Below are 54,952 nucleotides of genomic sequence, written 5' to 3' on the forward strand. Positions count from 1 at the left end.
AAGTTCCTGGGTGGGTTCAAAGAGCATGCCCTTATTCGGGAGAGCTACCTTAATCATAGTTTAGCGTACACTTCTTCGAGGGTGAGACCTTTTTCTGCCATCATGCAGGCAACATAGTAGAGCACCTGGGACAGTTCCAGAGCCTGGTCGTCGCGAGTTTCGTAACGAGCGGCCATCCAGCTTTCGCCGGCTTCTTCAACCAGCTTCTTGCCGATGCCGTGTGCACCCTTCTTGAAAAGTTCAGTGGTGCTCTTGCCTTCGGGCATGGTTCTCTTGCGTTCGCAAACCAGCGCGTAGATTTCTTCAAATGTCATAATTGACCTCGTTTAGATTTTTATACGAGGTACAAGATAGAAAAATGGTGGCGACGGCAATGTGGCCCTGCTTTAGAATAGCATGGATATTGCGGCGCCTTTGTATTCGTCATAAAATAAGGGTGCAATGACGAATTGAAGGCTACTTGAAGAACTGCCGTGGGCGCCTTTTCTTGAGGATTTTTCCTTGTAGAAACTGTTGCCGATGTACCAGCCGATGGATGCTCCCATAAGAACCCCTGCCACGGCGTCGGAGAACCAGTGTGCTTCTCCCTTGGCGCCGAGAACCATGCTTGTTGCGACGTAGCCTGCGAAAAGGCTGCAACCTGCAATAACCCAGGGATTGTCCTGATGATAGCTGGCAATGCTCATGGCGAGGGCGGCATTTGTCATGGAGTGTCCTGAGGGCCAGCCGTAAAAAACACCTCGCCTGAAAAATCCCCACTTAAAATCTTGTGAAAGAGCCTTGGAATTTTCCTCGGCGTTGGGATGGGCTCTGCCTGAAATCGCTTTCAAAATATTGTTGTAAAGGAAGGCGACTGCGGTAGCCTGGGCCGCTACTGCTCCGGTGTTGTTCAATGTTTTATTTTTGCTGAAGAAGTACATGTATCCAGGAACGAGAATGGGGAAAAATGTCCCCATCATCATGCCCGGGGTAAACGCTATGTTAAAAGCAAGCCCAGATTGCCTTGCTGCAAATTTTGCAACACTCAAGTCTATGTCATTTGTTGACAGTAAATAGGTAGCGCCACCACCAACAGCGTGAAACGCCAAAGGCCAGCCGAATGCACTCCACAACATATTATGTCCAAGATGGTCGAAAGGTGAAAGTTCTTTTTCGGTGCTGGATATTGTTGCAACAGAGTTTTTGGTTGTACTATCTAAGACGGCAGTGGAATCCTCTTGCCCGTTTGCAAAAGTCGCTAAAGCTAAAATGATGAGTGCGGGGAGGATGTGTCGCATTTATTTGTCCGTATTCTAATGGTAAAAGTAATATATTTGTTTCTATGAAGTTGATTGCGAAAATTGCTGCTGTTGTTATTTGCCTTTGCGTGGCTGCTTTTATTTTGTTGCGAGGATTTCAGGAACCCGTTTCCGAGCCGTCCTCTGCGAAAAGAAGTTTGAATTTGTTCGAAACTGCCGATAGTGCGGATTTCATGATTGTCTACGCCGTGGGCCTTGGTGAAGTAAAACGTATGAGAACCATTGACGGCCGCCTCTATCGAAACTTTGTGCAATTACTCCGCACTAACCGTATGCAAGAAAATCTTCAGGATACTTTTGCAACAGAATGTAAGACTGGTGTTCGCATCGATTTTTATAAGGATTCCACTCTTATTGAAGAATTTCGCTTTGCGGATCGCATTGGTCGTGAAAATGTTCCGGGTGTTTGGATTCCGCGAAAACTTGCAAAGATTAACAAGTTCTTGAAGGATAATGGAGCTCAATTCGTTGCTTGCAAATCTGTTGTTGAAAATAATGGTGTTGACGTGCTTGATCAAGCGCTTGCTGAAGGCAAAAGACCAGTGCTTACTATGCCGAAGTTTGGTGCAAATCGTAAGTCTAGAAAAAATGCGGAACGTGATTCCTCTAGGGATAGCGTGGCTCGTGTTGCCGTAGGCCTCTCCAGGCTAGACTCTTCCGTGGAGGGAACGACGCAGGCTGCCTTGTCCCTTCTGGATGAAATGATTACGCCTCGGGATACTGCGGTGGGTGTGCCCTTGAAGGTCTTGATCGAAAAAGTGGACGGCGCCGAGATTTACGCCAGCTTGGATTCTTTGGGAAATAGTCTGGATGTTGTGACGTTGACGAAGGATCAGCTGGATGAATTGAAGTCCATCCTTGGTTGCGAAAGACTGGAAACCTTTGAATCCGGTGGCCGCGTGATACTTCCTCAAAAGTTGAAAATTGTCCTGCAGGCTGGCGGGGAAACTGTGCTGGAACTACTGAGTCCCAGTTTGAAATTCAACTACTTTGCCAAGAAGACTCGGGATGAAAAGGGCAATCTTGACTTTGAAGGAGTGTGGCTTCCGCAAAATCCCGAAACCCTAAAATCCCTCTTTTTCTATATTTGTGCCGGAATTACAAGGTGAATAAATGATGAATAAGTTTATGAAGACCGCTCTCGTCTCTGCCGCAGTGGTGGCTGCCGGCTCTGCCCTGGTTGCCTGCGCCACGCAGAATTTGGTTGTGAAAAACCTGGAAAATTTCCAGAATAAAACGGGCGTTATTGGCGTGTTCCGTCAGCCGGCCTTCTATTGTGAAGACAATATTGCCCATTATGTCAAACTTGGTGATTCAACCATTGTGGTAAAGCCTGGCTTTAGCAAGGAACAGGACAACTTGTTCTATAGCCCGATGCAGCCTGGTACTGCAATGCTTTATTCTTATGAATACACATGTGCTGGCGAAGAAACCAAGCTGACTCTTGATACTTCTGACAATGGCAAGCGTGCTTTCCCCGTTGCAGTCAAGATTCCTGAACAGGGCTTCTGCAAAATTGTGATTTCCTTCCTGGAAAATGATAAGCTGTTTTACCATGATGAAGATCTTCTGGTTGACCACTTTGAAAGAAATCAGGTTGCAATTTCAGCCAATAGCATTCCGTACTGCGATGTGATCGATACCAAGGGCAATACAGTTTCCTTTGTGAACAAGGATTCCCTGAATATGGCAAAGTATGAAGCCGCTGTGAAGGCCGCTGCAAACTTGACCAGCGACGATATTGAACCGCTGGTTTCTATCGGTCCTCATGCGGATTACGCTGCCATGAGTGGTGACAACACCCAGGTGATTCTGGTGGCTTGGCACAATGACCCGGATAAGTTCAAGGATGGTGAAATGGTGACCTTGAAGGATGAAGTCCTCTGGGCCTATACCGATAAGGAATTCGTGAAGTGGTATAACGAGAATTTCGATAAGGTGAAAAACTGGAATCTGCGCTTGAAGCAACTCTTGGGTAAGTCTCCGGAATTTCCGGCAACACACTTCACGGTGTTCTGGGCCGAAGTCAAGGATCTGTACCGTCCGGCAAATATTCCCGATGTGGCAAGCAGCATGATGAGTGCTGAATTCACTGAAAACTTTGAAAGTGATGATGCAGAAAAGGCTAAGTGGTTCAAGAATTGGTTCGACGAAACCAAGGCCAAGGCCTATGCTGGCGAAGGTGGCTTCCCTTGGACTCGTCTGGGCTACACCTATGACTGGGGCCGCACCGATGGTGGAAAGTATGGTCTTTCCGAGTTCATCGTTCGCGAAGGCGCTCAGATCGATGTGAAGTTTACTCGTGGTACCAAGGCCTTTATCAACTGGCTGAACGACCGCAGCAACAATCGATAGAAACCTGCGAAAATCGCCCGCGATTCATTGGGCGTTCTAAAAAATTATTGCTTTACGAGGACCCGCCACAGCTGCTGGCGGGCTTCTTTGTACTTACGTTCAAAGGCCGTTTCGGGAGTTGCGGGGTCGAAGGCTTCGCAAACGATATCGGCGATGTTGTAAGCAAGTGTGTCGCCGTGTGACGTTTCTCCGCAAACGATGCGGGCGGCCGCTGCAAATTCCCTGGCGTAGATTTCCCAGTTGGTTCTAAGTTCTGTTACTGGGCTTAGAGCCATGAGGGTAGGGAAGATGGGGTGAAGGTGAAAACGTCTGCCGGCTTCGCTTTCCTTCGGCCACGGGTTCGGGTAAAAGACTGCGTGATGAACGACGTTCCAACGGCCGGCCTGGACTTCTTCCAAAGCGAGCCTCCAAAAATCCAGAAGCTCTGCGCGGACCCAGAAGGCGTTCTGGGGAACGGCCAGGTCAACGGAAGGTTCGGAAGTTGTTCCAGGGAGTTGCTCCAACTGATGAATATTGCCCGCCTTATTTAAACGCATGGCGGATTTGTCGATACCGATGACAGGAATGCCTGGGAAACGTTTTGCCAGATGCAGGGTGCTTTCTCCAGCACCGCAGCCTGAGTCTAGCACAAGGGTCAGCGGTTGGTTGGCTGTGTTGCCAGCTTCGCCGCCGAATTCCTTGTAATGGCACTGTGCGACGAACTGCTTTGCTTGTTCAAAAGCTTCTCGTGTATGGTCAGCGATAGGGCGCAAAAAACGGGTCGCAATGTACTTGCGAACCGTTTCATCTAAATGCTTGTAGAGATCGTCTTGGTTAGACGTTACCGCATGGACTGCGTTGGAGTTTTTGGTATTGGCCGCCTGTTTGTCGGCCATTACTTTTTCCAAGGCTCGGTCTGCCAAATGCTGTTGCGATCGGCGTCAATCAGTTCTACGTCGTCAATCCAGAGGTCTGTATTGCCTACAATTTCCCAGGAGAGAAGGGTGACGCATTTCAGGCTGCCGGCTCTTTCGTCCACAATCTCACTCAAATCGATGGTCTGGGTAGTCCATTCTTCCTTGAGGGTAAGGTTGCTTGTTGCAAACTTACCGTCAAAGTCCTTTGTCTTGTGGGTTTCATCGACAAGGATGAAGTTCAAGTTGCCAGAACCCTTGGCCTTGAACCGAACTGCGCTTGCAGAGCTCAAGTCATAACAAATGGACTTGTCATTGCTTCCAATGGCGAAGCCTGTGTTGGCCCACTGCCATCCTGTTCTTTCACCTTTTTCGTCAAAGTCCATGGCTTTGAGGGAGTCGTAGTCGAAAACCAGATGGAGTGCGGTGTTTCCGTCTTCGTCCTTTGTCATGCTGGGGACTTCTTCTTTGCCAGAGGCACCCTTGATCATCTGGGAACCCTCGGTAACAACTACGGACTTGCTGTGAGAAACGTACCACCAACCGCCTTCGCTTGGTCCGAAGTACATAGGTGCGAAACGATGCTGGTTGTCACCGTCTTCAAAGTCGTCTAGCAGCAGGGACTTGCTTTCGTTTGCGAAGGTGCCTGCGGTTGCCTTATGGCCGGCCTCTACCAGCACATAGCTGCTGGCAGTGTCTGTGTCTGCAGACTTAGGAATGAACACCAAGTCCAAGTGACCTGCGGGCAGGGAATCTAACTGGAACTTGCCGTTCTTGACAGGTGCGGAGTGGTTTAAACCACGGACCTTGATGGTGCCTTCACCCTTCACATCGCCGCTAACGGAAACGGTTTTTGCGAGGTTGTTCTTGCCAAGATCGAGTTTTTCGCTGTCCTTGGAAACATTCATTTGCAGGGCGTTGCCATCCAGGGCAGCTTCAAGGATATATTCTCCCTTTGCCACATCATTGAAGGAAACCTTGCCGTCCTTGTCGGTTTCGGCAGTGTAGGAACCTTCGTTGTCCAGTTCCTGGCGTGGGGTGAGACGAACCTTGGCAAGAGCCGCGGGTTGTGCGTCTGCAGTCAAAATCTGTGCGGTAATAGCGTTGCCGGCTTCGGTACCGGAGGGGCCGCCGCCTGCTACGTTAGTGTCAGAACATGCTGAAAGACCAAGACCGAAGGCCATGGCTGTCAAGGAGAACCCTGTTGCAAGGGCTGATGTCCTGATTGACTTGAGCATGCTTGAAAGATATAAATTTTCTTTTGAAAAATTCATCATTCCCCCTTTTTAGGCGGTTCAGAACCTGTACAGGGGTCATCCACCTTGTTGGAGAGGGGGAACATGGCGATATTTAGCGCGTAGACGCGGTCGGCGCGTTCGCTCTTGCGGGCAAATTGCAGCAAACCACGACGAAATTCTTCGATACGGTGGCGAATTTCCGGCAAGTCGGATTCGTCGGCGGTAAACACCACGCTGGAAATGTCACGATCCTCGGGCTTGTGGCGGTCCAAGGATTCCAAAGCCAGTTCCATGGTATGCCTATGGAAATCGCGGACGGCAGAGCTCTTGACTTCGCCGCCGGTGCTGATGATCTGGTCGGTGATGTTCCAACCGCCGTTGCCGTCGGGAACCACAAGGCCCAGCTGCTTCATGACGCCAAGGGCGTTGCGGGCCTCATCCTGGGAGATGGCGGGAGTCAGGTTGGAACCCAGCTTGCTAATGTCGCTGGTGTCCTTGGTAATGCCGATGAGGGCGCGAAGGGCTGCGCAGGCCCAGCTTCCGAAGTAGGAAAGTTCCGGTGTAGAAAGCACGCGGGTTTCCAGGGAGCGCAGTTCCATAAGGCGGTAGTACAGCTCGGAAAGAGCCTGCTTTGCCTTGGTCTTGTTAAAACGGTAAAGGGTCTTGAAGTATTCGGCGCGACGGTCGTCCAAGCCGCAAAGGCGAATGAACACCGGCAGGGTGCTTTCGTTCAGATGGCCTTCCTTCTGGAATACGCGGACCAGCCAGGCGGGGTCAACGCCGGTTTTTTGTCCAAGGTAACGGTATGAGGTAAAAGGGTTGTCCTTCTTTGTTTCGACAAACCAATCCCTCAAAAATTCGCGGTATTCTAGGTATTCTAATACTTCAGGCATATCTATAATTTATATACCTAAAGATAAAAAAATGTTACAAAGCGTTGTGGGCGTTGAAGTTCCGTTGCCTAATTTACAACAGTAAATCTCAACGCCCCTTTTTCGGAGCGTATTTTGAGGGATTTCTGCGAAAACAGGTTACTAAAATCCCTTCAAGGCTGTGCTTAGTAACCCTTTTATTAGTTTATTCGCTCTGTTTGCAGAGAAAAAGGTTACTAAAGTAGGGTGGAAAATCGGTTTAGTAACCTAGTTGACTAGCTTTTCCTATGAATTAGTGAAAATTTTACTGAAATATTCAAAAATGGGGTTACTAAATCAGTGTGAAATTACCGTTTAGCATCCCATTTTCGTGTTTTTGGTGAAATCAATGACTGCAAATACGGGATTTTGCGGTAAAAGAATCTCTGCGGGGGTGATTGACGTCATGCATTTATAGCTCTATACCTGTTTCGCGCTCGGTGACAGTACAGCAGGCAGCCTTGAAAGTCTCGGGAGAGGCTATGATTGTTACCGATTCCTTTGCACGGGTGACTCCGGTATAAAGGATTTGATTGGTGAGCAAGGGGTGACCCTTTTGCTTGGGCAAAAACATGGTCACGTGCTTATACTCGGAACCCTGGGACTTGTGAATGGTAATGGCAAAGGCGCTTTCGATGGCGTCCTCCGGTAAAACAGCCAGAGGATAGAACACATAGTTGTCTCGGACAATATTGCTGTCTTGTGGGGGAGCCTTTTTTAGCATCAAGTAGGGAGTGTGTTCGTCGAAGACCACAATGCCTGTGTCGCCGTTGTACAGCTTGTACATTTCCTGATTTTGGGTAATAATCAGGAACTGACCCGGGAAATAACCGGAATCTTGAATTGCTTGGGTGGTGAGTGTCCCTGCAGATTGAGAATCATTTTCTTGGTGGGATTTTTTCCAAAGGCTGTGGAGTTTACTGCATGCCTTCTTGTTCAGGTTTTCTACACCACGGGCGCCTCGGCGTTCCGCAGAAAGCATTCTCTGGGTAAGACTCAACTCCCAAAGCTCATCGCGAATTTCCGTTTCACCCGTTGTTACATTGGGGTGTATTTTTTCAGCCAGTTCGGACAGCCTTTTAAAATTCTGAACCCAATCGTTGACGATTTTTTCCACACGCTTTTCTTCAAGTTTCTTTGGAGTCTTGATTTCGCTTTCCGGTTCCAGTCGGTAATACGATACGAGATCCTTTGTTTTTACGTTGGATGTCGATGCGTATGACATGGTGTCGCCTTCGGTGCTGAGGGACGGGTGCAACAGAAAGTTGTGTGGCCTGAACTTGAGCTCGTCTTTCGTTTCTGCTACAGTCTTGATTTCGTGAGCTAGGCGTCCGATGAGGGAATCGTCTGTAAAGCGGTTGGAAATTTCCAACTTTACGGTAAAATTGCGGGTACTGTTTTTTGCCTTGAGAATTTCTCCAAGGACTGCGCCGGAATCTACGGACGGCAATTGGTACGGATCACCCAGAATGAAAATACGGGCGCCTTCGGGAATTGCCTGCAGAAGGGCTGCAAACATTTCGATGTCGATCATGCTGGCTTCATCAATAACAAAGATGGAGTTTTTGGAGAATTGTTCATCTTTATTATAATGGAAGTCTCCTTTTTCTCGGGAGAATTTCAGTAGGCGATGAATGGTGCTGCTTTCAAGGTCTTTCAATTTTTTGAAAATGCGTGCGCCGCTTTCACTTTCCTTGAAGGAATCTTCAATGGCTGAAAGTCCATCGGAAAGACTTTCTCGCATGCGGTCTGCGGCCTTGCCGCTGGGAGCCGCCAAGTAAATTGTCCAGTCCAGCATTTCGCTGTTAGATTGCAGCAGCTTCCAAAGGATGTACAGCACAACGGTGGTTTTGCCAGTGCCTGGTCCACCTGTAATAATCAAGTTTTCTGTAAGGCCGCGAAGGATGGCGGTTGCTTGCTGGTTGTTGATTAGGAATGGTTTTCCCTTAATAGGCTTGCGAATTTTGGAAATTTCTTGGATGCATTCCTGAATGGATTCGTCGCTGGGGGTGGATCCATTTTTGAACAGCTGGGCTGCCGCCTTTTCGATGTAGCATTTTGCATTGAAATGCTTGGCGAAATACAGGTAGGAAATTTCTCCTGTAGTAATGATGAACGGCTTGGAATATTCATCAGTATCCAAGGGCTCATTGCAGGATCGGTTTTCCGTAATTTCAGGAAAGTCCATGTTCAGAAGTTGCGTGGCGCCTGCTGTAACGATGTTTCCGAAATCTTCTGCTTTCGGAAAATCAGATTCGCTGACTTCTGTTTCTGACGTACTGATGTTCAGCTGGACAAGACCTTGCCATTTTCGGATCCACATCTCATTAAACAGATTTTCATCAAGAGGCAGACGTGTGTTGCCATCTCCGAGCAGAGAAAAACACAGCGCCAGAAATTTCTGGGTCGGCAAATCCATATCTGGCTGAATTTCAAACAATAAGTTTAGCAGGTGCTTGTCAATGGAGTTGATACCACGCAGGTCTTTCAATGCGTCGTAGAATTCGTTGAAGTTTTCGCTTTCGATAAAGTTCATCGTATAGTCTCCTACTTGCTCATCAGCTTCTTGATTTCGCCGTAGGCGTTTTTAAGATCGTCGTAGCTATTCCAGGTCTGGGCGTAGATGCCTCTGCCGCTACCGCCTAAGGTTCCGCGTACAAAGGCGTAATAGATGCCGCCGAAATGCTTTTGGAAGATTTCTTCTTCTGTCAGATTTTCCTGGGAGCCTTCGCCATAGAACTGCTTTAGCCATTGAATCAGGCAGTAGCTGTAAAGAACTCGCTGGATGGAATAATCGGCGTCCACACGTTCCTTTAATGCTGCAGGCGTGTAGCGGTTTTCCTCAAGTACGTCAGACTTCCAGTCCAAAATGCTGTAGCGCTTGTTGCCTTCTGCATCTTCACGTACGAACATCAAGTCAATGAAACCCTTGCAGAACTTGTGAAGATTTGCCGTAGGTTCATTGGTACCGTTGGATGCATCGCCACTTTGGATTTCGTTTGCATTCAAGTTGAACTGCATTTCTGCCTTGTGATCTGTCAGAGGAATTTCCGTGAGGGAGAAGGTGGCGCCTGTGGCTGCGTTTCCTTCAATGACGGGAAGTTTTGCGTTCAGCGTATTCCAAACGTAGCTGATGGCAATTTCAGTCCACGCATCCTTATGATTCCAGATGGGGAGGGATTCGTTCTTGAATTCTTCCTCAATGATGTTCTGACTCTTGGCGTCGTTTAGGGCACTTTCCAGAGTGGGCAAGGACTGCCCAATTTCGAAGAACCTTGCACGTTCAAAGACGTGATGGATGGCGTTACCCAGCTTGCTTCCGCGGGGGAACTTCTTTACGTTTTCTTCATAATGGCTCTGGTAATCTTGATTATCCTCGTAGGGCATGGAACAGTCCACGGCGTTTACGTCAATGCTCTTGATGGAAACTTTGTTCCTGCTTACGATTTCTGCATTGTCGTCGCGGTCATCGCCGTTCTGGTCCAGCGGTGAATCGTCTTCGTTACTGATGCCGTTGTCAGCCTTTCCCGAAAGAGAGGAATAGGAATACTGCATAATGCAGGCATGAGGAACTTGCTTTTGCAGAGATTCCATGGCAATCTTCTGTTCCTGAATTTTGATTTCTACATCTTGGATGGATTCTTGCTGGTTGTCATTTTCACTAAGAGGCAACAAGATGTTATTCTTGACCTGTTCCTTCTTTTCGCTGATACTCCATGCACTATCTGTTTCCAGAACGGTGAAGCATGGATAGCTCAGATTGTGACCGCCTTCATTGTCAACAATTTCGGCATTGTCGTAAAACTCATTGTGGGAATCGTACAGGAACTTGAATTCCTCCTTGACTCCAGTGACAACGCCAGTCTTTTTGTCCTTCTTTGTCCAGTTTTCATAACGGGGCAAAATCAAGATAGAAGAAGCGCGGGTAAAGTCAACGTAGAAAAGGCGCTTCCATTCTTCAAGTTCTTCTGCCTTGCGGGCATTTTTTGCATTTGGACCAAGACCCAGATGAATTCCATCATCGCCATGATATAGGAAAGGACCCTTGGAGGAGTTGTTGATGCCCTTGAATCCGGCTACGGAAATGACCACTGGGAATTCCAGACCCTTGGAGGCATGAATGGTCATAATTTGCACGGCGTCATAATCGGTACCTTTTTCCACCAGGCTTCCATCTTCATCGTCGGCGTCTTCACGGAATGCAGCAAGACCGTCAAGATGACGAACCAAATCTTCCAGAGAACAGTTGTGGCTATAAAGGAACTCAATAGCATAGTTTCCAATTTGACGCAACTTTGCAAGATTTTGCAGCTTGGAAATGTCCATAAGGCGCTGCTCAATTTGCGTGTCGCTGTAGATGCGTTCCAGCATTTCCGCGTAGCGGTGCTTAAGGGCCAAATCTCGCCATGCATTTAGGAGCTTGCGTTCGTGATTATTGGGATCGTCAAAGGTCTTGCTATCCACATAATGGAGCTCGTCCATGCTGTGGTCTTCAGAAGAATCTGCATCATTTTTCGTGAAAACGGTTTTGAAGAAATCCGTAATCAGAACTTCGCTTAAAAGCCTACGGTTCCATGCGGAAAAATCCGGTGCGTTGAGGGCGCGGAACAATGCAATCCATTCGGCGCATTCGCGACTATTGAAAAGGTTGCTGTCCTTGTAACGGCTGAAAGGTACACCGGCGTATCGAAGAGAATCTTCAATCTCTTCCATTTCGCTACGGGTACGTGCTAGAACAGCGAAGTCCTTGAAGGAAACATCACGATATTTGCGGCAATTCTTTTTGTCAAATACTTGCAGGCGAGTTTTGCCGTTTTCAAAGGAACACCAGTCTACAATTTTTGAAACGACGGTCCGGGCGAATTCCAGGCTGGAAATTTCATTTTTGCTCAACCAAATGGGGGCAATTTCCTTTCCGTTTACAGTTGGTGGAACTTTTTGCTGGCTTTGATTTGCAGGAGAACCCGAAGGCGTAAAGTCAACGAGCTTCTCTACTCCTTCTGCAGGGGTAAAGAAGGATCCTTTGAACAGTTCGTTACAACCTTCAATGATGCCTGTGGTAGAACGGAAGTTGTTGTTTAGGGATGTTCCGGACTTGATTTCCTGAACGGCAGCTTTATAGACGTTGACATCTGCGCCCTGGAAACTGTAGATGGACTGCTTAGGGTCGCCAACGACAAAGATCGAATGATCGGGAACGTTCAAAAATACCGTACGGAAAATATCCCATTGCAGTTTGTTGGTGTCCTGGAATTCGTCAATGATGGCGTAATTAAACTGCTGACGAAGTTTGTCCTTAAGGTTGTTGCTTTCGGTAATTGCCTTGTGGACAGAAAGAATCATGTCGTTAAAGGATTGACGCTTGTCATCCTTCTTTTGCTTCTGCCAATGGTCAAAAAGGATGGGGATTTGCTTGCAAAGGAAATCTTCGTAACGTGCGAAACTAAGAATGTCGTCTACGTTGCCTAAGAAGTCCTTGATATCCTTCAGAACATTAAAGTGGCTTTTCAGTCCTTCGCTAAAATAGCGTTCCTGGAATGATCTTCCGTTGAAAAGAGGCTTCTGGTTCCTTATCCAGGTTTTGATATCCTGTACAAAGTCTGCGGCTCTTGTTTCAGAACTAGCGGCGTCTTCGAAATATTTTAGCTCTTCCTCAAAGCCAGGGATGACTTTAAGATCTTCGAAGGTTTCTGCGCATGCGATTTTTTCAAGGGCTTCCAGGCTGATTTTGTAGCCATTGATTTCAGGAAGCGTGACTCCATCCAAAGGGATGATTTCGCCAGTCTTGCTGCTGCCTTTATAGCTGTTGATGGCGCCGACAAGAGTTCCTGCCAATTTATTTGCCAAGGATTCTGTCTTTTCATTTTTCAGAAGCTGTTGGAATTTTTCATCGTGAGCCCAAACGTCACGAATGTACTGTTCTACCAGAGTTGTGACGTTGGCATCATCAATCATGGCCATATCGAAAGGTCGGCCTGCATCATAAGCATATTCCTTCAATGATTTTTGGCAGAAGGAATGAATGGTAAAGATGGCTGCGTTATCTACGTCCTGGTTAGCTTTTGCGAAAAGGGATAGAATGTCCTTGGAAAGCTCCTGCTCGTTTTCGTCATCTTTATTAATCTTTTTGAATTCAAGAACTTCATTGATTTTCTTGCGGATACGATCCTTCAATTCTCCTGCGGCCTTTTCGGTGTAGGTCACGATGAGAATTTTCTTGAGGGGAGTTCCCTGGCTAATCAGCTTGGAAACCATGAGCTGAATGGTATAGGTCTTGCCTGTTCCGGCGGATGCTTCAATAAAGTGGCTGTGCCTCGGATCAAAATTTTTAAGATCAAAACTTTTTAATACTTCGCTCATTTTAGGCCTCCTTCTTCTTGGTAGCCTTTGCGGGCTTTTCGTAGGCCTTGATTTTCATCAGGGATTTCATCTTTGCAGTTGCGGCTGCCCACTGTTCCTGGAAATTGTCTCCATCAAATCCCACATCCTTGGCGGGGTCAAAAAGGGCTTTCTTTCCGAAGTATGCCCAGGGACCATCCAGCAGTTTGCTTCTGTAACTATAGATATCGTCAGATTCGTCGATTTCGTTTAGAAGGTCTGCAGGAGCAGCCTTGCTGTAAGGCATTTTCTGGGACGCTTCGCACCCGAAAGCTTCACTATAAATCGTTTCCAGCATTGCTTTCGCGTTAGAGGGCGTCATGGTCACGGATGTTGTGGCGGGACCGCCCATCATGGGGTCGCAAGAGTAAATGGAAATTCCGATGGTCTGTTCGGCATCTGCTTTTTCGGGATGTTTTTCGCATTTCAATGCGAGTAGTGCCAAAGCCTTGACGTAGGGACTAGTGTACTTGCTGAACTTGATTTTTGGGGCAGACTGTTCAGAAGTTGTAACGGAAATGATTTCCGTCACTTCACCTAAATCCTTGTTGTTGCACCAATCCATGGTTCCGGACAAATTCCACTTGGTTCCGTCTCCGCGAAGAAGTTGCAAATCTTGCAGGCGATCCTTGTATGTCCAACTGTCTTTTAATTCCTGGATTTTGGCCGTTCCCATCTGGTTTAGGATGAGATTCTTTTTGACACTCAAATCATTCCAGATTTTATTGCTGAAAATCTGGTCCGGCATCTTTCCCTTGAATTCGGAATCCTTCATGAACTTTTTCAATTCGTCTTCCTTGTTGGAAAGTTCTGCCGCCAGCATCATCTTGAGAAGATTGCTTTCTTCCAACTTGTCAAAATAGATTGGTTCAAACAGTTCCTTTTCGGGGTCGTCATCATCCTGTTCCATCATCATAAGGCTGATGCGAAATTCAAAGGGGTCTTCTAGGAATTTGCGAAGTTGGAAAAGGGATACCCGTTCCGGAATTTTGACGGTAATGTTCTTGATGTCCGTGGATTCGTCGCCACGGGTTTTGCGATTGACTCGAGCCTTTGCGTTGCCATTGTGAATCATGTCCACATAGGCTTTCTTGTTGCGAAGGCTTTTGGGAGTGAACAGTTCGGAGGTGCTGCGAGTTTCATCCAAGGAAACCTTATCACGATTCCATGTGATGCCATTCTTGTTCAGGAATTTCTGGATGTCGTTTACCACGGAAGTGGGGTAAAGTTCTGCGTCCTTTTTGATGTCTTGATCCACAAAGCTGATGTGGAAACCTTCGCTTACGCTCATGAGTTGGCAAAGGAATGCGTAACGGCGTTTTGCAATAGGTGAATCGTCGCCTGGCCAAGGACGGCTAGACTTGCGTAAGTCCAAGGTGTTCTGCTGTTTTGCTCCAGGGAAATTGATAGAGTCGCCTCCAATGAAGAACAGGTGCTTTACGGGGATGATACGGTTGGGGATAAATTTCATGAAAGTTATGCCGTTCACGAAGAGGTTGCCGCAACTATATGCAGAACCCTGAGCCGCGGTAATCAAACTCTGTTCAATAATCTTCCAGGAGATGGCGTCGATGCCGGTGTCCAGCTGGTAGCGGAGATTTTCCACAGATTCGACCACTCGCTTGAAAATGATGGTTTCACCGGCGAAGCCGTCGGATGCGCCGGTCATGGCAAGCCATGCATTGATATGGTCATTTAGCAAATCAAGGTTGTCTAATTTCCCAAGAGAACCGAATTTGATCCAGTCCTTAAGATCGTTAATGGCTTCCACAAAGTGACAAAGACTTGTATTGTTGCTGGTGGCCATGTCGGAATAGGGCTTGAGAGTCGCACCTTCGTCACCGAATTTCACAAGGTTCTTTGTCATTTTGGATAGAAGCAGGCGACGGACTCCATCTGCCCAGTCCTGTTTTTTAGAACTGCGGTCACGATAGACGTTGGTTTCCTCAATCCAGGTTTCCCAATCGTTGACTTCGTCCTCCTTGATTCCGCGGGTGTATTGTACGACGGGATTGCGCATGAGACTGAAAAATTGAGGCCTTCCGATGGTATTACTTTCCAAAATGGTGAACAAGTCCCTCAAGGCATTTTCTGTCAAGGAACTGTGTGCAGGAGAGTCTACGATGGAGAAAGGGATATGGAGGTAGCCTTCTGTATTTGTTTCCGCAGTCTTCTTATCAGGAGTCTGGTCAAAGACTGTTTTAATTGCGGTACGATAGCTATCCAGATCCGGAGAAACCACCAGAATATCGCTTACTCTGGCACCATTCTGCAACAGCTTGCAAATTTCTGAATGAAGCGACTCCATCTCACGAATTTTCGTGGGGGCTGCAGTAAGGGTAAGGCTGCGGTCGGTGTTTTCGCTGGAATCTTCTTCGTTTTTGTTTACCTCATTGGAACGATTTGTAATTGCGTATTGTAGCCTGTGCAGCAATGTGTCCTGAGGAAGGTCTTTTGCTGCGGCAATATTCCCATTACTTTCGTCAAAATCAAAGTCATAGTTGGCTGCCTGACACCAAAGTTTGATGTTGTCTCGACCGGAGCGCCCCCAGGTGCAAAGAAGGCTATTCTCTGCTTCCTCTTCTGCGAGGTTCTTGTATTCAGAAATGTCATCCGGGTCGGTTGCATTGGTGGCTTCGTCTGCAGAACCTGTTGCTCCAAGGTTCACTCCCATTCGTTCTTTGACAGAGTCCAACTTGTTGCCTGCGGAGTCATTCCACACGCCGTTTGTCGCTTTCCACTGGCGGACCATTTTGTCGCTGGCGATATCTTCCCAAAATTCCATGCAGGGATTTTGGATGTAGGCATAAACTTCGTGTTCCTCTGCGAACTTTTGAAGAATTACACGGTAGAACTGGCCCATGCCTGAAAGGCCGAAGATAAATAGGGGCTGGTCCTGGATTTTATCCAAGTGAAAGTTTGCCTTGCCGCTTTCATCAAGGCAACTGTAATAAAGGAAAGGGATAGTAAGGTATGTGACCTGGCTATCGTTTTTGCGTTCGGCTTCTTTTTGGAAGACTTTAGTTAAAAGAGAAGGCTCGTTGCTGTGTTGATGGAAAATGGCGGAATACAACATTTGTTGCCATTTTTCACGAACTGCAACATCTCCGTTTCTGCTAGAGGCGAAGAAGGGCTGAAGGTTGCCTTGCTTCCATTTGTCCAAAATGCCTTCTGCAGATTTTCCGTCGCTATTTTTTACGAACTCTCTTGGGCGGCTGGTTTCGTATTCCAAAAAGAGCATGGCAATTTTTTGGGCGAAGTCGAAAAGATGGGTTTCATCTAGCTTGGCGTTGCCTTCCTTGTCTTCGACAATCAGGTAACGTCGAACTTCGTCCCCCAATTTTTCGTAATTGTATATTCCACCATTTTCTGTTTTCAGGTAGGCGAGAATTACGTTGCAGAGCATGTCTGCGCTAAGTTTCTTTTTGCTGGTGTCGTCGCCTACGAGAATTTCCATAAGGAAACGGTCAATCATCATTGTGCTAAGACCGGCCAGTGCACCTTTTTTCTGAATCCATCGAAGCCTGAACCATTGCTCCAGTTTCGGATCGGGAAACACGACAAAGGGACTTACAAAGGGGTTCTTCCAACTGGCGGAAATGGCTTCAATCATTTCATCGGCCAAATTTTCAAGATTCAAGGCGAACTTCAGGTGCAGCATAGTGGTAATATACGATAAATTTTTGACAGTTTAGTGACAGGGCTAGAAGAGAACCTATCTTAAGGTATATCGTTTGGCTTGTGGAAATTTGTCATTTTTTTTTGACTAGTTGTTTTTAGATTTTTCCTTCTCCTTCAGCAGCTGTACCAGGTAGAATACGTTCCAGGGGACGCTTTGGAATGCTTCGGGGACGTGTGTCTCGGGGAGCTCGTAGGGTAGGTTGTATTTGATGGAGCCGAATTCTCCCTGGGTGCTTTTGTGGTGTGAGCCGCATTGGATGCAGATTCCTGCGTTGGACCTAATAGTTGAGCAGTTCGCCCAGGCAAATGTGGGCTCCCTTGTACCAGCAAAAACTGTAGCCGATGCATTGAAGCTTCAGTTCCGCAAGTTAAGGGTAAATCGGCGGTGTTATGATAAAAATAGCAAATTGCTTGTGCCAAATATTGTCGACGTTGATTTTCTTCTTTTTTACACCTCAGGAAAAAAGGAAAGTTGTCAAAAAAGAAGTACTTATATGGGGGTGTTTGACCTGTGAGAACTGCCCCCGCGTAGGTCCTTTAGTATATTTTGTTAGTCTAAAATAATGGAGTTTTATTATGGAAATCAAATGGAAGAATCCCGACGCAAAGTTTGACCGTCTTGTTTTGGCTGGCGACATCGGTGGTACCAACACCAACCTGGGTCTCGTAGGCTACAAGGATGGCAAGTTCACCCTGATTTTGGAAACTGTCTGCCCCTCCAAGGACATCGACGGTCTGGACACTCCCATCCGCGAAACCTTGAAGATTGCTGCCGAATCTCGCGCAGACTTGAAGCCTTCCCACATTTGCATCAGCGCTGCTGGTCCCGTGGCTAACAACAAGTGCGTCATGACCAACCTCCCGTGGTCTGTGGATGGCGACGCCCTCTCTGCTGCTACTGGCATCCCCACACTCGTCATTAACGACTTCATGGCTATCAGCTACGGCATCCCCACTCTGGATGTTGACGATCCGGAACAGATCCACAAGTTGATCCACACCGACGGTTCTTCTCCCAAGCCTCAGGCTGCTACCAAGGCTGTGATTGGCCCGGGTACTGGCATGGGCGTTGGCTTCCTGGCATTTGATGGCCAGAAGTACATTCCCGCTTCCTCCGAAGGCGGCCACTCTACTTTCGCTCCCTTCGACAAGGACTCTCAGGAATTCCACGATTACATGCAGCAGAAACTTGGCATGGTTCCTGGCGTAGAACCGCTGGTCTCCGGCATGGGCCTTCGTAATATGTACGAATGGTGGAAGGAAACTCGCGGCGTCCCGAACAACGAATACTTCCAGAAGATTGAAGAAACTGAACCCAATGATCGCCCGAAGTACATTAGCCGCGCAAGCGATAACGATCCGGTTGCTGCAGAAATGATGCGCCTCTTCGTGAAGATGCTGGCTCGCTTCGCTAGCGATGCCGCTACCTTGTTCCTGCCCCTCGGCGGTTTCTACCTGGCTGGCGGTACCGTGCAGAAGGACCTTCGCTGGTTGGAACGCGATAATTTGTTCATGCAGTATTTCGAAAAGAACTACAATCCGAACATCCGCCCGCTCTTGAACAAGATTCCGGTGTACATCATCAAGGATTACAGCATCAGCCTTTATGGTGCTGCAAACGCAAGCTTGAATCTGCAGAAGTAATTGCAAGTAACTGCAAATTGCTCGCAGAACATGTGCGAAAAAGCCCTCCAGTCAATGGAGGGCTTTTCCTTTACCCTTTAAATGGGTGGTTTAATTTTCTAATTTGCGCCTTATGACTTTTGAAGAACTTCCGTTAGCTCAACCGCTCCAGCGTGCAGTCCGCACTGTTGGTTATGAACAGCCTACTCCCATTCAGGAACAGTCCATCCCCAGCTTGCTGGAAGGTAAGGACTTGTTGGGTATCGCCCAGACGGGAACGGGTAAGACCGCCGCATTTGCGTTGCCTATTTTGCAGCGCCTGCTGGATTCCGGAAAGTTCCGTCAGCCGAAAACTTGCCGCGCTTTGATTTTGCTGCCCACCCGCGAATTGGCGATCCAGGTGGAAGAATGCTTCAAGATGTACGCCCAGTACACCGCCATTTCTACCGCTTGCATTTTCGGCGGCGTCAGCGATGTGAAGCAGAAGAATGTTCTGGTTCGTGGCGTTGATGTTCTGGTGGCTACTCCGGGCCGTTTACTGGATTTGATCGGCCAGCACGCCGTGACCTTGAAGAACGTGGAATTCTTTGTGCTGGATGAAGCGGACCGTATGCTTGATATGGGCTTCATTCATGACATCCGTAAGGTGGTGGGAATGTTGCCGGGCAAGCGTCAGAACTTGTTCTTCAGCGCCACCATGCCCAAGGAAATTTCTGACCTGGCTGCAACTATCTTGAATGCAGATCCGGTCCGCGTTGAGGTGGCTCCCCAGAGCACTCCCATTGAACGCATCCGTCAGGAACTGTATCGCATCGATAAGCGCCGTAAGGGTGCCTTGTTGAAGGAACTCTTGGCAGAACATGAAGAGATGACCAAGGTGCTGGTCTTTACTCGCACAAAGCATGGGGCCGACAAGATTGTCCGCGTGTTGGAAAAGGCTGGCATCAAGTGTGCCGCCATTCACGGCAACAAGAGCCAGAATCGCCGCCAGGAAGCTCTCGGCAATTTCAAGGGCGAAAAGATTCGTGTGCTGGTGGCCACCGATATCGCAGCCCGCGGTATTGATGTGGATGATGTGACCCACGTATTCAATTACGATTTGCCTAACGAGCCGGAAACTTTCGTGCATCGCATTGGACGTACCGCTCGCGCCGGCAAAGAAGGCGTTGCCATTTCCTTCTGCGCACCGGACGAAGAATCTGACTTGCGTGCCATTGAAAAGTTGACCCGCGTGAAGGTTCCTGAAGGTGACAAGGCTATTTACGAGAAGTTGCCTGAACAGCAGAAGGAAACTCCCGAAAGCGAACTGCGCAATGCCCGCGGTCGTTTGCCCCACGGAAAGAATGGTCAGAAGGGCGGTCGCGACAACCGTCAGAATGCTGGTCAGGAACGTGGGGCCGGTGAAGGCGCGCAGCCCGCAAAGTTTGATTGGCGCAAGCATCAGGCTGACAAGCGCAATGCTCGTGCTGCGGAAATGGCTCGTGAAAATATGCAGCTGGGAGAAGGCCGCGGAGAAAACCGCCCGCAGTCTCGTGAAGAACGTCGTGGCAATCGTGCAGAAAAGTTCGGCCGTCGTCCCGACCGCCGTAACGATAACCGTCAGCAGAATCCGCAGCAGAATCAAAACGGCAATCGCTCGCAGAACCAGAACGGTGCCACAGAAGGTGATAATCTGAACCGCCGCACCATTGGCAAGAACCGTCCCGGTTCCCGCGCACGCAAACGCATGCGCGAACAGGCCGCCGCCAGCGCCGCCGCACAGGCACTCCTAAGTAAAGTGAAGTAATCCTTAATTAAGCCGTTCTAGCCATCGACTCAAAAAGACGTTGTAAACGCTGTAGTGTTTGCCGTCAAGAGTCGTGGTTTCTAGAAGAAGTTCCTTGTCCAAAAGAGCTTGCAAAATTCGTCGAGAATTTGCGGGTTGACCGATATTATACTTTACGAGAAATTTTGCAGCTGTGGGCTTGGATACGGATTCTTCCTTTGCGACTGCGGTCAAAAAATTCCATTGGGCGGGCGTGACTAGGCTTCGTCTATCCATAAAGTCGGCCGCGCCTTCTCGTAAAATTTTTAAGGCGCCTTCGTAAACTTCTTCAATACCTATTTTGCGAAAGTTCATACTGAACAGAACATTGCAAAGCACTTGGGTGTAGTGGGTATGAACACGGGTCCAGTCTAGGATAAACTCAAGTGCTTCGTCAGTAAGAATGCGTTTGTCTTTTCCAAAAAGTTTTCTAATGAACTCTCCGTAAATACCGCGGTCAATTTTTTCAAGATGGATGCATCGCGTACTTTCATAAAAAGGCGATTTTTCGTAAGTAAACATTTCACTCATGATATGCTTCTGACTTCCTGAGAATATGAATCTAATGTTCGGAAGCATTTGGATATGACTCCGGAGTATGGCTTCCATATTTGGCTCAGGAAAATTGCGGATTTGTTGAAATTCGTCTATTGCGATAACAATTGGCTTTTTGAGTGAACTGAGATAATCAAATATGGACTTGAGGGTTTCCTGCTTTTCAGTCTGAGCCAGATAGGTGATGGAAATTTCAGGCGCCCCACTTAGTGCGTCAAATCTCATTATGGGACGAACACCCTTGATGGCATTGATGAATTTTTGGGTGAAACTTTCCTTTGGCGCAGAATTTATGATGGCGGTGGATAGCTTGGCAATAAAATCGTCAAGGTTGTTGCATGAATATATGTCCACGTAAAAAGAAATAATTCCGGGATGGGATTGATTCAATTCATCCAAAACTCTATAGATTAGTCCTGTTTTTCCGTACCTGCGAGGCGAAATCAATGTGACGTTGGATCCATTGAGCAGATAGTCAACAATGGTTCTGCATTCCTGTTCTCGATCACAGAACAGATCCTTTCCGCCATAAGGTTTGAGTATGAATGGATTATCCATAAAATCTCTCCAATTATATAGAATAGACTATCTATTTTGTATAGTCTAATATAGATAGTCTTATTTGTATAGTCAAGAGTTTTGTTACGAAGTTATCTATACCCTGTAAGAAGAATCATATTCAGGTTTGCCTCCGTAATATGAATTGCATTAAGGGATTTTTCTTACCCCGTAGCTAAACTTGAAACTATTTTTTTGCTAGAAAACCGTGGTGAAAATCACCACGGTTTTTATTATACATTTTATGATACAAACGCGTTTGAAAGCTCAGATTTTGTATGGAAAATTGATTCTTTAGAGAGAAGTTCATGAGTATATTTGTTTTGAAATGAAATCTATATTTGAATATGATGATTATCGTTCCTATATGAACGATTACTACTTGTGGAAAAAGCGAACTTCTGCTTTTTCATGGCGAGAATTCGCGAAAAATAGTGGATTTACATCGCCTAACTATCTGAAGGTCGTTTGTGATGGAAAGAGCGGCTTGTCTGAGCCTGGAATTGAACACGTTGCGGAGGCGATGGACCTTATAGGAGCGGAACGTGAATATTTTCGTAAGCTTGTTAGGTTTGGCCAAGCGAAGAAGGAAAATGTTAGAAATTCTGCTTATGCAGAAATGATGGAAATCGCTAAGACCCAAAAAGTTCGCATTCTAGAAGGTGAATCCATATCTTTCTATCAATCTTGGAAATATCCGATGCTTCGTGAGTTGGCTCCCATGATGCCTGGTGCGAAACCTAGCGATATGGCTAAGGTTTGTGGGGGTTCTTTTTCTGCCGAAGAAGTTCGTGATGCACTAGCCTTTTTGACGAGGGCTAAATTTTTAAAGAAGTTGGCGAAGGATGTGTATGAGCAAGAAGATCGATCTCTCCAGGTATCTGTGACCGCCTTACCCATGCTAGTTCGTTCAATGCATAAAGAAATGGCGAACTTCGCAAAAGAAGCTATTGAAAAATATCCCGTAAACGAAAGAAATTTTTCTGGCGTTACCATCGGAATCGATGAAGAAGATTACGCTAAAATTATTGAAGAGCTTGACGCCTGCCGAAAGAGAATTATTTCCATAGCGACAGCAAAGAAGGGTGGCAATCGCGTCTATCGACTGAATTTACAACTGTTTCCCTTAACTGAAAAAGTTTGAAAATAGAAACGCTCTAAAAAAGGAGTCATAACATGAAAAAGAAATTTCTACTCATAGTCGCTATGATTTTCGCTTTTGAGGCTTGTTCCGACAGTAATTCAGTCGAGGCATCTGCGGAAGCAAAAGATTCTTCTGAAAAATTGTCTGATGCAGACGTTAGTTTTATGAAAACAATGCTTGGTGAATCTGGATATAGCCAAGTTGTTTCTGATGGCGTGAATTTGGATGATGCGGTCCCGACGGAAGGAGGATCTCTTTCTGCTTCTCCTGCCGCTGTAAATTCTTTCAAGACCGAACCGGAATCAGCTTTTAGTGAATTGAGGTCAACAGGTAGCTGTTGGGTGAATGTTTATAAAGAAGAAAATGGAATATATTATTCCAAGTCTGTAAAAGGAGATAACCCTGGGGAAGATAGCGATGATGCTTTAGTTTATCTTCGTGAAAATGAGGATTCCCTTTATAAGTTTGAAAGTCATTTCAAGCTGTATTCTGAAAATGCGGTTGAACGCTGTGAAGCAGATAGTATTGCCTTTGTTAAAACGTGCATTGAAAATGGTGGTCTTTATAAAATGTACAATAGGGGTTGTTCCGCAGGATCCTTTGAAGCAGCTTGCGTGACAAAGGTCTCTGCTAACACTAAGTTAGAAACCATAGCGGATAGTCTGAAAAGTGAATGTGAAACATTTGTCGCGGAACTTCCTGATGAAAATGTAATGCCTGGTGAACAGTGTGTTGGTGATACAAGACATGGATTAGTTTGTGATAAAATATAATGCTTTTGGAATGACCTTTAAGGTTTGCTAATAATGAAGAAAAATCTATTCCTGTTTTTGCAAGGATTTCTTGCTCTGTTTTTCGTTTCTTGTTCAGATACGGATGGAGTTGCTGATGGTGGCTCTATTGAAGATCAAAATGCAATTTCCGTTGATCAACTTAATGAGTGGTATAAGTACGGAACGGGATTACATGAAGCAGCCTATGCAAAAATAGATGGGGGCAGGATAGCGGTTTTGAATGACGGCACTGGTGCGCGAGCAGAATGTATCGCGGATAGTTCAACTCTTGCAATGACTATCCAAATTTCCGGATTCTTTGCGATTTCCACATTGCAGGGAACTGAAATTGCCGCATCTTGTGATTCATCTTACTCGGTCTTTAAGGCTGGCTGCTTAGAAAAGCCGAATAGTCAATTCTTTAGTATTAGCGATGGGTGTAAAAATGGAAACTTTGACGCAGCTTGTCGAATGAGCCAGGTCGAATCGGACTCTATTTCAATGTTGATTTCTTACTTTAGTAATGTCGCAGCCGATCGTTGCGCAGAAATGGCAAAGGATGCGCAGTCATCAACAGGAAAGTTTGAATCGCCTTCATCTTCATCAAAACGGGATGATATTTCAAGTTCATCAAGTTCAATTGACGCACCGGAAATCTGTGAAAATTGCGGTATAACAAACAATCAGGAAATTTCCATTGATAGTAGCCGTACTCTTGAAAACTACATTCTGCAATATGTGTCAAATGCAGAGCAGCTGTCCTTTGATGACCGAGTTATAGCCTACAACGGAACAGCCTCCATGGCTTGCATGGATTATGCCTACGCAAAAACAGGAGTCTCTCCCACGGACGTGGTGCAAAAACCTCCACTGTTCCAGATAAATCAAGATGACATTTCCGTCTGTTTTCCGATGACAGCCAAAATCATGAAGGAACATCCCGCAGAAAATAAGGAAGGTTGTCGGTACTTTATGACCATGGTCGATGATGGTGGCCAGCCAATGGGACATGTGTTGACTAGCATATCTGACGGCTTCCTGGAATTTACCAGCGTTTCCCCCGGCGGAAAATGCATGCGTAACAACAACTTTTTCTCGGTATATTTTCTTGTTGAAGACTGTGACGGCAGCATAGGGGCTACCGATCCGGAGAGTATTCGCAAGCCCTTATCAAGCGAAATTTGGAAATGTGAAGATGGTAATTACAGTCCGAGCACAAATGCTATTTCTTACGGAGAATGGTTTAAGTCTTCTCTGCTGTAAAAACTAAACGATAACATTATGGTTGAAATAAAAGGAGTGCTAGCGCAACTAGCACGTTACTTGCTAGTGGGTGGATTTGCCTTTCTAGTGGATTTTGGGCTATTCGCTTTTTGCCTGTATGTTCTAGGGTGGCATTATCTGCTTGCGAATTTCATCGGGTTGGTTGCGGGTCTGGTACTCAACTATGCCCTTAGCGTCAGGTGGGTTTTCTCGGATTGCAAACGCAGGCTTGAAATGCGTAAGTCTGCAGAGTTTGCCGTATTCGCCGTGATTGGTTTTGCAGGTGTTGCGCTTAACGAACTGTTGATGGTTTTCCTGGTGGACTCGCTCCATGGGCAGGAAATGATTTCCAAGATGATTGCCGCGGCAGTTGTTTTGATGTGGAACTTCGGAGCGCGAAAGCTGACCTTGTTCCGAGAAAAAAAAGGATTGACATGACCACTGAAAATGAATCCCCAAAAATTGCTGTCATCGCAGGTGCCGGGCCAGCAGGCTTGACGGCCGCATTGGAATTACTTCGCACCACAAATGTAAAGCCTGTAATCTTCGAAGCAGAAAATGCAATTGGCGGAATCTCCCGGACGGCTTGCTACAAAGGCAACAGGATGGATATTGGAGGCCATCGATTCTTCAGCAAGAGCGATGCTGTTATGAACTGGTGGCTGAACATTCTTCCCCTGGAATCCAAGGACGGACCCCATCCAGAAAAAGACGATTTGGTCATGCTTTGCCGTAGCCGGCTGAGTCGCATATTGTTCCTGCGGAAACTCTTTGACTATCCCGTAACCTTGAACGGAAATACCATTCGCAGCCTTGGATTTTGGCGAATGGTGAAAATAGGCCTGAGCTATCTTAAAGTGCAGTTGCTTCCTGCTCGTTCCGAAAAGAGTCTTGAAGATTTTATGATCAACCGTTTTGGCGTTGAACTTTATAGAACATTTTTCAGGGACTACACCGAAAAACTCTGGGGCGTTCCCTGTAATAAAATCAGCCCGGAATGGGGCGGCCAGCGCATTAAAGGGCTTTCCATTACAAAGACTGTGGTTCATGCGGTAAAGCAAATTTTCAAAAATAATAGACACGCCATTGATAGGGATAGCGCCGATGAATTCCGTCAGAAAAATACCGAAACAAGTTTAATCGGTCAGTTTCTGTATCCAAAACTTGGTCCGGGCCAGCTTTGGGAATCTGTCGCCCAGAAGATTCTTGACATGGGCGGTGAAATTGTGATGAACGCAAAGGTTGTGGGCGTAAATCGGATTGAGAACCGCGTGGTTAGTGTCGCCGTTGACAACGGTCAAGGCGTCAAGACAATTCCATGCGACTATTTTCTAAGCTCCATGCCCGTGAAGGAACTGGTAACCGCCATGGATCAGCCTGAGACTTCAGTTCCTGCTGAAGTAAAGCGGGTTGCGGAAGGACTCGTCTATCGCGATTTTATGACAGTGGGCTTGCTGCTGGATAAACTTGAAATAGGAAATGTAAAGGACAACTGGATTTACGTTCAGGAATGCGATGTAAAGCTGGGCCGCATTCAGGTGTTCAACAACTGGAGTCCTTATCTGGTTAGCGATCCGTCCAAGGTCTGGATTGGCCTGGAATACTTCGTTAACGAAGGCGATGAAATGTGGACCATGCCCGATGCCGATTTCATCCAGTTTGCCATTGCAGAACTGGACAGGATTCATGTGGCAAAGCCGGAGTCTGTTCGCGACTCCGTTGTATTCCGCGTCAAGAAAGCTTATCCGGCCTACTTCGGAACTTACGGCGAATTCCATAAGATTCGCGAATATCTGGACAACATCGAAAACCTGTTCCTGATGGGCCGTAACGGCATGCACAAATACAACAACATGGATCACAGTATGCTGACTGCCATGGAAACCGTAAAGTGTATTCGCGAAGGCTCCGTTGACAAATCGGATCTTTGGAATGTCAATACCGAAGAAGAATATCACGAAGGCAAAAAGAAATGAAAAAAGTGTTTAAGAAAATTCTAGGAAATTTTGAATTTCGTTGCATCGTCGGCGTTATTGCGTGTTTCGCTTTTTTGCAATACGGGCAAATTCGTGTAGAGAATGTGATTCTTCACCAAGGAGAAAATGACGAAAAAACATCGTTGCCGATTTCCAGAAAAATGAATCAGGGCGAAAATTTTCGCGTTAGCTTCGTCATCTCAAATCCGCTAAATCTTCACTATGACCTGAACATCATCCCCGATGATTGCGCAGAATCGCTAACGATTAACGGCGCAGACATTTTCCTGTCGGATTATTCTGGCAGATGTAATTACAGCAAGGGATTTGTGCTGGCAGATTCTGTTACCGCGCCCCACCGCGTTGGCCCTAGAACGACTTATGAACTTACCCTGAAAAATGGCGGCGGGCCCGGCGGAATCAATGTTTTCCCAAAGGGAATTGGATTTGTGGACGCCCTGGAAATCGTAATTGCGATTCTTGCGGGATTGACGCTTGCATCCTTATGCAGGCGTCGCAAGTGGCACTCATTTTTACTTCTTTGCGTCGTGTTCGGAGTGTTTCTGCGGTTCGCCATGTTCAGTGCCTTGCCCTACACACAATTTGCAAATGACGTGGAAGGCCATTTGGCGTACATTCAGTATATTGCGGATAACCTTGCAATTCCTGCAGCGGATGAATGCTGGACCTGTTACCATCCACCTGTTTATTACACGGTGGCAGCACCGTCGCTTGTCGTGAGTAGCCTGCTAGGATTTGCATCAAGTGCAGGTGTTCAGCTATTTAGTTTGGCGCTTTCAATTCTCATGTTGATTTGCGGTCTTGCGTTTTTAAAGAGTCTTGTGGATGGCAAATGTTTGACTATTGCCGCCGCCCTTTGGACGGTGTGGCCGACCTTACTTTTAGTCGCTCCAAGAATCGGGAACGACCAGATGTTCTTTGCACTGCATGTTCTTTGTCTGTTTGCTGGCTTCAATTACATTAGGCGAGGGAAAGGCTCGTCCCTTGTTTTCGCCGTGGTTTGCGCGGCTCTTGCAATCTGGACAAAATCAACAGGCTTTATCTCTTTGGCACTTGTAATACTGATGGCCGTTGTAGGCTACTTCAAAAATTGTTCGCCAGAAAAAATTACTCCAACCAAACCAGAAATCACAAGCTGGATTTTATTATTGCTAATCTTTGTTGGATTGGCCTTCGAAAAAATAATGGGCGATGGAGGCCTAGTTTCCAACGCAAACAGCCTGCATTCGGGTTTGAAAGTCGGGAACGAAGCCGGAAACTATCTTTATTTCGATTTGAAGTCTTTCCTAACGGAGCCTTATACCAGCGCATGGGCCAACGGTCTGGGCAGAGAATACTTTCTCAATTATGCCTTCAAATCTTCCCTGTTTGGCGAATTCAAACTTGTGGAAACCGCATTGGGTAAGGCCTTGGCATCCTTGATTAGCGTGTCATTCCTGGGCTTGATCGTATTTGCGATTCGCGGCTGGTGGAAAACAAAATTGGATGTTTGCCATTGGATTCTTTTTGTTCAGGGAATCCTGTTCTTTGCAGCATTGGGTTTCCTGCGTAACAAATATCCCTATGCCTGCAGCAACGATTTCCGCTACATCATGCCTGCATTGCTGAGTTTTGTTCCCTATGTTGGATTGGGCGTGTACCAAAAAGAATTTTCCCTCAAGTGGAAAATTCTTGGCATCGCAACAGTACTTGTTTTTGTGGTATGTTCTGTGCTGCTGATGGGCTGCGTGTTTGGATAATCAAACGCGAATATTTTGAAAAAAGACCCCGACTCTTGCAAGTCGAGGTCTTTTAAGTTTTTTTGGAGATCCCGGGTCTGTGCCCGGGATGACACGCACGCGGTTGCCCGCGCGGTTCCATTCAGCGATTAAGCCTTATAGTCAGCGATCTGTTCTGCAGTCAGGTTCATGATGAAGTTGGAGTGCTTCATCACTTCTGCTTCGGCGAGGTTCAGGTAGACCTTGGCGCTCTTGCCGAACAGTTCTGCGTTAGCAGAAGCGTCGCGGATAAGGAGCTGAGCCATGACGCAGTTACCGGCCATTTCGTACAGGCGGCGGCTGCAGAGGTCCAGGAACTCGTTGTTTTCAGCGGCCTTGACGTAGTCGATGGCTGCCTTGAACTTGTCGTCCATAGCCTTTGCGCGGGCCTTGAGTGCTTCAAATTCCGGTGCAACAGCGGCTGCTTCCAGTTCGTCGAGCATGGAAGTGTAGGTGCCGGTGGTGATGTGCGGAAGGGCAGCAACAACCTGGAGCTGGGTAGTACCTTCGTAGATGGAGGTAATACGAGCGTCGCGGTAGAGGCGCTGGCAAGCGTATTCCAGCATGTAGCCGGAACCGCCGTGAACCTGGATGCTGTCGTAGCTGTTGATGTTGGAGTATTCGGCGTTCATGCCCTTGGTGAGCTTATGATGGTGGGGGAAGTCTCCCCCTCGCTACAGCCCCGGCCCCGCCCTTACAATCATTCCCTTCGGGAATAAAGTTCCGAAACCCACCCGGCCGGGTCTTCCGCTACCCCCTCTGCGGGGCTCAAACGCCGCCCCGCAACGCCCTGGCTTGCGGAATGTTATTTTTATCTTAAATTCCCCTTGCGGAAATGTCCTTTTTTTTTTATGATTGGCTTCGTTCTTTTTTGAACAGACATTTTGGGGGTTGTTTTAGAACGCTTGGCTATTTAGCGTTAATTGCTATTTGTCTGCGATTGTTCTTTAGTGTCCTCTGAAAAATGGTGAAATTAGACCTGAATAGGAGGAAAGATTGAAAAATCTATTAAAGTTTGTTTTTTCAGCGTTATTAACTCTTGTTGGTACGAGTAGCGCTCTAAATGCTTGGGATAAGTCTGTAGCCGAAGTATTGCCGGGTTCTGGCGATGTTGATAATCCTGCTTGGATTGCCCAAGTTGAAAGACCTGGCGCCCTTGCTACTGGAAATTTAATTGCTTCGTACGATGAAAATGATTACATCCCATATGGCTATTGTAATGATGTTGTTGATGAGTCAGGTGAAAATTTTAAAGAAGGTGTTTACCAGGTCAAGTCGCTAACCGGAATTCTTAAGAAAGAAACTGACTACGATGGTCTTGACACCTGGCATTGGATGGCGTATTACACCATGGGTTATACTATAACCTGTGGAAATAAGATTACATACAAGGGCCTTTTTAAGTGGCGTAAACATTTGTGGAAATGCAGATCTAATATGGATAACTGGGACTGGGACGATGCTGGCTGCAGTAATAAACATGATATGAGTCTTCATGATTTGGATATTAATACCTACGATTATGCTACGAACACCTTTGTTTCTTTTCGTGATAACGCAAACGAGAATGGAAACAATGTTGTTCCTATAAAGGACCTGATTAAGGCATGGAATGGCAGACCGGTTGAATTTCCTGCGTGGACTTATACGGGTGAACCTGGAAAGACCCTTGCTCATCCGGTTTTGTTTGTTCATGGCTTGAATAGTGACTATGAAATATGGGGGGTAAAGTCCAATGCACCTAAGGCATGCGCCGATTGTGAGAAAAAGGCTCAATCGGAATTTATGAAGGCTCTTGTAAAATCCTATGAAAATGGCTCTGCTCCGGATATTCTTGCTAGAACGTACAATGTTCCTAACACAGGAGACGATATTAATAAAAATGGTATATACTTCTATCAAACTCCAGGTAGTTATGTTGATGGAAAATGGGTAGAAGCAAGACCGTTCTGGGATGCAATTCCATCCCAGTCTAAGAGATTGTATGAAAGAATTGTTGAGGTGATGGATGACTTTTATGGGTCTAAGGGAATAGATTGGAGGACTAATGAAAAGGCTGATATTGACTTGGTTGGACACAGCCAAGGTGGTCTAACTATTAGAGAAATGTTCCGTGGTTTAAGGGCCGACGCTAGTGAATATCCTGCGGGTACGGCCAATGCGGCAAACCATGTCCGCAAAGTTATTACTGTAGATACTCCTCACTTCGGTTCTGAATTGGCTACCGTTGATCCTAATCAAATTTCGGATGAATTTTCTGGTTTAAAGAAAATTGTTAAAGATTTAGATGATTCTAAAACGGATAATCCTCCAGAGCATGAACTTGTAAAAGCAGAACTGGATTTGGACTGGTTGGATTATGCCTCCGCTGTTAAGGATGGCGTAAAAGAAGACAATACGTTGTATTGTGATGTTATTAGTGCGTGCAATATTCTTGGCTGGGTCGTAGGAACAATCTCGTATCCTTTTGATAAAGTTTATTTAAGCGTTAAGGGACCTTATCTTGGCACATACGTGGCAGACGTATCTCTTGATGGTATGATTGACAAGAAAGGGGTTAAAAACATAGTAATTGATAAACTTGAACCCATTGCTAAGGATGCTTACGATTCTCGTCATAATGGACTTCATTTGGATCCCAAAGGTGGTTTTATAGTTAATTTAAATACAGTGATGAATGGAAAGGCTCCTTATCCGGAAAAGCCAAATGGGAAACAGGTTAATATGTTGCCCCTGTATTCCCCTAAGTCCTCTCAGGTACTCTCTTCGTTGCTGGGTTCTCTTTCTTCGACTGCAGATAAATTGTGTGAGGATTATGACGATGATGAAACAGGGTGCTTTGTCATTGGCAAATTCTTTGATAATGTTGTCGTTAATATGAGTAAGAAAGAAGGATTTGACATTAACAGTGCGTCTTTAAAAACTGTTAATTCTGAACTTTGGAAATCTCTGGTGGATATTCAAGATAGCTGGTTTGGTAAAGGTGACGCTCTTGTGACGGAATTTAGCCAGAAGTTTGTGGATCGTAGTAAGGGTCTTTCTCCTGAAAATATTCCTAACTTTATTGATCCGAGACGGTTTGTTTTTCATGATGCTTTGGCTCCGTGGGAAGATCTTCTTCATGGTTCCGTTGACAGTGATGAATTTGGCATCCATATTAAGGGCGCCACTGATCAGGGTTTGGACATTGTGTGTGCTTTGGATCAACGCTGCGATGAAATTGCTCATAATGATGCTTCAAATATTCTTTATCTTGATATGGGAACGGTGGATTTTGTTGGGGATTTCAGTGCGGCTCCGATTTTCATGAATCAGGGAACCCACGAAATCAAGGTTAGCGACGCAACTTATTCTCTTAGTGCCAGCTATATTCCGGGTATAGGTTCTGTTGTTCGTTATACAGATGAAAACAGTGTTGAACATCAGGAAATTCTGTTTGATGGTTCTGTTGCTACCAGTCCTTCTATTAAGCGTAATGGACAGGTTCTTCATGTTTCCTTCACGAACCAGTCGGGCAAAACTTTTGAAAAGGATTACTTGCTTTCCAATCTGTCCGCAGTAACGAATTTTGCGGTTGTGGTGGGTGCGGGGGATGTTGCTCCCAGCGTAATGATTGCTACGGGTACTGCAGCGAATCCTTCTACGCAAACTCTTCCTGTTTCTCCCAGTGAAAAGGTTACTAAATATAGCCCTATGACTGTGTACCATCGCGAAGCTCGAGGTTCATACGAGAAAAATACCTCTCGTCCTAGAATCCTTGTAACAAATACTAGTGGCAGGGATATTGCTGGCTTCAAGGTGGCCTATTACTTCACCGCTGATCCAGCACATAAGCCTGTTGTTGAAGTTGACTATCCTAAGATTCCTGTGACTTTGGAAAATTTGGGAGGCGATCAGTGGAGATTTATCCTTGATGCTAGTGACCAAGTCCTTGCTGCAGGTAGTGTTCTTCCCAATGTCGATGGCTGGCAGATTCGTGTCCATTACGAAGACTGGACTGACTATAAGTTTATCAATGACTGGTCCGCAGACCATAACATTGGTACTCCTGCCCAAAATACCAAGATTGTTGTTTATGATTTGAACGATAATATCATCTGGGGTATCGAACCTAGTGCATACAAGAGTGTTGATGAAGGTTTGGTTCCTCAGCCTGCCGCGACCTTGGCCTGGCATGATTCTGCGCCCCATGAAAGTAATTACTTGAAGCCGAGAGTGACTGTTAAGAATACGGGTTCTGTGTCTCTCCAGAACTATAAGGCTAAGCTTTGGTTCCGTGTACCGGAAGGCAAGGAACTTCATGTTCCCACGGATGACTGGTATACGCCGACTTCTGTTCCCTCGCTTGCAAATGTAGGTGAAAATGTTTGGGAACTGGTCATGAACTTCAATAAGTATATCTTGTATCCGGGTGAATCTGTCAACGAAGGTGATATTGGCGTTCACCTGAAGGATTGGAGTTCATTTGACAAGACTGTCTGCGGTATCGCTTTGCTCGATGCTGATGATAATGTTATTTTCGGCAGTGTGCCTACAGTTGAACGTTGCAAGTCGTTCGATGAACCGAACTTGATGACTCCGCAATATACTTGGAATTTCTAATATGAAAAATCTTTTTCAACTAGTAATCATTTCCGTTATTTTTGTTGCCTGTGCGAAAGATCCCGAGGCATCTTCGGAACCTCCAGAATCAATGCAGGATAGCTGGGTGAAAGTTTTTACTCCGGATATGGATTCCCTCAATACAAGAGGGAGTGGCCTGCAACGGGTGTTGCATTCGGGTTCGTGGATTATGATTGAGGATGCCTGGAGTGTTCCTGCAGAAGGAAACCCCGGTTATCTTGTTCATGCTCCCCGTCTTTTTGTCTCGACTGTGGGTGAAAATCACTGGGATACTCTTTCTATTCCGTCAAAAGGTTACGTACATACTCTGTATACTGATTCCACTGCGTTCTATGTGGGTACAACTACGGGCGATGTTTTGAAATACTTGCCGGATAGCAAAAAGTGGGAAAAGATAAATGTTCTTGATTCTTCTGACGGTATTGAATATGGTGTCTATGGAATTGCCAAGTTTGAAAACAACCTGATTGTTTGCTTGGCGGGTTTCAAGGATACCGTTTCAAAGGAAGTGAAGTCTGTTATCCGATTGCAGAATGGCGGTTCTTGGATCGATTTGGATACGCCTCCCACTCATTATGATACCTATGGAACGAAAATGATCCCTTTGCAGTTTCATAAGGGTGTTGAATGGAATGGAAAATTCTATGCTGCGACTTTGGATGGCGTTTTTGAACTCTCGCCAGGAGCTACGCAGTGGAATCTGTTGCCTTATCCTCCAAAGGTCCAATATACTAAGAGGTATGTTGCCAATCCGATTCAGGACATCCTTGTTCATAAAAACAGTTTGATCATCGTAGATGAATGGGGAAAGTTGGTATATGAATGGAATGCATCAGAAAATGATTGGGCTCCCATGGACAGCTTGTTCCTTAATTACTATGGTGAGGATTCCTTAGGTTATGTGATTAATATTAATTCGATAGAAGGGATAAATGCGCTTGTATCCGATGGAGAACATCTGTTTTCTTTCGGTGATCGATCCTATCCTAAGGTTTACATGGGTGATTATGGTGAACCCTATGGTAATATTCCTAAAGGATGGAGAGAAATTGAGGGCGAAGGTGTCAAGGGACGCCCGCTCCCGACCACGAGAATCTATGGTGGCGATGTAATCGGAGGAATGCTTTATGCCGCTTCATACGAAGGCTTGTTCAAAATCCCGTTGAAGAATTTGGATAGTATTATCGCTGACGAAAAAGATTTTTTCTAACGGATTAAACAATCAAATGATTGAAAAAGGAATTAATAATGAAATGTAGTTTTCTTAAAATAGCATCAATTGTGGCTGTTGTTGCTACTTCTGCTATTGCTGATGAAACCTTTAATGGCATTGGAATTGCTATTACTCCGGCAGAAAAAGGTGCCGAGGTTGTGAGTGTTATTCCGGGGACTCCTGCTGCTGATTCAAAATTACAAAAGGGTGATGTGATTATTTCTGTGGATGGAAATAGTACATACTGCAAGAGAATGACCGATGTTCAGAATTTGCTGCGTGGCGAAAACAATAAGCCGGTGGATATTGTTTTTATTAACAATGGAGATACCCTTGAAACGACGATTCGTCGTGCGGAGTTGACTGTAAAGAACCTGGATAGCGAGGAGTTCAGTGGTGCAGAACTGGAATCTTACGCAAGCTCAGTCCGTTCTGACAAAAAACTTGTTGCAATTATGAATCAAGGTGGTGTTGTTGACGACGCCAATGCTGATGTAAAGAATGTAGACTGCATTTATGTTGATAAGGATGTGATTAAGGAGTCCGCTCCGATTACCCAGGGGAAGAAAGCCGAAAAGATCAAAGTGAAAGGTGTAGACCGTAACACTATCAGCTTTGAACTTGAATCCGCTGGTGAAGCTCTTGTGTCTGTGACTAATTCCAGTGGTGTCGTTGTATCGAGTATTCGAATTCCTCATGCAATGAAAGGAATTAATAGAATATCCTGGGATTCCAGTAATGCTCCCGCCGATCGCTACGTTGTTAGTGTTGAACATCATGGATTCACTAATGGAAAAAGCGTTCTTTTGAAATAACATAAACGCATAATAGCCAAGACCTCGACTCATTGCGAGTCGGGAAAGAATATCAAAAAAAGACCCCGACTCTTGCGAGTCGAGGTCTTTTAAGTTTTTTTGGAGATCCCGGGTCGGTGCCCGGGATGACACGCACGCGGTTGCCCGCGCGGTTCCATTCAGCAATTAAGCCTTGTAATCTGCGATCTGTTCTGCAGTCAGGTTCATGATGAAGTTGGAGTGCTTCATCACTTCTGCTTCGGCGAGGTTCAGGTAGACCTTGGCGCTCTTGCCGAACAGTTCTGCGTTAGCAGAAGCGTCGCGGATAAGGAGCTGAGCCATGACGCAGTTACCGGCCATTTCGTACAGGCGGCGGCTGCAGAGGTCCAGGAACTCGTTGTTTTCAGCGGCCTTGACGTAGTCGATGGCTGCCTTGAACTTGTCGTCCATAGCCTTTGCGCGGGCCTTGAGTGCTTCAAATTCCGGTGCAACAGCGGCTGCTTCCAGTTCGTCGAGCATGGAAGTGTAGGTGCCGGTGGTGATGTGCGGAAGGGCAGCAACAACCTGGAGCTGGGTAGTACCTTCGTAGATGGAGGTAATACGAGCGTCGCGGTAGAGGCGCTGGCAAGCGTATTCCAGCATGTAGCCGGAACCGCCGTGAACCTGGATGCTGTCGTAGCTGTTGATGTTGGAGTATTCGGCGTTCATGCCCTTGGTGAGCGGAGTGCCGGCGGATGCCAACTTGTTGTACAGCTTCAGTTCAGCCTTTTCTTCATCGGTGAGCTTGCGGGTGCGTTCGATATCTTCAAGAGACTTGTAGATGTCGACGTAGCGAGCTGTCTGGTAAAGGAGGGCGCGGCCAGCGTCCAGGCGAGCCTTCATGTTGGAAAGCATTTCATAGACGCCGGGGAAGTTGATGATAGCCTGGTTGAACTGCTTACGGTCCTTGGCGTAGGCGAGAGCTTCGTCGTAGGATGCCTGGCTGATACCCACTGCCTGTGCAGCGATACCGAGACGAGCGCCGTTCATGAGGGCCATCACGTACTTGATAAGACCGAACTTGCGACGGCCGCAGAGTTCTGCCTTAGCGTTCTTGTAAACCAGTTCGCAGGTCGGAGAACCGTGGATACCCATCTTGTTTTCGATACGACGAACGTCGACGCCACCGTCGCGCTTGTCGTAGATGAACATGGAAAGACCGCGGCCATCCTTGGTGCCTTCTTCAGAACGGGCAAGAACCAGGTGAATGTCGGAGTCACCGTTGGTGATGAAGCGCTTCACGCCGTTCAGGTACCAGCACTTGTCTGCTTCGCTGTAGGTTGCCTTCAGCATAACGCGCTGCAGGTCGGAACCGGCATCGGGTTCGGTCAAGTCCATGGACATGGTTTCGCCGGCGCAGATACGCGGGACGAAACGGGAACGCTGATCTTCATCGCCGAATTCGTACAAAGTTTCGATACAGTCCTGAAGGGACCAAATGTTTTCGAAACCTGCGTCGCCGGCAGCGATCATTTCGTTAATGGCGGTGTAAGCAGTTACGGGGAAGTTCAGGCCACCGAAACGACGGGGCATGGTAACGCCGCAAAGGCCAGCCTTCACGGTAGCTTCCAGGTTTTCGTAAGTCTTGCTTGCGTAGCGGACGCGGCCGTTTTCGCAATGAGGACCTTCTGCATCAACTGCTTCTGCGTTGGGAGCGATCACGTTGGAAACGATGTCGCCAGCCAGTTCGCAAACCTTGTTGTAGTTGTCGATTGCGTCGGCGTAGTCGGCCGGAGCGTAATCGGACTTTTCTTCATTAGCAAAGCCATTTTCCCTGAGTTCCACAATGCGGTTCATCAAGGGGCTGCTTTCGAGATTGAACTTAATCTCTGGATGATCTGTATAGAAATTTGCCATAGCGCTTACTTGTTGTTTGCCTTGTAGTACTTGATTAACTTGGGAACCACTTCTTCAACGTTGCCGTTGATGACGTAGTCTGCAATTGCATTGATCGGAGCATCCGGGTCATTGTTCACGGAAATGATAATGCCGGAATCCTGCATGCCAGCGATGTGCTGGATCTGGCCGGAAATACCGCAAGCAATGTAAACCTTGGGGCGAACGGTGAGACCGGTCTGACCGATCTGACGGTCATGGTCGGCTACGAAGCCTGCGTCGATTGCAGCGCGGCTTGCACCAACTTCGCCGTGGAGTTCCTTGGCCAGTTCGAACAGCATGTCGAAGTTTTCCTTGGAGCCCATGCCGTAACCACCGGCAACCACAATGGGAGCGCTCTTCAGGTTGTTCTTTGCTGCTTCGACGTGGCGTTCGAGAACCTTGACCACGTATTCAGCTTCCGGAACGTACTTGGCAACGTCGTGCTTGATGACTTCGCCCTTGTAGTTTACGTCCTTGATTTCCTTCTTCATCACGCCTTCGCGGACGGTAGCCATCTGCGGGCGGTGTTCCGGGTTCACGATGGTAGCAACGATGTTACCGCCGAAAGCCGGGCGAATCTGGCAAAGCTGATTTTCGTAGAACTTCTTTTCGCCACCGATGCTCATTTCGAAGCTGTCGATTTCGAGTTCGGTACAGTCTGCGGTCAGACCACTGTGGGTGGCGGCAGAAATGCGGGGGCCAAGGTCACGACCAATCACGGTTGCACCCATGAGGCAGATCTGGGGCTGTTCTTCCTTGAACAGGTTGATCACGAGAGATGCATGGGGATTGGTGGTGTAGGGGAACAGGCCTTCAGCGTCGAACACATGAACCTTATCGACACCGTAGGGGAAAACCTGCTTTTCGATGCCGTCGATACCGGAGGCGGCGCAAATGCATTCCAACTGGACACCCAGGGTGTCGGCCAGCTTACGGCCCTTGGAGAGCAGTTCGAGGGAAACGTCCTTAACGGTAGTCCCTTCAATTTCGCAATATACAAATACGTTATTCATAGGTTAACCGATAATCTTTCCTTCTAAGAGTTCCTTGATCAGGCCTTCCACATCTTCGTCGCTAGCGGTGAGGGTGCGGCTTTCCTTGGCCTTGAACACAATGTTCTTCACAGCCTTCACGTTGGTCGGAGAACCGGCCTTACCGATCTGGGCAGGATCTGCCTCGATGTCGGCTGCACCCCACTGGGCGATGTCCAGGTAGGGCTTTTCTGCGATAAGGGCTGCATACTTTTCTGCGGCTTCGGGAGCACGTTCGGCAACTGCGGTTGCGTTCTTGTACTTCATGACGCGCTTTGCGTTGCGGGGGCGGCAAGGAGCTGCGGAACCGTTAACGGTCACGACCAGCGGGAGCGGTGCTTCCACGGTTTCAACGCCACCGTCGATCAAGCGACGGATAACGACCTTGCGAGCGCTTTCGTCGAGAGAAAGAATTTCTTCGGCGTAGGTCACCTGGGTAAGGCCCAGCTTCTGGGCGATCTGGGGACCGACCTGTGCGGTATCGCCATCGATAGCCTGACGGCCGCAGAGGATAATGTCGTAGTTGCCAACCTTCTTGATGGCCTGTGCCAGGGTGTAGCTGGTAGCCAGGGTGTCTGCACCGCCGAGGGTACGGTCGGTAACGACAAAGCCTTCGTCTGCGCCGCGATAGAGAGATTCGCGAACGACTTCTGCAGACTTGGGAAGACCCATGGTCACAACGGAAATGGTGGAGCCGGGGAACTGGTCCTTCAGACGGAGGGCCTGTTCCAATGCATTCAGGTCTTCAGGATTGAAGACTGCAGGCAAGGCAGCACGATTGATGGTGCCCTGTTCCGTCATGGCGTCAGGACCAACATTTCGTGTGTCAGGAACTTGCTTAGCAAGTACAACGATTTTAAGACTCATAATGTTATTTCTTTAGCGGGTTTAAATCGCCAAGTATGTTAGTTTAATGTTAGATGGTACAAATGTACAAAAAAATGGGTGCCCTTCTTGAATCTATTCATTGTCACAAGTGAATTTTTGTAAAAATTATTACAGTATTATTACGAAAAACTTACAGTGAATAAAGCGAGATTTTTCCCAGGACTCTATGCACTACTGAAAAAGTCCCCCGATTTCTCGGAGGACTTTTTGCGTTTCCTAACCCGCAAATTTTATTGCTGAATTAATCTTCGGCGGTGGCGTCAACTTTAACGGCGCAGAATTCCTTGGTGTTGATCAACTTTTCAGTGGAGAGAGTGGAGGTGTTGATCAATTCCAGGATGGGGGAGCCGTAGTAGGCGACCCATGCGGTGGTGGCGCTGGCGGCAACCATGTCGTAGGGGTTCTTGCCGATAGCAATGGACTGCTGGACTTCGCCGGAGGTTGTGTTGACCTTGGAGATGGATGCGGCGTCGCCGCGGGACATGACGTACAGTTCGCCGTTGACTACAGCCAGCTTGGAATCCTGATCGAATTCAAGGCCCTTGTCTTCCAAATCAGCGTAGTTGAGGTAAAGCGCTCCATTGGTGTAGTCAGAAACGAATACGTAGGGAATACCCTTGATGACCTTGATGCTATAAGGCTGACGAGTTTCGTATTCGTCCTCTTCTTCATCAGGATTGGAAAGTGCGGTGAGGCTTGTCCCGTCGTAGATATAGGTTCTGATGGCCATGAAGTTCATTCCGTCGCGGTCACCGATGTAGAGAAGTCCGTTTTCTTCATCTAATTCCAGGGAACCGGAAGCATCGGAAATACCGCTAATCTTTGTTACGGAACCTGTGGAAAGATTGATTTCTGAAACACCGACGCTACCATATCCGTAGTAGACGGATACGAAACCCTTGTTGTTTTTCTTGTCTACAACGAAGTCGGTTAAACCGCCGCCCAGCTTGGAACCTGCGATGAATAGGCTGGATTTCTTATTCTTCAAATCAACCTTTTCGATGCCGCGAGTGTTGTCTGCGGGCAAGTTCCAATATGCGTCGTATTCGCCTGCGGTTGCAACGTAAACGTTACCACCAGCGACCTTTACGGCGGAGGGATTTTTGGTGGCCAACTGGATGGTGTCCAAAAGATCGCCTGTAGCTACGTTGTACAAGGCCAGCAAACCGTTGTGATGGAATTCGGTATTGTAGCCGACAGTTGTGGAGCGCTGGAAAATAGCGAACAAAGTGTCGCCGGAAACTTCCAGGTCGGCCAGGTTTGGGGTAGTGCTTTCGTATTCAACAGGCTTTGCGGGTTCTTCGCTGGAGCTGCTTTCTACCGGCTCTTCGGAACTGGAAGAGTCAACGATTTCTTCGGAAGAGCTGGAAGAATCAATAGCTTCTTCAGAAGAACTGGAGGAATCTGCAGTTTCTTCTGCACTGGAGGAAGATTCGTCCTTGCTATCAGAAGATTTGTCGTCCTTTGCTTCGGAGGAACTGGATTTGTCATCATCCTTATCTTCCTTTGCGCTGCTGGAAGATTTGTCCTTGTCTTCCTTTACACTGGAAGAGGACTTGTTGTCTTTCTTGCTGCTGGAGGATGATTTGACGCTGGAAGAGCTTTCGTCTTCATCGTCGAGGCAGTCTTCGGTATCATCGCAGGTGACTTCCGGGCCTACGCCGTTCTTTTTATCGTCGCCACCGCAAGCGCTCATGAACAAGGCGAAACTTGCGACGGTAAGGAGTGATAGGATTTTGCGATTCATGTCGTTTCCTTTTTTTTGGTTTGACATTCCCGGTTTGAACGGGAAATGTGTTGTGGTTAGAAGTTTTGTAAAATCGTGAAGTGCCATTCCCTGCCCGGTGTGGGGTTGGGAGAGTAAATGTTCGTGTAGGTTTCGTCTGAAATGTTCGTGAGGCTAAAAATCAAACGGGTGGATTCCCAGGGGTTGTATCCGAGAGCGGCTTTGTATCTTGCCACGTCGGGCTGGCGAATCTTGTTTCCGCGATCCGTGTAAATATGGGTGCGGTAATTAACGTCAAAAGACAAATCAAAATGGAGGGGGAGGTAGAACTTTCCTTCTACGTAATAGCTGTGAACCGGCTCGCCCGGCAATCGCTTACCTGTGTATAAACGAATCTTGCTTTCGTCACGGGGATCCTGGATGGTGCCGCGCATTGTAGTTTCAAAGAAGTCGGCAGGTTTGCTGTTTAATTCCAGCTCGACACCCTGAATGTTTGCTGCGTCCACGTTGAAAGCCTTCATGGCGTTTGTGCTGACAATCCAATAAATTCCATTTTCCAAACGAGTGTCAAAGTAGGTGGCCCGCAAGGTGCTTTTTTTGGAAGGGCTTTGCACAAATCCGCCAACTTCAAAACGAACGGCGGTTTCGTCTTTCAACTTGGGGTTGGAAAGAACGCCTTGGTAGACTCCGTAAAGTTCCATGAGCTGAGGCTGTCTGTAGAAACGGCCAATACTGATGTTGCCACCGAACCAACTGTCTTTCTTGCCTAGCTTTGCCTGGACCATTCCGGCGTAACTCAAGTCGCGGGTTTCGGCGTCGCTGATGATTGCTGTGCCTGTGGGCATTAAGAATTTTCCACCGTCAATTTCATCGTTAGTCTTAAGGATATTTCCTTCTGCAAAGAGGCTTAGCCATTTCGTAAAGGCGAACTCGCCGTTGGCAGCAATAGATGCTGTGTATCGAGAAACGCCAAAGTCGCGAATGGTGCCGCGGGCGCCCCAGGTTTCGGCGCTAGCCGCTGCACGGATTGTTGCTTCAAGGCGGTCTAGAATCAAGGTTCCGATAAGCTCGGGCACCAAACGGTATCCGGCAAGACCGTAATGAATAAAGTCGGGGTAGCTATAGCCGATGTAATCCAGCGGATAGTAGGATCCAGAAACATTCTTCTCGAATTTGCCTGCCACGCCTGCTTCTAGCAACAGGCATTGCAAAAGCACCGGGGTTTCCAAATGGTATGAAACTTGGGCGTTGTCACCCACGAATTCCGCTACCTTGGTCTGAGAACTTTCATGGCCTGGGTTGCCTGCTTCCGTGTGAGTGATGCTTGCGGAAACGGTGGAAAAATAACCGCCCTTATGAAGAACGCGGTACTGCAGATTTCCAGAGTATTCTGTGAACTCAGCATTTTCTCGCTTGTCCATAAAGTCGTCGTCTTTGTTATAGGCGGTTCCGTTGCGATTTAAAAATTCGTAGTCGTTGTCGCTATGGCGGGCAGAAATTGTTGCAGAGAATTGTACGCTGTCCTTAGGACTTGCAGAAATCTGGGCGGAACCTTCGAAGGAATTGTGGGAACCGATGGTTGCCAGAATGCGCCCGCCCTTGTTCAAGGAATTCTTTGTGATGAAGTTGATGGCTCCGCCAAGACCTGCGCCTCCGAACTTGGCGGGTACGCGATCCTTGTAGACTTCAATGCGTTCTATGTTATTTAAGTCAATGGCGCCCAGGTCGGCTGCTCCACCACCTGCGTCGTTTACGGGAACTCCGTCAATGCAAATCAAAATGTTGCGGGCGGCCACGCCGCGAATGCTTACGGTCTGGAAACTGCCCATGCCGCCTTGCTTGTAGCTTTGAATGCCCGGCAATGCGGAAAGAACTTCTGCTGCGGAAAGACCGCGGCCTTCCCAGGCTTCGGGCTTGATTTCTTCGTAACTGGGAGCTACGTCGGCAGGGGAGGGAGGAGGCTCTACGATTTCGGAGGAACCTAAATCTTGAACGAATTCTTGTGAGGAAACAACGATGCCTTCGTTAGCATCATTTGCGTGGGCTGCGGTTGCCGGGGCAACTCCGAAAGTTGCCATACCCAAAAACACCGCCAGGGCGGTTATGGACCTAGATGTCTCTCGCATCGTTCCTCAACTTTTGCGCAATTCGCGGTGTATCGGAAAGCGGGTGGACCGTGATTCGCGCGACCTGTGTTTTTGCAGTTCTTCTGGCTTGGGGATCATCCTACTTCCGGCTCCTTCGCATGAGGGTTGGCTACCTCACACTGGTTTTGAATTTTACCGGTTTCGTACTCCCATACAGCGGCGGGACCGTCCCGGATTCACACCGGGTTCTCTCCTTTATTTTCTTGCAGGGTACCTGCGACGAAAACAAAGAGCTTTTCAGGGCACAAAAACTTTTGCGTCCAAATTTAGATAAATGATAAAAGGGTGTAAAGTTATATAAAACTTCTATTACGAGTGTGAGCGGCTGTTTTAGCTCTTATTCACTTCGATTCCTAAGCGATTGACCTTGTAGTGCATTACTCTGGGGCTTAAATCAAGATCGCGACCGGCGGCGCTCATATTGCCTTTGTGACGGCGCAGTGCTTCACTGATAATTTCTCGTTCGTAACTGTCGATAAGGGTGGACAGGGGGGAGGTTCCTTCGGGGAGAAGGGCTGTTCCGGAGGTGACATCTGTTTGCAATGTTGGCGGCAAATCGTAGGCGTTGATGGCAACGTCTGTGGTCACGAGGCAGGCGTGCTCAATACAGTTTTCCAATTCACGGACGTTGCCTGGCCAGTGGTAGCTCAGAAGCATGTCGATGGCGGGGGAACTGAGGCGCAAGATTTTCTTGCCGTACTTCAGGTTCATCTTGGCGATGAAATAGTCGGCGAGTAACAAGATATCGGTCTTTCGCTGGGACAAGTCTGTCAGATGGATTTGAAATATGTTTAGACGGTAGTAAAGGTCTTCGCGGAAAAGACCCTGCTGCATCATTTGTTCTAGGTTTCGGGCAGAACTTGCGATGAGGCGGACGTCTGCATTTTGCACGATGTTACTGCCTTGACGGCTGAATTTTCCGTCTTGGATAAATTGCAGGAGCTTGAATTGTGCCGAGGGCGAAAGGTTTGCCACTTCGTCAAGGAACAAAGTTCCTCCGGCGGCTTGTTCTGCTTTGCCGAGGCGTCGGCTGGTGGCGCCTGTGAAGGCTCCGCGTTCGTATCCGAACAATTCACTTTCGAAAGTGTTGGCGCTGTTGATTACTGCACTGCCATTGCTGTCGCTTAAGGTGCTGCAGTTTAGCATCACGAAGGGCTTTTCCTTGCGGTCGGAAAGCTGATGGATGCTTCGGGCCACGTACTCCTTGCCAGTGCCTGCGTTGCCTCGTACAAGAACCAAGGCGATGGATGTGGCGATGTGTCGCACCTGGTCGCGAACCGCTCGCATTTCGCTGGTGTTGCCGATGAGTTCGCCGGGCTTGCCTTTCACCAGGTCGCGAATTTTGTCGCATTCCTCTTGGTGTGCGGAGCTTGCTTCTTGAAATTTTTCTGAAAGAATGGAATGGATTTTGTCTAGTTGGTGCTCACGCTTGCGTACCGAGCGCAATGTCTCGGCAATTTGTGCAAACGTGGAGCTTTCTAGTACGTCAAAATCCATTGTTCCTTGCTTGTGTCATCCCGGCCACCGAGCCGGGATCCCCTAAAAATATTGCTGCGCCGGGGCTAAATGTCTAGGAGTACTCACCCCGACGCAGCCTGTTCTAGGAGAGAAATGTGTCCTAAATATACAAAAAATTTTTAAAATGTTTTACTTTTTTGTAATAAAAACATCGTTCTTTACATTTTTGTAAAGAAATGCTGCGAAAAAAGCCTTTTTTTTTACTGACTTAGCCTCTTTTTCTTCCTAATTTGTGCCTTACACAAGGAAAAATTTTATGAGTTCTTATAGAAAGGATACCATCGCTGAGATTGCCAAGGCCCCTACCGCCCCGGCAATGCCTGCCGCTCCCGTTAACGTGGACTATTACGGCGAAGACGTGTTTAACGCCAATGCCATGAAGGTTTATCTGCCCAAGGATATTTGCAAGAAGTTACTGGCCACCATCGAACAGGGCGCTCCCCTGGATCCGAACATCGCCGGCGAAGTGGCACACGCCATGAAGAAGTGGGCCATGGACCGTGGCGCCACTCATTTTACCCACTGGTTCCAGCCCCTCACTGGATCCACTGCTGAAAAGCACGACTCCTTCTTGGAACCGGAAGGCTGCAACGCCATCATGGTGTTTAGCGGCAAGAATTTGATCGTTGGTGAACCGGACGCATCCTCTTTCCCCAACGGCGGTATCCGTTCTACTTTTGAAGCCCGTGGCTATACTGCCTGGGATCCCACTAGCCCCGCTTTCATCAAGCGTCATGGTAATGGTGCGACCCTTTGCATTCCTACTGCATTTGCAAGCTACACCGGCGAAGCTCTAGACAAGAAGACTCCGCTGTTGCGTTCCCTGCAGGCTCTTTCCAAGTCTACCGAACGCTTGATGGCTTGCTTCAAGGCTGGCAAGAAAAAGACTACCGTTACTCTCGGCGCTGAACAGGAATACTTCCTTATTGATAAGCGTTTCTACCTGCAGCGTCCGGATTTGTACCAAGCTGGTCGCACACTCTTCGGTGCAACTCCTGCAAAGCATCAGCAGATGGATGACCACTACTTCGGTTCCATTCCGTCCCGCATTCTGAACTTCATGAACGAAGTGGAAATGGAACTGTGGAAGCTTGGTATTCCCGCCAAGACTCGTCACAACGAAGTGGCTCCTGCACAGTTTGAACTCGCACCCATGTTCGAAGAAGTGAACTTGGCTTGCGACCATAACATGCAGGTCATGGAAGTACTTCGCAATGTTGCCGACAAGAATGGCTTGGTTTGCCTTCTCCACGAAAAGCCTTTCGCCGGCGTGAACGGTTCCGGTAAGCATAACAACTGGAGTGTTTCCTACGGCAATGCAAACTTGCTGAATCCGGGTACCAATCCTCACGAAAACGCAGTGTTCCTCACTACTCTCTGTGCAGTGATTTATGCTGTGGATTCTCATGCTGATTTGCTCCGCATGACTACTGCTGGCGCAGGCAACGATCATCGTCTGGGCGCAAACGAAGCTCCTCCGGCAATCGTTTCCATGTACCTGGGCGACCAGCTCATGGATGTGATTGAACAGCTTGAACAGGGCGCTCCCAAGTCCAGCAAGCAGGCCGGTGCCATGAAGCTTGGCTCCGATAGTTTGCCGCCGCTGCCCCGCGATGCGACGGACCGTAACCGCACCAGTACCTTCGCCTTTACTGGCAACAAGTTTGAATTCCGCGCACCGGGTTCCAGCCAGTCCTGCTCTGAACCTAACGTGGTTCTGAACACCATCGTGGCCGAAGCTTTCGACATGATTGCAGAACAACTGGAAAAACTTGACGACAAAAATTTCCATTCCGGTCTCCAGAAGGTTCTCCAGAAGATCGTGAAGGATCACAAGCGGGTCATTTTCAATGGCAACGGCTATACCGACGAATGGATCGCCGAAGCAGAACGCCGCGGCCTTCCCAACATCCGCACTTCCCTGGAAGCACTGAAGGCTTTGAAGAACGAAGCCAACATCGCTCTCTTCGAAAAGTACGGCGTCATGAACCGCGTGGAAATGGAATCCCGTTACGAAGTGAATGTGGAAGACTACCACAAGCGCGTTCGCATCGAAGGTGAAATCTGCCGCGACATGGCCAAGAACATTATCTTGCCCAAGGTGGTGGAGGCTTACTCCTGCGCCCTCAAGACAAATGAAATGGCTTTGAACCAGGGGTTCCCTGGTGTGGATGTCTATGTGAAGTCTCTGGGCGAAGGCTGCCGCGACTTGACCGCTGCTGTCTCTAAGATGGAAACTGCATTGGCCGGCGAACATCAGGACATTCTCGCTGCCATGGCAGAAACCCGCAAGATTGTAGACTCCCTCGAAAAGGTTGTTCCCGACGAAATGTGGCCTCTGCCCAAGTATAGAGAGATGATGTTCATTTATTAATGAACATCATGGCCGCCCGTCGAAGGTGGGCGGCAAATGTCTCGTTCATTTATTAATGAACATTGTGACTCGTTGCGCATGTCGTTGCGAACCCCGAAAGGGTGATATAGAATTAAAGAATCCCCGACACTTACAACGAGTGCCGGGGATTTCTTTGTTAATGCCGTTGAACTTTATGCGAACAACCTTACGACGCGCTTGATGCCTGCGATGAAGCGATCGACATCACGTTCAAGAGTGTACACGCCGAAGGAGAGGCGCAGGGTGGCGTCCACGCCGAACCTGTCCATGACAGGTTGAGCGCAGTGGTGGCCACTGCGCACAGCGACATTTTCTTCGTCAAGAATCATGGCGGCGTCGCTGACGGCGATTCCATCAAGCGTTACGCTGATGAGTGCTCCGCGATTCTTGGGGTTGCCGAGAACCTTAATCTGCGGGATGGTTGCCAGCTGCTCCAACGCATACGCGACAATCTTCTCTTCGTGTTCGCGGATGTTGTCCAGGCCAATTTCCTGCAACCATTCTACAGCCTTGCCCAGTCCAATAACTTCGGCAATGGCGGGGGTGCCGGCCTCGAAACGTTCGGGAACGTCAGCGTAAGTTGTTTTTTCAAAGGTGACGTTCTTGATCATTTCGCCACCGCCGTGCCAAGGAGGCATGGAATCCAGAACATCGTACTTTCCGTAAAGTACGCCGATACCGGTGGGGCCATACATCTTGTGGCCGCTGAATGCGATAAAGTCGCAGTCCAGCTTTTGCACGTCGATCTTCAAGTGTGAAGAACTCTGGGCGCAGTCAATGAGGACTTTTGCCTGAGGGGCCAGGCGGCGCACGGTCTTAATAATGTCTTCGATGGGGTTAACGGTGCCTACGGCGTTGCTTACGTGGGTCACGGCCAACATCTTTACTTTTTCAGTGAGCAGCTCCGGCAACTTTTCCAAATCCAAATCGCCGCTGTCCAAAACGGGAATGACCTTGATTTTTGCGCCCTTCATTTCGGCGACAATTTGCCAGCTTACGATGTTGGCGTGGTGTTCCAATCCGCTAATCAGGACTTCGTCGCCCTCGTTGAAGAACTTGCGCCCGTAACTCCAGGCTACCAGATTGATGCTTTCGGTGGTGCCTCGGGTAAAGACGATTTCGCTTTCGGATTTTGCGTTGATGAACTTGGCCACGTTCTTGCGGGTTGCTTCGTATGCTTCGGTTGTTCGGGCGCTCAAACGGTACACGCCGCGCTTTACGGAACTGTAATGTTCGCGGTAGAAGTCATCCATTACGTCAATGACGCAAGCGGGCTTCTGGGTGGTGGCCGTGCTGTCCAAAAAGGCGAGGGGCTTTGCCTCCTTGTCTCCGTTAACAAGCATGGGAAATTCGCTACGAATGTTTTCTGCATCAATCATGGGTGCAAATGTAGGAAAATTTTACAGGTCTCGTCCGTCTCATTTTTCTATATTTGGTGCCGAAAAAATTGGATAGGAAACAAAAATGAAAAACTTTGCATACATTTCCGTACTGGTGGGATCTTTGGTGATGTCTGCGTTTGCCCAGGACGCTCTTCATGAAGCAATCGATGGTGGTGACATCGCTACAGCTCAGAAGATGGTCAAGAAGGGCGAAATCGAAGAAATATACTGCGGCAAGCTTTCCGCTAACGATGCAGTAAAGGTCTACGATAAAATTTTCAAGTCCATGCCCGATGAAAGTTTCGCCGCGTGTCCGAACCAGTTCTCCTACGGCTATGGCGAAAAGGTTTGCGGAAACGCAAAGGCAATGAACGCCTGTACCGAAGTTCTCTCCTACCTCTTGATGGAAGGTTCCGCAGGGAACGTCAATGCCATTGACGCCTTGGATAAGGTGACGAAGGTTGCCTTGAAAACCAAGGCTTTTGCAAAGTCGGTTAAAGAACAAGTCGATACTACGACATGGGTTGCTTGCCCCAAGAAGGGTAAGGATCGTGCCGCCTGCATTGAGGAATGCAAGTCTCAGTCCGATTCCTTGGGTGATGAAGCCCATAGACTGACTTGCGATTCCAAGCCCGAACATTTTGTGGAAACAACAATTTCCGTTTCCAAGCCCTCTCCCCTTTACGAAAAGCTCCGCATAGGTCTTGCCGAAGGTTTCTGGAAGTCTCCCATGTCTGTTGCGGCAAAGTTTGCAACTCTGGCGGGCTCCTATGCAAAGGCGCTTGCCATCGAAGACTCTGCGATTGTGAACAACGATTACATCACCCGCTGGGCTGATACTCACAAGGCTGCTGGCACCGCCTTGCCTGGTGGCGTTCTGTTCCGCTTCTGCTCTGCATGGCAGCCTGCAGTAGATTCTATCCTGAAAGAAAAAGAATTTGAAACCCGTTGCCCGGTCTTTGAATCCTTCGTTGATCCCCGCGATAACCAGAAGTACAAGGTCAAGGATATCAATGGCACCAAGTGGTTTGTCCAGAACCTGAATTTTGCTATTGAAGAAAAGTCTCAGTGCTATGACCGTGAAGACGAAAACTGCAAACTTTATGGTCGTCTTTACAATCACGAAGCGGCTCTGGTTGCATGCCCCGAAGGTTCCCATATTTCCACCGACGAAGAATGGAAGGATTTGGAATCCTATGCTGGTGGTGCAAGCGAAGCTGCAGAAAAACTTCGTAGCAACGGCAGTGATGACTATGCCTTTACGGTCTTGTTTGGCGGCTATGTCAACAAGAATGGAATTCCTGTGATTCTCGGTGAAGGTGCTTACTTCTGGACAGAAAGGGAAACCGCCGATGGCCGCGCCATTGCTCGTTCCATGTTCAGTACCGATCGTGATGTTTCCTCCATGCCGGTGGAAAAATCCTTCTCCATGTCTGTTCGCTGTGTTGTTGATGCTGTGGCCGGCGCTTCCGCCGAGGCCGCAGCAGAAACTCCTGCAGAAGAATAGTCTGTAGAATTTGTTTTGGGTTAGGTTAGGACTGTTTTTGGGAAAACAAAATGGAAGAGAACAAGAAAAATTATGCGCCGACTTGCAGTCGCGAAACTTGGATTGCAAGACAGGCTTTGATGAACAAGGTTCGTCAGTTTTTCGTTTCCAGAAATGTTCTGGAAGTGGAAACGCCGACCCTTTCCAATGCCGGTGGAACAGACCCGCAGCTGGACTACTTTGAAGTTGCTGGAGAAACTCCGCGATTCATGATGACCAGTCCGGAATTCCACATGAAGAGACTTCTGTCTGCTGGCTTTGGGGATATTTTTCAGATAGCCAAGTCCTTCCGTAAGGACGAATTCGGTAGCCATCATAATAATGAATTTAGCATGGTGGAATGGTACCGCGTTGGCATGCCGCAGGAACAGCTGATGGATGAGGTGGAAGCCTTGGTCAGCGAAATTCTTGGTAAGCCTATTAACGCTCGCAGGACCCGTTGGATTGACGCGTTCAAGAAGTACGCCAAGGTAAATCCTTTCTGCCATGACCTTACCAACTTTGTTGTAGCTTGCCAGGTTCACAATGTGCCTGTCCCGGAATCTCCGGAAATGATGAGTCGAGAGGACTGGTGGGACTACTTGATGGTCTTCATTATTGAGCCGGCCTTGGCAAGCAATGGTCCGGAATTCATTATGGATTACCCGCCTTCTCAGGCGGCTCTCGCACAAACATACAAGGATGATGAGGGCTACACTTGGGCTCGTCGCTTTGAATTGTTTGTGGATCAAGTTGAACTGTGTAACGGCTATACCGAATTGACGGATGCAGTGGAACAGCGTCGTCGTTTCGAGGCGGATCTGGAAATTCGTCGCAAGATGGGCAAGCCTCTGCCTCCTGTTGATGAAAATTTCCTTGAAGCCTTGGATGCTGGAATGCCCGCTTGTTCCGGTGTTGCTCTTGGCTTGGACCGTCTCTTTATGCTGGCTTTGGAAAAGCCGGAAATTGCAGACGTGATTCTGTTCCCTAGCCCCATAGCCTAGTGGTCTAGTACAAATAAATTAAAAAAGGCCGTTGCGACAGAGCAACGGTCTTTTTTATTTAAGCAATTTCTTGATGGAACCTCTCATGTCATCTTCTTCAAAGATGCCTGAGTGGATTTGAACTATGCTGTCTTGATCGTTTACTAAATAGGTTACGGGAAGAACGCCGGGGTTTCCAAGAATATTCATCAAATCGTAGTTCCAGTGAACCACGGTCCATTGAAGTTTTTGCTTCTTTTTGAACTTGGCTGCGATTTTCACATTGTCGTCTTCACTGACCATAAGGACCTTGAAACCTTGACCGCTGAATTCGTCGTGTAGTTTTTTCAACATGGGAATTTCTGCCATGCAGGCCGGACACCAGCTGGCACTCAAGGTAATGAGGGTAGCCTTCCCCTTTTCATCCTGGTAGGTGGTTTTCCCGCCGTCCACATTAATTGCGGTGAAGTTTTCTATATGGCCGGGCAGGACCGTGAAATGGCTGTCGGCAATCTTGCGATTCAGGTACAAATAGCCAAAAACGCCGATCAGGGCGGCAAGTACCAGAATTTTTATACGTGAAGAGGCCATATCTAAGTTGAATTTATGAAATTTTCGCCCGTTTTAATGTTATATTCTTGGATATGGCATATAATATTCAAGATCTTCTTTCTGAAATGGTTAAAAGAGGCGCTTCCGACTTGCATATCACTGCAGGCGCACCTCCTCTTATTCGTCTTCACGGTAACTTGACTCCCATTGGCGAGAACAAGCTGAAGCCGGACGAAACCATGCGAATGACTTACAGTTTGATGAACGAAATGCAGAAGAAGTCCTTCGAACAGAACAAGGAATGTGACTTCTCTTTCGGTATTGCAAATTTGGCCCGTTTCCGTGCTAACGCCTATTTGCAGCGTGGTTGCGTTGCCTTGGCCCTTCGTATCATTCCGCTGGACATCAAGACCTTTAAGGAACTTGGCTTGCCGAAGATCATGGCTGAGTTTACCACTCGTCCTTCTGGCCTGGTTCTTGTGACAGGTGCTACCGGTTCCGGTAAGTCTACTACCTTGGCTGCAATGATCGACAAGATCAACAAGGAACGTCACGACCATATTCTTACTGTTGAAGATCCTATTGAATTTTTGCACAAGCATCAGGGCTGTATGATCAACCAGCGTGAAGTGGGTAGCGATACCAATAGCTTCTCCGATGCTCTTAAGATGGCTCTTCGTCAGGACCCGGACGTGGTTCTCATCGGCGAAATGCGTGACCTGGAAACCATCCGTGCTGCTTTGACCATTGCCGAAACGGGTCACTTGGCTTTTGCAACCTTGCATACCAACTCCTGTGTTCAGACCATTAACCGTGTGGTGGATGCTTTCCCCAAGGGTGAGCAGCAGACCGTTCGTACCCAGCTTTCCTTTGTGCTCCAGGGCGTTATATGCCAGACCTTGGTGCCGAAGATTGGTGGTGGCCGCGTGATGGCTTACGAAGTTATGAACGTGACCCCGGGTATTCGCGCCCTAATCCGTGATGACAAGGTTCACCAGATTGAATCCATGATTGAAATCGGTCAGAAGTTCGGTATGAACACCATGAATATGTGTCTCTGCGAACTTGTCAAGAACCACAAGGTCGACCGTTTCGAAGCTCTTTCCCGTTCTCCCAGTCCGGACCAGCTGGAACAGCTGTTCGTGAAGGAAGGTGTGTAATAAATGGCTGAATTTTTGTACAAGGCTACCAACACTGCCGGTAATAAGTTCGAAGGCACTCTCGAGGCAAAGGACAAGGCTGAAGCTGAAGCCCTGTTGATGCGTCGTCGCTTGATTATTGAAAGCCTTAAGAAGAAACCTACGGAAATTAAGCTCCCGTTTGGTGGCGGCATCAAGGCTGCCGACATTTCCCGTTTTACCCGAATGTTCTCTTCCATGAGCTCTGCAGGTCTTCCCATGTTGCAGTGCTTGAACATTCTGGAGGAACAGTGCGAAAACCCCGATTTGAAGGCTGTGGTCCACAAGGTGACCATGTCCATTAACGGCGGTTCTTCCTTGGCTGACGCCTTGTCTCAGCATCCGAAGGTGTTCTCATCCCTGTACACCAACATGGTGGCTGCTGGTGAAGCTGGTGGTATCTTGGATGGCATTCTTGCTCGTCTGGCAGACACCTTGGAAAACAGTGAACGTTTGAAGCGTAAGGTGAAGAAGGCTTTGACCTATCCGGTCATGTTGATTGTTGTGGGTATCGTTGTGGTGATCGCCTTGATGACCTTCGTGGTGCCGACCTTCGCAGAACAGTTTGCTGCCTTGGATGCAGAACTCCCTGCTCCGACCCAGGTGGTGATGAATATTTCTGACTTCCTCCGCGATAACGGTTTGTTCCTGTTTATTGCTGTGGTTATAGTTGCGGTTGCATACAAGATGGCTATGAAGGTCCCTGCGGTAAAATTTGCGTGGGACGGAATGATGCTTAAGGTTCCTAAACTAGGAGACCTTCAGATTAAATCCGCTACTGCAAGTTTCGCCCGTACGTTGGGTACTTTGCTCAACGCCGGTGTGTCCGTGATGGACTCCTTGAAGGTTGTGGCTTCTACTGTTTCGAATAAAGTTGTGGAAAAGGCCATCAACAAGATTTCCATCGGTATCGCCGGTGGTAAATCCATTGCAGAACCTATGACTGAAGTCGGTATTTTCCCGCCCATGGTGATTCAGATGACTGGCGTGGGTGAAAAGACCGGTAACCTTGGCGGCATGCTTTTGAAGCTGGCTGACTTCTATGATGAAGAAGTGGATGCTGCTGTGGATGGCGTCGTGGGCATGATGGAACCCTTGATCATCGTGTTCCTCGGTGGTGCTGTGGGTGGCTTGCTCATCGCAATGTATATGCCGATGTTCTCCATGGGCGACGCTGTTAAGGGCTAAAAAACTTCGCGATACTTCGTCATGGTTTGGCTCACGTACGTTTAAGTACGCTACGCCAAACCATTCCTTGTCTCACTCGTTTTTGCAAAGCATCGCGATACTTCGTCATGGTTTAGCTCACGTACGTTTAAGTACGCTACGCCAAACCATTCCTTGTCTCACTCGTTTTTGCAAAGCATCGCAATAGTTCGTCACGGCTCCGCTCACGTACGTTTAAGTACGCTTGTTTTACCAGGAACTTGTTAGATTGGTTCGGTGGTTGTGATTAAAAACAAATGAAAAATCGCTACACTTGATACAGTTTGCATAACCTAGATATTGGGACGCTTGCGTCCCTTTATTTTTTTGAATAATTTATGGAAAAACGAGGTAAGACTATGAATAAGAAACTCCTTCTCCCCTTGGCTTTCGGCCTTTGCGCAGGCTTCTTCACTGCTTGCGGTGACGACAATGGCAACAATCCTGATAATGGACAGATTTCTGATTTGTCTAGTTCTTCAGCTATTCTTCCTGTGGATCCTTTTAGCTCCTCCTCTGAGGTTCTTGGCTCTAGCGCATCCATGCTTCCGGGCTCTAGCACTTCCTTGATTCCAGGCTCTAGCGCATCTGACATTGTTCCCCCGGTTCCGTCTGAAGGAGCTCCGGCTGTACCTACCATCGGTGCAGATGGCTTTGCCTCACATTGGGTTCGTTCTGATGAAGGTCTTGTCACTTTCCCGGAAAACGTTTCCGTTCCTGTAGACAACTTTGCTGATTTCACCTACTACGGTGCAGAGCTTACCGGCTTAGACCAGTTCCACTATGGTCGTTTCGAAGCCCGCATGAAGATGGTTTCTATTCCGGGCTCTGTTAGCTCCATGTTCCTCTACTATGATGATTCCTGGAAGAAAGGTGATTATGTTTGGAATGAAATTGATATCGAAATTCTTGGTAAGAATCCGGGCGTGTGGCAGTCGAACCTGATTACCCGTCATTCTGACGAAGAAACCGGTAAGAAGACCAGTAATACGACTTCCGAAGCCAAGCACCAGTATGGCTTTGATGCAACGGCAGATTTCCATCTGTATGCGATGATCTGGACTCCGGAATATATCTCCTGGGAAATCGACAGTGTTGAAGTTCGTCGTGACTACGTTGGTGAAAAGAAGGGCCAGGTGGAATTCATGACTGAAGAACAGTCCCTCCGTTTCAACCTCTGGGCTGCAAAGAGCACTGCCTGGGTTGGCAAGTTCACAGGCGCTGAATTGGCTGATGGTCCCAAGGCCCAGTGGATTGATTACGTTCGCGTGTACAAGTATGATGAAGCAACAAAGACCTTTGCCCTTGATTGGCAGGATGACTTTGACGGAACAGACCTTTCCGATCATTGGGCTACGGGTAACTGGGAAATGGAACATGTCATGCTTTCTCCCAGCAATGTGGTCGTGGAAGATGGCTATTGCAAGTTGTTGATGTCTCGCGAATAGTTTACAAGAGTCTCTCCTAACTATCGAAGGTCCCGGTGTTAAATCGGGGCCTTTTTGCATGTTAACCCTGCATCGGGGGCTGCGAATATGACTTTAAAAATTCTATCTTTTCCGCTGTAAAATTATAAAGGGACACAATATGCCTACTATGACTTCTGCGCAAGTGCGCGAATCCTTTATCAAGTTCTTTGAATCCAA

At 47.7% G+C, this 54,952-nt stretch carries 38 protein-coding genes and 1 riboswitch; of the genes, 20 read left to right on the top strand and 18 right to left on the bottom strand.

Features of this window, described 5'->3' with window-relative positions:
* Positions 1–53: 53 nt before the first annotated feature.
* Both hisE and MJZ25_11330 read right to left on the bottom strand, forming a co-directional pair.
* Entirely contained in the window at positions 54–314 is a 261-nt protein-coding gene (gene hisE, locus MJZ25_11325) for a phosphoribosyl-ATP diphosphatase (GenBank protein MCQ2124766.1), read from the bottom strand.
* Between the two features lie 72 nt (positions 315–386).
* A complete protein-coding gene (locus MJZ25_11330) occupies positions 387–1,277 on the bottom strand; it encodes a phosphatase PAP2 family protein (GenBank protein ID MCQ2124767.1) in 891 nt (296 codons plus the stop codon).
* A 44-nt stretch (positions 1,278–1,321) separates the two neighbouring features.
* Here MJZ25_11330 and MJZ25_11335 point away from each other — a divergent pair, with 44 nt between their 5' ends.
* Positions 1,322–2,407, top strand: a complete 1,086-nt coding sequence (locus MJZ25_11335; GenBank protein MCQ2124768.1) for a hypothetical protein — start codon at positions 1,322–1,324, stop codon at positions 2,405–2,407.
* Between the two features lie 4 nt (positions 2,408–2,411).
* Entirely contained in the window at positions 2,412–3,653 is a 1,242-nt protein-coding gene (locus MJZ25_11340; GenBank protein ID MCQ2124769.1) for a hypothetical protein, read from the top strand.
* Positions 3,654–3,697: 44 nt separating this feature from the next.
* Here MJZ25_11340 and MJZ25_11345 read toward each other — a convergent pair whose 3' ends face one another.
* From MJZ25_11345 to MJZ25_11370, 6 genes are all read right to left on the bottom strand, one after another.
* Entirely contained in the window at positions 3,698–4,528 is an 831-nt protein-coding gene (locus MJZ25_11345) for a hypothetical protein (protein ID MCQ2124770.1), read from the bottom strand.
* Positions 4,528–5,784, bottom strand: a complete 1,257-nt coding sequence (locus MJZ25_11350; GenBank protein MCQ2124771.1) for a DUF4198 domain-containing protein — start codon at positions 5,782–5,784, stop codon at positions 4,528–4,530. Before MJZ25_11350 ends, MJZ25_11345 begins: the two co-directional genes overlap by 1 nt.
* A gap of 35 nt (positions 5,785–5,819) precedes the next feature.
* Entirely contained in the window at positions 5,820–6,677 is an 858-nt protein-coding gene (locus MJZ25_11355) for a TIGR02147 family protein (GenBank protein ID MCQ2124772.1), read from the bottom strand.
* A gap of 430 nt (positions 6,678–7,107) precedes the next feature.
* Positions 7,108–9,231, bottom strand: coding sequence for an AAA family ATPase (locus MJZ25_11360; protein MCQ2124773.1), 2,124 nt, complete (start codon positions 9,229–9,231; stop codon positions 7,108–7,110).
* An 11-nt stretch (positions 9,232–9,242) separates the two neighbouring features.
* Positions 9,243–13,055 (bottom strand): UvrD-helicase domain-containing protein, encoded by a 3,813-nt coding sequence (locus tag MJZ25_11365; protein ID MCQ2124774.1) that lies wholly within the window; start codon positions 13,053–13,055, stop codon positions 9,243–9,245.
* A gap of 1 nt (position 13,056) precedes the next feature.
* Positions 13,057–16,734, bottom strand: a complete 3,678-nt coding sequence (locus tag MJZ25_11370) for an exodeoxyribonuclease V subunit gamma (protein MCQ2124775.1) — start codon at positions 16,732–16,734, stop codon at positions 13,057–13,059.
* Between the two features lie 229 nt (positions 16,735–16,963).
* On the opposite strand from MJZ25_11370, the gene MJZ25_11375 reads away from it, so the two are divergent.
* The 3 genes from MJZ25_11375 (at position 16,964) to MJZ25_11385 (ending at position 20,163) form a co-directional block, all read left to right on the top strand.
* Positions 16,964–17,269, top strand: a complete 306-nt coding sequence (locus MJZ25_11375; GenBank protein MCQ2124776.1) for a hypothetical protein — start codon at positions 16,964–16,966, stop codon at positions 17,267–17,269.
* A 61-nt stretch (positions 17,270–17,330) separates the two neighbouring features.
* Positions 17,331–18,398: a glucokinase gene (locus MJZ25_11380; protein MCQ2124777.1), complete on the top strand. Its 1,068-nt coding sequence runs from the start codon at positions 17,331–17,333 to the stop codon at positions 18,396–18,398.
* 112 nt (positions 18,399–18,510) lie between these two features.
* Complete coding sequence (locus MJZ25_11385) at positions 18,511–20,163, top strand: DEAD/DEAH box helicase (protein MCQ2124778.1); 1,653 nt, start codon at positions 18,511–18,513, stop codon at positions 20,161–20,163.
* A gap of 3 nt (positions 20,164–20,166) precedes the next feature.
* Here the strand turns inward: MJZ25_11385 and MJZ25_11390 are convergent, their stop codons facing one another.
* Positions 20,167–21,294 carry a KAP family NTPase gene (locus MJZ25_11390; GenBank protein MCQ2124779.1) on the bottom strand — a complete coding sequence of 376 codons (1,128 nt, stop codon included), beginning with the start codon at positions 21,292–21,294 and terminating at the stop codon, positions 20,167–20,169.
* A gap of 328 nt (positions 21,295–21,622) precedes the next feature.
* Here MJZ25_11390 and MJZ25_11395 point away from each other — a divergent pair, with 328 nt between their 5' ends.
* Genes MJZ25_11395 through MJZ25_11420 form a run of 6 tightly spaced genes read left to right on the top strand, consistent with a single transcriptional unit; the run spans position 21,623 to position 28,210 of the window.
* The gene (locus MJZ25_11395) at positions 21,623–22,438 is read left to right on the top strand and encodes a TIGR02147 family protein (protein ID MCQ2124780.1); all 816 of its coding nucleotides are present in this window, start codon (positions 21,623–21,625) and stop codon (positions 22,436–22,438) included.
* Between the two features lie 32 nt (positions 22,439–22,470).
* A complete protein-coding gene (locus MJZ25_11400) occupies positions 22,471–23,211 on the top strand; it encodes a hypothetical protein (protein ID MCQ2124781.1) in 741 nt (246 codons plus the stop codon).
* Positions 23,212–23,244: 33 nt separating this feature from the next.
* The gene (locus tag MJZ25_11405; protein ID MCQ2124782.1) at positions 23,245–24,474 is read left to right on the top strand and encodes a hypothetical protein; all 1,230 of its coding nucleotides are present in this window, start codon (positions 23,245–23,247) and stop codon (positions 24,472–24,474) included.
* Positions 24,475–24,492: 18 nt separating this feature from the next.
* The gene (locus MJZ25_11410) at positions 24,493–24,912 is read left to right on the top strand and encodes a GtrA family protein (GenBank protein MCQ2124783.1); all 420 of its coding nucleotides are present in this window, start codon (positions 24,493–24,495) and stop codon (positions 24,910–24,912) included.
* Positions 24,909–26,450, top strand: coding sequence for an NAD(P)/FAD-dependent oxidoreductase (locus MJZ25_11415; GenBank protein ID MCQ2124784.1), 1,542 nt, complete (start codon positions 24,909–24,911; stop codon positions 26,448–26,450). Before MJZ25_11410 ends, MJZ25_11415 begins: the two co-directional genes overlap by 4 nt.
* Positions 26,447–28,210, top strand: coding sequence for a glycosyltransferase family 39 protein (locus MJZ25_11420; GenBank protein MCQ2124785.1), 1,764 nt, complete (start codon positions 26,447–26,449; stop codon positions 28,208–28,210). The genes MJZ25_11415 and MJZ25_11420 overlap by 4 nt, the downstream gene beginning before the upstream one ends.
* Before the next feature lie 128 nt (positions 28,211–28,338).
* Here MJZ25_11420 and MJZ25_11425 read toward each other — a convergent pair whose 3' ends face one another.
* Positions 28,339–28,860, bottom strand: coding sequence for a hypothetical protein (locus MJZ25_11425; GenBank protein MCQ2124786.1), 522 nt, complete (start codon positions 28,858–28,860; stop codon positions 28,339–28,341).
* A 364-nt stretch (positions 28,861–29,224) separates the two neighbouring features.
* On the opposite strand from MJZ25_11425, the gene MJZ25_11430 reads away from it, so the two are divergent.
* Genes MJZ25_11430 through MJZ25_11440 form a run of 3 tightly spaced genes read left to right on the top strand, consistent with a single transcriptional unit; the run spans position 29,225 to position 34,879 of the window.
* Positions 29,225–32,830 (top strand): hypothetical protein, encoded by a 3,606-nt coding sequence (locus tag MJZ25_11430; GenBank protein MCQ2124787.1) that lies wholly within the window; start codon positions 29,225–29,227, stop codon positions 32,828–32,830.
* Between the two features lies 1 nt (position 32,831).
* Positions 32,832–34,061 carry a hypothetical protein gene (locus MJZ25_11435; GenBank protein ID MCQ2124788.1) on the top strand — a complete coding sequence of 410 codons (1,230 nt, stop codon included), beginning with the start codon at positions 32,832–32,834 and terminating at the stop codon, positions 34,059–34,061.
* Positions 34,062–34,099: 38 nt separating this feature from the next.
* Complete coding sequence (locus MJZ25_11440) at positions 34,100–34,879, top strand: PDZ domain-containing protein (protein MCQ2124789.1); 780 nt, start codon at positions 34,100–34,102, stop codon at positions 34,877–34,879.
* A gap of 165 nt (positions 34,880–35,044) precedes the next feature.
* Here MJZ25_11440 and MJZ25_11445 read toward each other — a convergent pair whose 3' ends face one another.
* From MJZ25_11445 to MJZ25_11470, 6 genes are all read right to left on the bottom strand, one after another.
* Positions 35,045–36,754 (bottom strand): acyl-CoA dehydrogenase family protein, encoded by a 1,710-nt coding sequence (locus MJZ25_11445; GenBank protein MCQ2124790.1) that lies wholly within the window; start codon positions 36,752–36,754, stop codon positions 35,045–35,047.
* 5 nt (positions 36,755–36,759) lie between these two features.
* Positions 36,760–37,788 carry an electron transfer flavoprotein subunit alpha/FixB family protein gene (locus MJZ25_11450; protein MCQ2124791.1) on the bottom strand — a complete coding sequence of 343 codons (1,029 nt, stop codon included), beginning with the start codon at positions 37,786–37,788 and terminating at the stop codon, positions 36,760–36,762.
* A 3-nt stretch (positions 37,789–37,791) separates the two neighbouring features.
* Complete coding sequence (locus MJZ25_11455) at positions 37,792–38,673, bottom strand: electron transfer flavoprotein subunit beta/FixA family protein (protein MCQ2124792.1); 882 nt, start codon at positions 38,671–38,673, stop codon at positions 37,792–37,794.
* A gap of 262 nt (positions 38,674–38,935) precedes the next feature.
* Entirely contained in the window at positions 38,936–40,441 is a 1,506-nt protein-coding gene (locus MJZ25_11460) for a hypothetical protein (protein MCQ2124793.1), read from the bottom strand.
* 56 nt (positions 40,442–40,497) lie between these two features.
* Positions 40,498–42,498 (bottom strand): TonB-dependent receptor, encoded by a 2,001-nt coding sequence (locus tag MJZ25_11465; GenBank protein MCQ2124794.1) that lies wholly within the window; start codon positions 42,496–42,498, stop codon positions 40,498–40,500.
* A 103-nt stretch (positions 42,499–42,601) separates the two neighbouring features.
* Positions 42,602–42,807, bottom strand: a riboswitch (cobalamin riboswitch).
* Positions 42,808–42,897: 90 nt separating this feature from the next.
* Positions 42,898–44,064 (bottom strand): sigma-54 dependent transcriptional regulator, encoded by a 1,167-nt coding sequence (locus MJZ25_11470; protein ID MCQ2124795.1) that lies wholly within the window; start codon positions 44,062–44,064, stop codon positions 42,898–42,900.
* Between the two features lie 277 nt (positions 44,065–44,341).
* On the opposite strand from MJZ25_11470, the gene MJZ25_11475 reads away from it, so the two are divergent.
* Positions 44,342–46,459, top strand: coding sequence for a glutamine synthetase III (locus tag MJZ25_11475; GenBank protein MCQ2124796.1), 2,118 nt, complete (start codon positions 44,342–44,344; stop codon positions 46,457–46,459).
* Between the two features lie 173 nt (positions 46,460–46,632).
* On the opposite strand, the gene MJZ25_11480 is transcribed toward MJZ25_11475, so the two are convergent.
* A complete protein-coding gene (locus MJZ25_11480; GenBank protein MCQ2124797.1) occupies positions 46,633–47,859 on the bottom strand; it encodes a cysteine desulfurase in 1,227 nt (408 codons plus the stop codon).
* Between the two features lie 85 nt (positions 47,860–47,944).
* On the opposite strand from MJZ25_11480, the gene MJZ25_11485 reads away from it, so the two are divergent.
* Both MJZ25_11485 and genX read left to right on the top strand, forming a co-directional pair.
* Positions 47,945–49,369 carry a hypothetical protein gene (locus tag MJZ25_11485; GenBank protein MCQ2124798.1) on the top strand — a complete coding sequence of 475 codons (1,425 nt, stop codon included), beginning with the start codon at positions 47,945–47,947 and terminating at the stop codon, positions 49,367–49,369.
* A 50-nt stretch (positions 49,370–49,419) separates the two neighbouring features.
* Positions 49,420–50,391 carry an EF-P lysine aminoacylase GenX gene (genX, locus tag MJZ25_11490; protein MCQ2124799.1) on the top strand — a complete coding sequence of 324 codons (972 nt, stop codon included), beginning with the start codon at positions 49,420–49,422 and terminating at the stop codon, positions 50,389–50,391.
* Between the two features lie 54 nt (positions 50,392–50,445).
* On the opposite strand, the gene MJZ25_11495 is transcribed toward genX, so the two are convergent.
* Positions 50,446–50,961, bottom strand: coding sequence for a TlpA family protein disulfide reductase (locus tag MJZ25_11495; protein MCQ2124800.1), 516 nt, complete (start codon positions 50,959–50,961; stop codon positions 50,446–50,448).
* Between the two features lie 53 nt (positions 50,962–51,014).
* On the opposite strand from MJZ25_11495, the gene MJZ25_11500 reads away from it, so the two are divergent.
* From MJZ25_11500 to MJZ25_11510, 3 genes are all read left to right on the top strand, one after another.
* The gene (locus tag MJZ25_11500; protein MCQ2124801.1) at positions 51,015–52,082 is read left to right on the top strand and encodes a type IV pilus twitching motility protein PilT; all 1,068 of its coding nucleotides are present in this window, start codon (positions 51,015–51,017) and stop codon (positions 52,080–52,082) included.
* Positions 52,083–52,085: 3 nt separating this feature from the next.
* Entirely contained in the window at positions 52,086–53,288 is a 1,203-nt protein-coding gene (locus MJZ25_11505) for a type II secretion system F family protein (protein MCQ2124802.1), read from the top strand.
* A 377-nt stretch (positions 53,289–53,665) separates the two neighbouring features.
* A complete protein-coding gene (locus MJZ25_11510) occupies positions 53,666–54,754 on the top strand; it encodes a glycoside hydrolase family 16 protein (GenBank protein MCQ2124803.1) in 1,089 nt (362 codons plus the stop codon).
* Positions 54,755–54,952 lie beyond the last annotated feature (198 nt).

This window comes from Fibrobacter sp. (assembly GCA_024399065.1).
Taxonomy (GTDB): domain Bacteria; phylum Fibrobacterota; class Fibrobacteria; order Fibrobacterales; family Fibrobacteraceae; genus Fibrobacter.

Excerpts from the sequence above, each read along its gene's own strand:
- hisE (MCQ2124766.1), bottom strand. The coding sequence starts at position 314 with ATGACATTTGAAGAAATCTACGCGCTGGTTTGCGAACGCAAGAGAACC.
- MJZ25_11330 (MCQ2124767.1), bottom strand. The coding sequence starts at position 1,277 with ATGCGACACATCCTCCCCGCACTCATCATTTTAGCTTTAGCGACTTTT.
- MJZ25_11335 (MCQ2124768.1), top strand. The coding sequence starts at position 1,322 with ATGAAGTTGATTGCGAAAATTGCTGCTGTTGTTATTTGCCTTTGCGTG.
- MJZ25_11340 (MCQ2124769.1), top strand. The coding sequence starts at position 2,412 with ATGATGAATAAGTTTATGAAGACCGCTCTCGTCTCTGCCGCAGTGGTG.
- MJZ25_11345 (MCQ2124770.1), bottom strand. The coding sequence starts at position 4,528 with ATGGCCGACAAACAGGCGGCCAATACCAAAAACTCCAACGCAGTCCAT.
- MJZ25_11350 (MCQ2124771.1), bottom strand. The coding sequence starts at position 5,784 with ATGCTCAAGTCAATCAGGACATCAGCCCTTGCAACAGGGTTCTCCTTG.
- MJZ25_11355 (MCQ2124772.1), bottom strand. The coding sequence starts at position 6,677 with ATGCCTGAAGTATTAGAATACCTAGAATACCGCGAATTTTTGAGGGAT.
- MJZ25_11360 (MCQ2124773.1), bottom strand. The coding sequence starts at position 9,231 with ATGAACTTTATCGAAAGCGAAAACTTCAACGAATTCTACGACGCATTG.
- MJZ25_11365 (MCQ2124774.1), bottom strand. The coding sequence starts at position 13,055 with ATGAGCGAAGTATTAAAAAGTTTTGATCTTAAAAATTTTGATCCGAGG.
- MJZ25_11370 (MCQ2124775.1), bottom strand. The coding sequence starts at position 16,734 with ATGCTGCACCTGAAGTTCGCCTTGAATCTTGAAAATTTGGCCGATGAA.
- MJZ25_11375 (MCQ2124776.1), top strand. The coding sequence starts at position 16,964 with ATGGAGCCGAATTCTCCCTGGGTGCTTTTGTGGTGTGAGCCGCATTGG.
- MJZ25_11380 (MCQ2124777.1), top strand. The coding sequence starts at position 17,331 with ATGGAAATCAAATGGAAGAATCCCGACGCAAAGTTTGACCGTCTTGTT.
- MJZ25_11385 (MCQ2124778.1), top strand. The coding sequence starts at position 18,511 with ATGACTTTTGAAGAACTTCCGTTAGCTCAACCGCTCCAGCGTGCAGTC.
- MJZ25_11390 (MCQ2124779.1), bottom strand. The coding sequence starts at position 21,294 with ATGGATAATCCATTCATACTCAAACCTTATGGCGGAAAGGATCTGTTC.
- MJZ25_11395 (MCQ2124780.1), top strand. The coding sequence starts at position 21,623 with ATGAAATCTATATTTGAATATGATGATTATCGTTCCTATATGAACGAT.
- MJZ25_11400 (MCQ2124781.1), top strand. The coding sequence starts at position 22,471 with ATGAAAAAGAAATTTCTACTCATAGTCGCTATGATTTTCGCTTTTGAG.
- MJZ25_11405 (MCQ2124782.1), top strand. The coding sequence starts at position 23,245 with ATGAAGAAAAATCTATTCCTGTTTTTGCAAGGATTTCTTGCTCTGTTT.
- MJZ25_11410 (MCQ2124783.1), top strand. The coding sequence starts at position 24,493 with ATGGTTGAAATAAAAGGAGTGCTAGCGCAACTAGCACGTTACTTGCTA.
- MJZ25_11415 (MCQ2124784.1), top strand. The coding sequence starts at position 24,909 with ATGACCACTGAAAATGAATCCCCAAAAATTGCTGTCATCGCAGGTGCC.
- MJZ25_11420 (MCQ2124785.1), top strand. The coding sequence starts at position 26,447 with ATGAAAAAAGTGTTTAAGAAAATTCTAGGAAATTTTGAATTTCGTTGC.
- MJZ25_11425 (MCQ2124786.1), bottom strand. The coding sequence starts at position 28,860 with ATGAACGCCGAATACTCCAACATCAACAGCTACGACAGCATCCAGGTT.
- MJZ25_11435 (MCQ2124788.1), top strand. The coding sequence starts at position 32,832 with ATGAAAAATCTTTTTCAACTAGTAATCATTTCCGTTATTTTTGTTGCC.
- MJZ25_11440 (MCQ2124789.1), top strand. The coding sequence starts at position 34,100 with ATGAAATGTAGTTTTCTTAAAATAGCATCAATTGTGGCTGTTGTTGCT.
- MJZ25_11445 (MCQ2124790.1), bottom strand. The coding sequence starts at position 36,754 with ATGGCAAATTTCTATACAGATCATCCAGAGATTAAGTTCAATCTCGAA.
- MJZ25_11450 (MCQ2124791.1), bottom strand. The coding sequence starts at position 37,788 with ATGAATAACGTATTTGTATATTGCGAAATTGAAGGGACTACCGTTAAG.
- MJZ25_11455 (MCQ2124792.1), bottom strand. The coding sequence starts at position 38,673 with ATGAGTCTTAAAATCGTTGTACTTGCTAAGCAAGTTCCTGACACACGA.
- MJZ25_11460 (MCQ2124793.1), bottom strand. The coding sequence starts at position 40,441 with ATGAATCGCAAAATCCTATCACTCCTTACCGTCGCAAGTTTCGCCTTG.
- MJZ25_11465 (MCQ2124794.1), bottom strand. The coding sequence starts at position 42,498 with ATGGCAACTTTCGGAGTTGCCCCGGCAACCGCAGCCCACGCAAATGAT.
- MJZ25_11470 (MCQ2124795.1), bottom strand. The coding sequence starts at position 44,064 with ATGGATTTTGACGTACTAGAAAGCTCCACGTTTGCACAAATTGCCGAG.
- MJZ25_11475 (MCQ2124796.1), top strand. The coding sequence starts at position 44,342 with ATGAGTTCTTATAGAAAGGATACCATCGCTGAGATTGCCAAGGCCCCT.
- MJZ25_11480 (MCQ2124797.1), bottom strand. The coding sequence starts at position 47,859 with ATGATTGATGCAGAAAACATTCGTAGCGAATTTCCCATGCTTGTTAAC.
- MJZ25_11485 (MCQ2124798.1), top strand. The coding sequence starts at position 47,945 with ATGAAAAACTTTGCATACATTTCCGTACTGGTGGGATCTTTGGTGATG.
- genX (MCQ2124799.1), top strand. The coding sequence starts at position 49,420 with ATGGAAGAGAACAAGAAAAATTATGCGCCGACTTGCAGTCGCGAAACT.
- MJZ25_11495 (MCQ2124800.1), bottom strand. The coding sequence starts at position 50,961 with ATGGCCTCTTCACGTATAAAAATTCTGGTACTTGCCGCCCTGATCGGC.
- MJZ25_11500 (MCQ2124801.1), top strand. The coding sequence starts at position 51,015 with ATGGCATATAATATTCAAGATCTTCTTTCTGAAATGGTTAAAAGAGGC.
- MJZ25_11505 (MCQ2124802.1), top strand. The coding sequence starts at position 52,086 with ATGGCTGAATTTTTGTACAAGGCTACCAACACTGCCGGTAATAAGTTC.
- MJZ25_11510 (MCQ2124803.1), top strand. The coding sequence starts at position 53,666 with ATGAATAAGAAACTCCTTCTCCCCTTGGCTTTCGGCCTTTGCGCAGGC.